Origin of the sequence: Micromonospora sp. M71_S20 (genome assembly GCF_003664255.1) — a bacterium.
Classification (GTDB): Bacteria; Actinomycetota; Actinomycetes; order Mycobacteriales; family Micromonosporaceae; genus Micromonospora.
Genome location: NZ_RCCV01000001.1, coordinates 2,508,732 through 2,566,402 on the forward strand (window position 1 = coordinate 2,508,732; position 57,671 = coordinate 2,566,402).

Sequence of the window (57,671 nt, forward strand, 5' to 3'; positions counted from 1 at the left end):
CCAGGCCCAGGACCGCCGCGCGGATCAGGCGTCGCCGCCACCGGTTCGTCCGCTCCGCCGCGCCTGTCGCCGGCCGATCGTCGTCGCCGACAGCCCGAGGGCACCGCCCGGCGGCAACAGAAGGACCCTGACCGGCGGCATCCACAGGACGCCGCCCAGCCGGGTCCCCCGCTCTCACGAGGGGGTCAGCGCTCGGGCAGCCGGGTCGGCGGAGTGGTCGGGAACGGGAAGCCGCCACCGCCGCCGTCTCCCGGAGTGGTCGGCGTGGTGCTGGGCGTCGGGCTCGCGGAGTCGGTGGGCGTCGGCTCGGCCTGCGGCACGGTGACCACGATCGTCACGGTCTTGCCCCTCGCGAGGTTGCTGCCGGCCTGCGGGGTCTGCGAGGTGACCTGGCCGGCCTCGTCCGGCGGCACCTCGCGGCCCTGCTTGACGTTGACGTCGTAGCCCGCCTCGTCCAGCTCCTCCTTGGCGTCGTCCTCGCTGGAGCCGACCACGTTGGGCACCTTGCCGACATTGCCCCTGGAGACGGTGAGGGTGACCGTGCTCTTCGCGGCGACCTGCTTGCCCGGCTCGGGCGACACCTCGAGGACGATGCCCTCCTTCTCGGCGTTGTCCTTCTCCTTCTTATCCACCTTGAAGCCGGCTTCCTCCAGCCGCTTCTTCGCGCCCTCGTAGGTGGAACCGACGAGGTCCGTCGGGATGGTCTTCATCTCCACGCCGCCGCAGACCCGGACGACGACGTCGCGGTTCGCCTCCAGGGGTGAGTTGGCAGGCGGATCCTGGTTGACGACCTGGCCCTTCTGGCAGGTGCCGAAGACCTGGTCGCCCTCCTTGGGCACCAGGTTCGCCTGCTCGATCCGGGCGAACGCCTCCTGCTGGGTCAGGCCGGTCACCGTGGGGACCGTGGTCCGGTCGTCGCCGTCGCGCTGACTCAGCAGGGCGGCGGCGAGGGCGATCACCGCGAGGACGCCCACCGCGGCGAACGTCGCGATCAGCCAGGAGGACGCCTTACGCCGCCGCGGGTCGCCGACCCGGGCCGGCATCTGCCGGGTCTGCGGGGCGCCGGGGGCGCCCGCATAACCGGCGCCGGCCGGGGCGAGCTGCGTCGTCTCCTCCTGCGGCAGCACGGGGGTCGCCATCACCGGGCGGCCGGCAGCCGCGCGGAGCAGGTCGGCCCGCATCTCGCCGGCGCTCTGGTAGCGGTTGAGGGGGTTCTTCGACAGCGCCTTGAGCACGATCGCGTCGACCGCGGGGTTGACGTCCGGGTTGATGTCGCTCGGGGTCGGGGGCGCCTCCCGCACGTGCTGGTAGGCCACGCTGACCGGGCTGTCGCCGACGAACGGGGGATGCCCGCAGACCAGCTCGAAGAGCACGCAGCCGGCGGCGTAGACGTCGGAGCGGGCGTCGACCGCCTCGCCGCGCGCCTGCTCGGGCGAGAGGTACTGCGCCGTACCGATGACCGCACTGGTCTGCGTCATGGTGGTGGCGCCGCTGGCCAGCGCCCGCGCGATGCCGAAGTCCATCACCTTGACCTGGCCGGTCTGGGTCAGCATCACGTTGCCGGGCTTGATGTCGCGGTGGATGATGCCGTGCCGGTGGCTGAACTCCAGGGCCGCGCACATGTCGGCGCAGATCTCCAGCGCCCGGCGCGGCTGGAGCCGCCCCTCGACGCCCAGCACCTCCTTGAGGGTCCGCCCGTTGACGAACTCCATCACGATGAACGGCAGGGTCTCGCCGGTGGGCGCGGTCTCCTCGCCGGTGTCGTAGACCGCGACGATCGCCGGGTGGTTGAGGGACGCGGCGTTCTGCGCCTCCCTGCGGAACCGCATCTGGAAGGTGGCGTCCCGGGCGAGGTCGGTGCGGAGCATCTTGATCGCGACATCCCGACCGAGCCGGAGATCGCGACCGCGGTGCACCTCGGCCATACCGCCGTAGCCGAGCAGCTCGCCGACCTGGTACCTGCCACCGAGCAGGCGGGCCTGCGCTGTCATCGCGTCTGTCGTCCTTCGCTCGTCGTCTCGTCGCTGCCCGACCGGGGCAGTTCCTGTCGACGGTACGACGTTCCGGTCGGATCGTCGCGTCCGTCGGGCCACAGCGCGCCGGACGTCACCGTCCGCGAGGTGGCCGCACCCGACTTCGTGCCCTCCCGCAGGCTGTAGGAAATCACGCCGGAGCAGACGAGGACCAGTACGGCCACGAGGATGGCGAGAAACACCATCCCGGACCGGGACCGCTGCCCGCCCGGCTGGTGCGCCGGCGGGACGGCGTGTCCCGCGTACGGCATCGGGCGGGCCTGCGGCACGGGCGCCGCGCCGCGCGGGTAGCCGTTCGGTGCCATCTGCGGGTGGTGGACCGACGCGGCGGGCGCGACCGTGGTGGGGCGGTGCGGCGTGGCGGCCGGCCGGGGGTTCGCCGCGGGCGGCCGGTGGGCCGTCATGGGCGGACGCGGCGGCTGCGCGGCGACGTTCGGCGGCCGGTGGGGCGACACCGGCGGGCGCGGCGGCGGCACCTGGGCGCGGCCGGGCGGGGCGGCCGGCGACGCCGGGGCGGCGGAGATGGGCTGGCCGGCGGCCCGGGCCTGCTGGGAGAGCTGGGCCTTGAGCTGACGGGCCACCCCCGCCAGCGTGGCGGCGCTCGGCCAGCGTGCGGCCGGGTCCTTCGCCAGGGCCCGCTCGACCACCGCCCGGACCTGCGGCGGGATGTCGGCGGGCAGGGGGCGGGGGGCCTCGCGGACGTGCCGCATGGCGATCTCGAGGGGGTTGTCGCCCTCGAACGGGCGGCGGCCGGCGAGGCACTGGTAGGCCACCACGCCGAGCGCGTAGACGTCGGACGCGGGGGTGGCGACCCCGCCGGTGGCCTGCTCCGGGGAGATGTACGAGGCGGTGCCGAGCACCGAGCCGGCCGCGGTGAGCTGGGCGACCAGCTCCGACCGGGCGATGCCGAAGTCGGTGAGCACGAGGGTGCCGTTGGGCCGGACCAGCAGGTTGCCGGGCTTCACGTCCCGGTGCACGATGCCCTTCACGTGCGCCGCGTGCAGCGCGTCGGCGGCCTGGGCGACGAGCGCCATCGTGCGGGCCGGGGTGAGCCGGCCGACCCGGGACAGGCTGGCCGACAGCGCGTCGCCCTCGACGTACTCCATGACCAGGAAGGCGATCTGCTGGTCGTTGCCGAAGTCGTAGACGTCGACCACGCCGGGGTGGTTGATCGTGGCCATGGTGCGGGCCTCGCCCCGGAAGCGCTCGGCGAAGTCGGGGTCGTCGAGCAGCGCGGGGAGCAGGCTCTTGACGGCGACCGTACGGCCGAGCACCTGGTCGGTGCCGCGCCAGACGTCGCCCATGCCGCCGCTGGCGATCCGCTCGTCCAGGCGGTAGCGGTTGCCGAGCTGCACCCCGGGGCTGAGCATGTCAGCGGCCCCCGGGGTCGGCGATGGCGGCGCGCATGATCTGCCCGGCGATCCGGGCCGCCTCGGCGCTGCCGCCGGGGCCGGCCTGCTCCAGCACCACGCAGACCGCGGAGACCGGCGTGCCGTTCTTGTCCAGGGCGAAGCCGATGAACCAGCCGTGGTCGGGCCGGTCCGGCGCGGACTGGGCGGTGCCGGTCTTGCCGCCGACCGTGTAGCCCCTGAGCTGCGCGTTGGTGCCGGAACCGTTCTCGACCACGCTGACCATCATGTCGCGCAGGTCGTTGGCGACCTGGCCGCTGACCGGCTGCCGCAACTCCTTGGGCTTGGCGGTGTAGTAGCTGGTGGTGCGGTCGGGGGCGAGCAGTTGGCGGACCAGGTACGGCCGCATCTGGCTGCCGCCGTTGGCGACCGACGCGGCGATCATGGCGCCCTGGAGCGGGGTCATCCGCACGTCGCGCTGCCCGATGGAGGACTGGGCCAGCGCGGCCGGGTCGGCCCCGCCGTCGGCGTTCTGCATGCTGCCGGTCCGGCTCGCCGCCACCGGGTGGCCGCCCTCGTTGAGGTGGCCGACGGAGAGGTCCTCCTGCTCGAAGCCGAACTGCCGCGCCTTCTCCTTGATCTTGTCCGCGCCGAGCCGTACGCCCATCTGCGCGAAGCCCGTGTTGCACGACTCGGTCACCGCGTTGATCAGGGTCACCTCGTCCTCGGGGCAGATCGACGGGGCCGCGTTGCGGATCGGCGTGCCCGAGGTCGGCGGGGTCCAGCTGGGCCCGGCCGGGATCCTCGTCTGCTGCCCGACGCCGTTCTCCAGCGCCGCGGCGGCCACCACGATCTTGAAGGTGGAGCCCGGGGGCAGCACCTCGCCGAGGGCCCGGTTCTTCAGCGGGCCCGCCGGGTCCTGCTCCAGCTTGTTGTACGCGGCCGTGGCCTCGTTGGTGTTGTGGCTGACCAGCGGGTTGGGGTCGAAGCTGGGCATCGAGACCAGCGCCTGCACCGCCCCGGTACGCGGGTCGACGGCGATCGCCGCGCCCTTGGCGGCGTCGACCCGGTTGTTCCGCAACTGCTCAAACGCGGTGTTCTGGGCGCCCTTGGAGACCGTGAGCAGCACGTTGCCGCCGCCGGACTGGTCACCGGTGAACATGTCCTTGACCCGGTTGGCGATGAGCTGGTCGCTGGTGCCGGCCAGGAAGTCGTTCTCGAACTTCTCGATGCCGGTCTCGGCGAGGTTGACCGGCTTGTAGCCGAGCACGTGCGCGTACCTCGCCCCGCCCGGGTAGGCGCGCTGGAACTTCAGCTCGCCGTCGGTCTCCTTGCTGAGCGCGAAGGCGGTGCCGCCGGCCTCGATGTTGCCGCGCCGGCGCTCGTACTCGGCGACCTGGACCCGACCGTTGTAGTCGCTGGTGCGGTACTCGTCGGCCTTGTAGGCCTGGATCCAGTTCAGGTTCGCGAAGAGCAGGCCGAAGAGAACCATGACGACGATGCCGACGCGGCGCAGGGGTGCGTTCACGGCCTGATCACCTCCGTGGGTGCACCGTGCAGCTGCTCCGGCGGGCCGCCGGACGGTCGGGCCGCCTTGCCGCCGGCGCCGGTGACGGGCCGGCGGGCGCCGTCGGAGATCCGGAGCAGGACCGCGATGAGCAGCCAGTTCGCCATCAGCGAGGAACCGCCGGCGGAGAGGAACGGGGTGGTCTGGCCGGTCAGCGGGATGAGCTTGCTGATCCCGCCGACGATCACGAAGACCTGGAGCCCCAGGGTGAAGGCCAGGCCGCCGGCCAGCAGCTTGCCGAACGAGTCCCGCACCGCCAGCGCCGCCCGCAGCCCCCGCTCGACGATCAGCAGGTAGACCACGAGCAGCGCGGACAGGCCGAAGAGCCCGATCTCCTCACCGATGCCGGCGAAGATGAAGTCGTTCTGCACCTCGGGCAGCAGGCCCGGCTGGCCACCACCGGGGCCCGCGCCGAACAGGCCGCCCGTGCCGAGCGCGAGCAGGCCCTGCACGAGTTGGTAGCCGTCGTTGTACGGGTCGGCGAACGGGTCCAGCCAGATCTGCGCGCGCAGGTAGAAGTTGGCGAACGGCCCGCCGACCACTTCCCCGAGCACGTACGCCAGGTAGACGCCGCCGAAGAAGAGCACCAGACCGATGAGCAGCCAACTGACCCGTTCGGTGGCGATGTAGAGCGTCACCACGAACATGCCGAAGTAGAGCAGCGAGGTGCCGAGGTCCTTCTCGAAGACGAGGACCAGGACGCTGATCAGCCAGACCACGACCACCGGGCCGAGGTCGCGCCCGCGGGGGAAGTCGATGCCGAGGAACCGGCGGCTCGCCAGCGACAGCACCTCGCGCTTGCGCACCAGGTAGTAGGCGAAGAAGACCAGCAGGGCCAGCTTGGCGAACTCACCCGGCTGGATGGAGAAGCCCCCGACCCGGACCCACAGCTTCGCGCCGTTGATCTCGGAGAACCGGCTGGGCAGCACCGCCGGAATCATGACCAGCACGATGCCGGCCAGCCCCAGCGTGTACGCGTAGCGGGACACCGAGCGGTGGTCGCGCATGAGGGCGAGCAGGCCGGCGGCGAGGACGACCGAGGCGAGCGTCCAGGCCAGCTGCCGGCCGCCCGTCCCGGCGAAGATGGCCAGGTCCTCCCGCTCGGCGGGCGCCGCGCTGCCCAGGTCGAGCCGGCGCAGGAAGCCGACCCCGATCCCGTTGAGCAGGGCGACCGCCGGCAGCAGGGCCGGGTCGGCGAAGGGTGCCAGGAACCGGATCACCAGGTGCAGGCCGAGGAACACGGCGGTGAGCGCGGCGGCCGGCATCCAGAAGTCGGCCGTGACGGTGTCGAGCACCTTCGCCTCGACCATCGCCCCGTACGCGGCCACCAGCACCATGGCGACCAGCAGCAACGACAGCTCGGCGTTGCGCCGGGACCGGGCCAGGCGTACGCCGGGCTGCTCGCCCGTGGTGGCGGGCGAGGATGCCGGAATGGCCGCTGCGGTCACGGAACGTCCTCGGATCGAGCCGCGCCTACTCCGGCGACCGGCACGCGGCGGGGTCGAGCGCCGGCGAGTCGGTGTCGGAGGGCGGGGCGTCGGGCGTGGTGGTCGGCGCGGCCGGCGTGCTTGGCCGGCCGCTGACCGGGGCGCTCACACTCGCGCTGACGGTCGGAGCGGGCGACACCGGGGCGGTGGTCGGCGTCGGGGCGGTGGTGGCGGCCACGGCGCTCGGACTCGGGCTCGGCGGGCAGATGGGCTTCAGGTTCGGGTTCATCGGGTCGTCGCTGGTCAGCTCGGCCAGTCGACGCTCGGCGTCGGGCTCGCTCTTGGCCGGGATGCCCTGCTTGACCTGCTCCTGGGCGGCCAGCGTCAGGTCCTCCAGGTCCGCCGGGCTGGTGGAGTGCACCGTCGACAGGTCCATGCCGGCGATCTCGCCCTGGATGCCCCGGAACACCGCGACCTGGCCGTTCTCGGTCGCGCCGACGTAGTACTGCCGCTGGGTGTAGCTCCAGCCGCCGAAGACCGCGCCGCCGACGAGCACCAGCAACGCCACCGAGATCGCGGCGGCCCGTACCGGCCGACGCCGCGGGCGCTCCGACTCGTCGTCGGCACCGGCCGCCGGCTCCTCGGGAACGGGCGGGCGGGGCGCGGAGAGGGCGGACGCGCGGGCGGCCGGCGTGGACACGTCGGCGGAGGTCGCCATGCCCCGGTCCCGGGCGGCGGCGCCGCCGACGATCGGGCTCGCCTCGACGATGTCCTGGTCGGTGGCGTCCGCGATGATCACCGTGATGTTGTCCGGGCCGCCGCCGCGCAGGGCGAGCTGCACCAGCCGCTCGACGCACTGCTGCGGGTCGGTGTACTCACGCATCGTCTCGCCGATGGTGTCGGCGCTGACCACACCCGAGAGGCCGTCGCTGCAGATCAGGTAGCGGTCGCCGGGGAGCACCTGGCGGACGCTGTATTCCGGGTCGATGTCGCGGCCGTCGAGCGCCCGGGTGAGCAGCGAGCGCTGGGGGTGGCTGCTCGCCTCCTCGGCGCTGATGCGGCCCTCGTCGACGAGCATCTGGACGTACGTGTCGTCCTTGGTGATCTGCGCGAACTCGCCGTTGCGCAGGAGGTAGGCCCGCGAGTCACCGATGTGGACCATGCCCAGCTTGCTGCCGGAGAAGAGGGTCGCGGTGAGCGTGGTGCCCATCCCCTCCAGCTGGGGGTTGGCGTCCACGGTGTCGCGGAGCTGCTGGTTGGCGGTGCCCACGGCCGAACGCAACGCGTCGACGAGGGCGTCACCGGGGACGTCCTCGTCGAGCGGCGCCATGGCACCGATGACGATGTTGCTGGCGACGTCACCGGCGGCCATGCCGCCCATGCCGTCGGCGACGGCGAGAAGCCGCGGTCCGGCGTAGACGGAATCCTGATTACCGTCTCGGATCAGACCGCGGTCGCTGTGGGCCGCATAGCGCAGGGTCAGAGTCATGGCCGTAATTCGAGAGAAGTGCGGCCGATCCGGATCGGCACGCCGAGGGGGACGGGGGTTGGTCCGGTGACCTTAGCGCGATCCAGGTAGGTGCCGTTAGTCGAGCCGAGGTCCTCGACGAACCACTGGCCGTCGCGCGGCACCAGTCGGGCGTGCCGTGCCGAGGCGTAGTCGTCGGTGATGACGAGGGTGGAATCCTCCGCCCGGCCGATGGTGATCTGCGCTTCGCCGAGGGTGATCCGGGTCCCCGCCAGCTGACCGGCGGTCACCACGAGCTGGTGCGCCGCCCTGCCCCGCTTCGCCTTCGTCGGCTTCGCCGCCTGCCCGAGCGAGGCGCCGACGGCCCGGGGGGCGGCCACCAGCCGGCCCGACCGGGCGCCCGCGAAGAGGTCCCGGCGGATCACGCCGACCACGGTGAACACGAAGATCCACAGCAGGATGAGGAACCCGAACCGGGCGACGGTGATGACCAGTTCCGGCAAGGCGGGTCAGCCGTCCACGCGGAAGGTCAGCGTCGTGGTGCCGAGCTGGATCATGTCGCCGGGGTTGAGGGCGACGGCGGAGACCCGCTGGCCGTTGACCATGGTGCCGTTGGTCGACCCGAGATCGGTCAGCACGACCTGACCGCCGTCGAAGTCCAGCCGGGCGTGTCGCCGCGAGATCCCGACGTCGGGGAGGCGCAGGTTGGCCTGGTCGCCGCGGCCGATCACGGTCGAGCCCATCTGGAGGGGGTAGGTGCGCCCGTCGCCGGAGACCAGCCGCACGTTGCGGCCGCCGCCGTGGCCGGGCGGAGGACCGTAGCCGCCGCCCTGGTCGTACGCCGGGTAGGCGGGCGGGCCCGCGTCGTAGCCGGGCGCCGAGACCGGGGCGACCTCGCCGCCGGTGTAGACCTCGGCGGTGACCCGGAACATCCCCGTGTCCAGCCCCTCGCCGCGTTCGATCTCGACGATCACGTCGCCGTAGACCGTCCAGGCCTGCTCGCCGATGAACTCCGCCTGCGACTGGGCCAGCTCCTGGGCCAGCGCGGCGGCGTACGGCGCCAGACGACTGTGGTCGTAGGGCGAGAGATCGATCACGTAGCGGTTGGGCACCAGCGTGCGCCCACCGGCCAGGATCGCCTTGTGCGCCTCGGCCTCCCGCTGCATGGCGTTGAGGATCTCCACGGGGTGGACCACCCCTTTGAAGACCTTGGCGAAGGCCCCCTCGACCAGGCCTTCCAGACGCTTCTCGAAGCGTTGCAGCACGCTCACCGGCTCCTCCTCGGGTCCCGAGGACATGATGGTATCCGGCCGGCGCGCGCGCAGCTCACACGCCGCTCGGCCGTCTGACGGCGGCCCGTTCGGACGGGCCGATACTGCCGTGCTACTCTTTCGTCCGCCACGAACGGTAACCGCTCCTCGGACGGTAACCGATCGTCGCAACGACCACGGACCGGCTAGGATGTCCGAGGCCCGCTGGAGACAGCAGGTCCGGCACAGACTACAGTGTTCGAGGTCAGGCCACGGGGAAGTGGCGGAATGGCAGACGCGCACGGTTCAGGTCCGTGTGCCCGAAAGGGCGTGGGGGTTCAACTCCCCCCTTCCCCACCAATACGCGAGGGCTCCGCAGCGATGCGGGGCCCTCGCGCTGTATCGGGGCGTGCCGTACGTCACGCTATGCTCCGATGGTTTCTGCCTCCGATGGACCAGGAGTGGCGTGTGAGTGTCGCGTTCGTGACCGGGTCGGGCGGTCTGATCGGCTCCGAGGCGGTCCGGCACTTCGCCGGCCTCGGTCTCGAGGTCGTCGGCATCGACAACGACATGCGGCAGGAGTTCTTCGGCGCGGAGGCGTCCACCGCGTGGAACGTCCGCCGGCTGACCGACGAGCTGGGGTCCGCGTACTCGCACCACAGCATCGACATCCGCGACCGGGCCGCGCTGGCCAAGCTGTTCAAGCGGTACGGCACCGACGTCGCCGTGGTGATCCACACCGCCGCCCAGCCGTCGCACGACTGGGCGGTGCGCGACCCGTTCACCGACTTCGACGTGAACGCCGCCGGCACGCTCAACGTCCTGCAGAACGTGCGCGAGCACTGCGTCGAGGCGCCGCTCATCCACTGCTCCACCAACAAGGTCTACGGCGACCGGCCGAACAGCCTGCCGCTGGTCGAGCTGGAGTCCCGCTGGGAGATCGAGCCGGGGCACCCGTACGAGCAGGGCATCCGTGAGGACATGTCCATCGACGCCTGCCTGCACTCGATCTTCGGTGCCTCGAAGGTGGCGGCCGACGTCATGGTGCAGGAGTACGGCCGCTACTTCGGCATGCGGACGGCCTGCTTCCGGGGCGGGACCCTGACCGGCCCGGCGCACTCCGCGACGGAGCTGCACGGCTTCCTCGGCTACGTGATGCGCGCCAACATGGAGCGCCGCACCTACAAGATCTTCGGCTACCAGGGCAAGCAGGTCCGCGACGCCATCCACAGCTCGGACGTGGTCTCCGCGTTCGAGGCGTTCTTCCGCAACCCGCGCTCGGCGGCGGTCTACAACCTCGGCGGCGGCCGGCACTCGAACACCTCCAACCGCGAGGCGTTCGCGCTCGCCGAGCAGATCACCGGCCAGGAGATGATCACCGAGTACGTCGGAGCCAACCGGATCGGCGACCACAAGTGGTGGATCGGCTCGAACGAGGCCTTCCAGGCCGACTACCCCGAGTGGAAGCAGGTCTACGACGTGCCCATGATCATGCGGGAGATCTACGAGGCCAACGTGGACAAGTGGGTGCCGGGCGCATGACCGGCAAGGGCAAGCGGAACGTCCTCGGGGTCCTGGTCGACGCCACCGACTACGCCGCGGCGACCGAGCAGGTGGTGGCGGCCGCGCAGGAGCGCCGCCCGCTGGCGCTGACGGCGCTGGCCGTGCACGGCGTGATGACCGGGGTGCTCGACCCGGCGCACAACGCGCGGCTGAACTCCTTCGACGTGGTCACCCCCGACGGCCAGCCGGTGCGCTGGGCGCTCAACCTGCTGCACGGCGCGGGGCTGACCGACCGGGTCTACGGCCCCACCCTGACCCTGCACGTGCTCTCCCGGTTCGCCGACGAGGGGCTGCCGGTCTACCTCTACGGGTCGACCGAGGAGACCCTGGCCAGGCTGATTCCGGCGCTGGAGCGGATGTTCCCGGCGCTGAAGATCGCCGGGGTGGAGCCGTCCAAGTTCCGGGCGGTGCAGCCGGGCGAGGACGTGGAGATCGCCGACCGGATCCGGTCCAGCGGGGCCCGGCTCGTGCTGGTCGGGCTGGGCTGCCCGCGCCAGGAGGTCTTCACGTACGCCATGCGGCCGCTGCTGGACATGCCGATGATGGCGGTCGGGGCGGCCTTCGACTACCACGCCGGGCTGCTGCGCCAGCCGCCGCCGTGGATGCAGCGGGCCGGCCTGGAGTGGTTCTGGCGCCTCGGCCTGGAGCCGAAGCGGCTCTGGCGACGCTACGTGATCCTCAACCCGGCCTACCTGACCCGGCTCGCCGGGCAGAAGACGGGGCTGTGGAAGGCGCGGCCGCCGGCCCCGGCCACGGAGCGACCGGCGACCTTCGCCGTCTGATTACCGACAGACGCCGAGAGGGCCCCTTCCCACGCACGAGGCGGTGGGAAGGGGCCCTCTCGTCACTCCGTCAGAGGGTGAGGGTCCAGGTGTTCAGGTAGCCGGTGTCGCCCGTGTAGACGTCCCGCACCCGCAGCTGCCAGGTGCCGTTCGCCGCCTCGCTCGACAGGTTCGCCGTGTAGGTGGCGTTGATGTTGTCCGCGCCGTCGAAGAAGCTGCTGTTCTTCAGCCGGTAGGACGAGCCGTCCGGGGCGACCAGGTCGATGACGACGTCACCACGGTAGGTGTGCACGATGTTCACCGCGACGGTGGAGGCCGACGAGGCGTTACGGGCGCAGCCGGAGATGACGATCGAGCTGCTGGCCGTGACGCCGGTGTCCGGGATCGCGACGTCGGTGCCGTTGGTGCCGGAGCAGCTGCCGCCACCGGTGCCGGTGACCGTCAGCGAGTAGGTGGCGGTTTTGCTGCCCGAGGCCGCGGTGCCCGTCACGGTCACGGTGTAGGTGCCGGGCGGCGTGCTCGCCGAGGTGCTGATGGTCAGCGTCGAGGAACCGCCCGAGGTGACGGTGGCCGGGCTGAACGAGGCGGTCGCCCCGGACGGCAGCCCGCTGGCCGAGAGGCTCACCGACTGGGCGGAGCCGTTGGTCGTGGCGGTGCCGACCGTGGCGGTCACCGAGCCGCCCGGCGCGGTGGAGCCGGAGGTCGGCGAGACCGAGACCGAGAAGTCGTCGGTCGGCGGCGGGGTGTCGCCGTTGACGACGTAGAGCAGCTTGTTCGGCGAGCCGGTGCCGGGGTTGGTCACCACGTTGCTGGTCGCGTTGTTCACCAGGTAGTCGCGGACCTGCTGCGGCGTCCAGGTCGGGTTGGCGCTGGCCACCAGGGCCGCGGCGCCGACCACGTGCGGCGTCGCCATCGAGGTGCCGCTGATCGTGTTGGTCGAGGTGTCGTTGGTGTGCCACGCCGAGGTGATCGACGAGCCGGGCGCGAAGATGTCCAGGCAGGTGCCGATGTTGGAGAACGAGGACCGGGCGTCGGTGTTGGTCGTCGAGCCGACGGTGATGCCCTCGGCGGTCCGGGCGGGCGAGGTGTTGCAGGCGTTGCCGCCGGAGTCGTTGCCGGCCGCCAGGCCGTAGCTCACGCCGGAGTTGATGGAGTTGCGCACGGCGGTGTCGAGCGAGGCGTTCGCGCCGCCGCCGAGGCTCATGTTGGCCACGGCGGGCTTGACCGCGTTGGCGGTCACCCAGTCGACGCCGCCGATGACGCCGGCGTTCGTGCCGCTGCCCTGGCAGTTCAGCACCCGTACGCCGACCAGCTGGACGCCCTTGGCCACGCCGTACGCCGAACCGCCGACGGTGCCGGCGACGTGCGTGCCGTGCCCGTTGCAGTCGTCGGCCGAGCCGCCGTCGACGGCGTCGTAGCCGGAGACGGCCCGCCCACCGAAGTCGCTGTGGCTGAACCGGATGCCGGTGTCGATGATGTAGGCGTGCACGTTGCTCGCCGTGTTCGGGTACGTGTAGGAGCTGTTCAGCGGCAGGGCACGCTGGTCGATCCGGTCCAGTCCCCAGGAGGGCGGGTTGGTCTGGGTGCCGCTGATGGACACCGTGTGGTTCTGCTCGACGTACGCCACGGCGGGATCCGCGGCGATGCGGGCGGCGGCCCTGGCGTCGACCCGGACCTCGAAGCCGCGCAGGGCGGCGCCGTAGGTGCGGGCGACCGCGCCGCCGTGCCGGCTGACCAGCCGCTGCGCGGTGTCACCGACGCCGCTGCGGGCGACCGAGCTGTCCTTGAAGACGACGATGTAGCTGTCGGCCACGGCCGTGGCGCCGCCCGCGGCGCGGATCGTGCCCACCGGTTCGGCGGCCATGGCGGGCGTGGCGGTGGCCACCATGGCCAGCGCGGCCACCCCGACGAGTACGGACCTGCGTGGAAGACCCATCTTCTACTCCCTCCGACCGGCACCGACCGTCCAACTGTTCGAGACGAGTGAATCGATGAATGCCGATCAAGCTGAGGGTAGGGGGGCGCAATCAGGAATTCAAACATGTCGACTTCCCCATAACACCGGGAAGATGGCCCCTAGGGGAGGCGGCTGCGGGACGAACCGGGGACCTGCCCGGATTCACGATCGTCGAAAGCGGGCAAGGCTGTCCGTCATGGAGATGCACCTGACCGTGCTGCTGTCGCTGGCCGCCGTCTGGCTCGTCGCCGGCTGGCTCGCGGACGGGCTGCCCCGGCTGGACCACGCCCGGGCCCTGCGCCGGCGTACCGGATGGGTACTCGCCCTGACGCTGACCGGCCTGGGCCTGACGGCCGCCGTGCTGGCCGCGGGGCTCTCCAGCGCCGGCGCGGCCCCGGCGGACCGGGCGGCCGCCGGTCTCACCCTCGCCGCCGCCCCCGCGCTCGTGGTCGCGGCCTGCACGGTACGCCGGGTACGCCGGCTGCGGGCGGGCGCGGGCGCCCTCTCGTCGGCCCCGGGCACCCCCGCGCCGCACGGCCTGCGGGCCTCCGCCGCGCACCCGTTGATCGGGCTCCCGGTGCAGGTCACCGGGCTGGCGATCCTGCCCGCGGTGGCTGCGGCGAGCGCCCCGGAACTGCTCTCCGGGCCAGGCGTGGCCGGCCCGGCGGTCACCGTGGGCGTGCTGGGCGTCGCCGCCATCGGCGTACGCCACGCGCTGCGGCACAGCCGGCTCGTCGAGCGGGCCGCACCGGCACGGCCTGCGTCACCGCGAGCGGCCGGGCCCCTGCACGTATAGCAGTTCCAGGATCGCCCGGGTCGCCTCGAACCAGCGGTCGAGCCAGCCGGGCGGCGGGACGCTGCCCTTCGGCGGCAACTCCATCAGCAGCCCGCGCAGCAGCGGGTGGTCGACCAGCGACTCGGTCGGCTCCACCGACCAGTTGCCGGGCGGGAACGACGGCTCGGTCAGCGGGTTGGGGTCCAGCGACGGCAGGGAGAGCGGCGGGCCGGGCTGCTCCGGCGGGGCCGCCGGGCTCTCCCGGCCACCCATCTCGGTGTCGGTCGACACCACCTCCGTGAGGACGGTGTCCCGCCGTGCCCCCCGGTACTTGCCCCCGAACCGTTCCGGCTTACCCGGCCCGTTGGTGAGGTTGTCTGACCCGATCGTCGTCATCCGTCTCGCCCTGCCTCGCTCGGTTGCCGATCCCTGCGGCGGGTTGTCGACCAGCGCCGTACCGAGGGGTACAACGACACGGGACCCGATGTGGCGACGCCGACGGCGGGACGTCTTCGCGGCCGGTACGGACGCGGGCACGGCGATGCCCCCGCCCGGCTTCGTCGCCGGACGGGGGCATCCCGTCACGTCCCGGTCCGTCAGCCCTTGTCGAACACACCGCCCCTGGCGCCGGCGACGAAGGCGTGCCAGCCACCCGGGGCGAAGACCAGGGCCGGGCCCGTCTTGTCCTTCGAGTCCCGCACGCCGACCGCCCCCGTCACGTACGCCACCTCCACGCAGTTGTCACAGTTCGGCCCGCTCTTCGAGCTCTTGAACCACGTCGCCTGCGTCAGGTCCACGGGGAACCCATTGGTCGCCATTTCCACAACGGCTCCTCTGCCAGTTTCGCGATGTGTGCGATGGACTCCTCTGGACGTATGGCCGCCGCTCGGACGTGATCGAAGATGAAGCTGTACTTCTGCAGTTCGTCACTCTTCTCCAGGAAGAGCCCACCCGTGGCATTCTCCGCGTACACGACATCCGGATCACCGGGCTCAGGGAAGCTGAGGATCGTGAAGGTGCCGTCCATGCCGGCGTGCGCCCCCACCGTGAAAGGCAGGATCTGGAGCGTCACGTTCGGCAGTTCCGCCACCTCGACCAGGCGTTTGAGCTGGTCACGCATTACCTCGTCCCCGCCCACCGGACGGCTTACCACCGCCTCATCGAGCACCACCCACAGATCGACCGGATCATCCTGCGTCAACAACGACTGACGGCCCAGACGGACACGCACCCGTTGCCGCACCTGTTCGGGCGTGAAGTCGGGCCGGGCGGCCCGGATCATCGCGCCCGCGTAATCCTCCGTCTCCAGGAGCCCGGGCACCACCTGTTGCTCGTACGCCCGGATCGAGCTGGCCGCCGCCTCCAGCCCGACGTACGCGCCGACCAGCACCGTGCTGTAGGGATGCCACCAGCCCTTCTGCCGCGCCTCCCGGGCGATCTGCACCAGCTCGTCGCTCTCGGCACCCACCACGCCGTAGATCCGCAGCATGTCCCGCACGTCGCGTGGCGTCGCCGTGGTGTGGCCGGTCTCGATGCGCGAGACCTTCGACGCCGAGCACTCCAACTGCTCGGCGACCGCCTCTATGGTGATGCCGGCCGCCTCGCGCTGCCGGCGCAGTTCGGCGCCGAGGCGACGCCGCCGGATGGTGGGGCTGCGCCGCTCGCTCACGACACGACCCCGCCCGTTGGTCGGGACCACCGCCTGTCAGGCCTCATCCGGTCCACCTCCGCCTCGCCGTGCGCCACTGTCGTCACCCGCCAGGGGCGCGACCGTCGTACGGCGGGCGTCGTTCGCGGCGTGGGGTGGTGCCGGTCATCGGCCGGCCGCGACGGGCGAAACCGGCTCCCAGTGTGCCGGGCATACGTGAACGGCTTCAAGCGCTGCTTTGCACGAGCCGCTCACGTATCGGCAAAAGTCGACGTGCAACTTGCATGAAGCACGTCGCTGATGCACTCTGTCCGTATGGCACGGGTTACTCACCGTCTTCGTCCGCTTCCTCGCCGTGGTGACCCCACGGGCTGCGGGACTCGCGGCGGTGGGACCGCCCGACAGTCGACAACCAGACCTGCCCCGGGTTGATGACCTCGCCGCTGCACGCCAGTTGGCTGCGGCGGCGGGAGCGGTACCCGGAGCAGCCGGGTGTTGGTCGGGTGGCGGTTCGCCACCAGCGGGTACGGCCCGACCACCACCGCCCGCACCGCCGGTCCACGAGGCACGACCCCGCCACGGGCCATCGACGTCCCCCGACCCTCACCGCCGGCCCGTCGGCCGGCCGACCCTTCCCAGGAGCCCATGTGCTTCCCCGCTCCGGTGACGTACTGCACGTGACTCGCGCGGCGAGTGTCCAGTTCCTCAGGCCCATCATGTTCCGGGTCATCCGGGTGCTCGACTGGCCGACCTACGACGGCTGGATCTGGCTCGAAGGCTACGAGTTGAACGCATCGGGGGACGCGGTCAGCCGGCGGTCGATCTTCGTCCAGCGGGAGGGGCTGCGCCATCTGCGGTCGGCCCCGGAGCCGCGGCCGCACACCGTGCGCGCGCCGCGCCGGCCCGTCGCCCGCACCCCGGTCCGGGTGGGCTGACCTGCGCGATCGGCAGCCGAGGGGCGTGCCGTCGCCATAGGATGAGGTACGCCCACCCCGGCACGTTCCACCCCGCGCGTCCAGGACCCCGAACCTGGGATGGCCATGGTCAATCAGCCCGCCGCGCGGCGGCACCACCGCTCCCGTATCGCCTACGCCTTCGGACTACTGGCGCTGATCGGCGCCGCCACCACGCTGGTGGTCGTGGTCCGCGATCCCGCCCTCTCGTCCACCACACGGCTGACCACCCCGGTCCCCGCACCGGAGATCACCGTGGTGGACGAGGACCCGCCCGACGGCGACGACGGGCCGGACGCCCTCGACGCCCCGTACGCGCTGACCGGACCGGACGAACCGGACGCGCTCGGCGCCGCCGACGAGTCCGGGCCCGCCGCCGGGGCCGACGTTCCCGCGGCCTCCCCGGGCGGCGCGGCACACGCCGCCCGCCCCGCGCCCGACGACGTCCGCCGTTCCCTCTTCTGGTCCGGCATCTTCGGACTGGCCATCTCGCTGGCCGGGCTCGGCATGGTCGGGACGAGACGACGAATGTGGTGACGCAGGGGCGCAGACGGTGACGCAGGGGCGCAGACGGTGACGCAGGGGCGCAGGTGGTGACGCGGCGGCGTCCCCGCCGGCGGCGCGGTCAGCGGCTCACCGGGTGGCGGTCGGTTCGACCGACGGCGTGACCCCGCCGGTCGGCGAGGCGGCGTCGCGGGCCACCACCAGCGTGACCTCCTCGTCCTCCGGCACCAGCTCCCCCGCCTCCGGCTCGGTGCGGATCACCGTGCCGGCCGGCCGGTCCGACGTCTCGTACTCCACCCGGTGGTCCAGCCCGACGTCGTCCAGGATGGCCTGCGCCGTCTCCAGCGGCAGGTTCACCACCGGCGGCATCGGCAGTTCGGCCGGCACCGAGGGCGTCGGGGACGCCGAGGGCGACGAGCTGGTGGGGGCGGCCGAGGTCGGCGCGGCGGTGGTCGGCGACGCGCGGGTCACCGACGGCGACGGTGCCGGCTCCGGCCCGCTCGGATCGTCGTCCGCCGACCGGAGGGCCAGCCACAGCCCGGCGCCGAGCAGGCCGAGCAGCAGCAGCACGAGCACGCCCCACAGGATCGGCAGCCACCAGCGCCGCCCGTCCTGGTCCTCGGCGTACCACTCGGCCTCCGGTTGGTCGGCCGGCCCGCCGGGGCGCACCTCCGCCCGGCCGGACCACGCCGCCGGCCCGGACCGCTCCGGTGGCCCGGCGGCCGTACGGTCCAGGGGGGCGGTGCCGTCCACGGGCATCGGCCGGGTGGCGTCGCCGGCGCCCGGGGCGCTCGTGTCGGGGCGGGGCAGCGGCTGCGTACGGTCGGGTTCCGGCCCGGCCGAGGGACCGCCAGGCGGCGGCAGCGGGCGGGTCCGGTCGTCGTGTTCCCCGACGGGCGGTTCCTGGCGGTCGTCGCTCATGCCGGCACTCCGCTCCGCTGCGTGCCGACCTGAGACACCACCACACCGTGCCGATGATTCGCTCGCTGACGCTCACTCATGCCGGCACTCCGCTCCGCTGCGTGCCGACCTGAGACACCACCACACTGTGCCGATGATTCGCTCGCTGACGCTCACTCATGGCACGTCCTCTCCCGGCCCGGGCGGGCGTCGCGGGCCCCTGACCGCCAACCTAGCGGTCCCGGAGGCCATCGGCCGGGATCAGCGTGCCGGACGCTCCGTCACGGCGTCGGGGAGGGCGAATCGCCGTCCTCCGGCGCGTCGCCGCACCAGATCGACACCTGGTCGTTCCACCGGCCCGCACCGTCGCCGGCCGGGTCCTGGCGGCTGACCTTGCCGGTCTTGCCCGTCCGGTAATGCGGATAGAAGCCCTCGTCGACGAGCTCGTCCGCCGCGTCGTCGCAGTCGTCGCCCACCACGTCCGGCACGGTGGCGGCCGGCGCCGGACCGCTCACATAGAGCGTCACGGTACGTCCGGGCTGCACCTCGCTACCCACCTCCGGGGAGGTGCGCTCCACGGTCGTTCCCGTGCCCCGACCGAAGACGAGCCGCCAGCCCAGCCGCTTCTCGCGCAGTTCGTCGCGGGCGTCCGTGAACTCCTCGCCGACGACCGGCGGGACCGTCAGCCCGGCGGGGCGGCTCGGGGCGGTCGTCCGGGGAGCCTGTGGGGCGGACCGGCCCGGGGTCGGCCGGGCCGTGCCGGGGGTGCCGGTGGAGGGCAGACTCTCCGCCGCCGCCGTCGGCGGGGCCGGTGGGTCGTCCTCGCCGGCCAGGAGCCAGCCGCCGGTCGCGCCGACGGCAGCGAGCAGCACGACGGCCAGCCCGCCCCTGAGCAGCAACGCCGACCGGTCCGGCCCGGCGTCGTCCCGCGCGCCCGTGTCCCCGTCCGTCATACGCCCACCCCGCCTCGATCACCGGCGACCGTACCCGCTCCCGTCGACGTCGGCGTCGTCGCGGTCACCCGGGCCGGACCGCCACGACTCGCCGCGCCGACCACGGGACGTTACGCTCCCCGGCATGGCCAGACGGGGCTGGGGAGGATCGATCGCGACCGCGGTCGGCGTCGCTGCCGGCGCGGGCGCGGCCCAACTGGGCTTCGGCTACGGGCTGGGCATCATCAACTGGGCACCGGCGGACGCGACCGCCGGCGCGACCGCCTGGGTGGCGGGCCTGATCTGGGCCACCTGGATCGCTGCCACCTCGACGGTCTTCGGCGCGGTCTGCGCGCAGCGGCTGCGCGACCGCGCCCCGGCACCGGACACCGACCCCGCCGACCCGGCTCCGGCCGGACCGGGTGGGGGCGCCCTCGGCTCCGTCGCGCTCGCCGTGGCCGCCGGGGTGGGCGCGCTGATCACCGTGCTGCTGGTGGCCGTACCGGCCCGGGAGGCGGTGACGGTGGCGGACACCGGGTCGCCCCGGAACGTCGCGGCGGCCTACGCGGCGGTCGGCGTGCTGGTCGGGGTGCTGACGGCGGTCTGGGCGCTGCGCTCGCGGGCCGCCGCGAACAACGTGATCGCCACCGTCGGCTGGCTCTGGCTGCTCGCCGTGATCGCCGTCGTGGACGGCGTACTGGCCGGACGCGGCCTCACCAGCGCCCAGCTCGGCATCTGGCAGCTCGGCCCCGACGACGGGCGGTACTGGATCCGCGACTACTTCTACTGGCCGGGTGCGCTGCTGTCCCTCGGTTCCGCACTGGTGATCGGTGCCCTCGCGGCCCGCCGGGACGCCCGGGATCCCGACCACCGGGTCGGGGCGGCCGTTTCGGGTGCGGCCGGGCCGCTGCTCGTCGCGACCGCGTACTTCCTGGCGGTGCCGAGGCTGACCGCGATCAGCCCGGAGCAGGTGTCGGCGCACCTGATCGCGCCGTACGCGGTGATCATCGGGGTCGGCGGCGCCGTCCTGGTCACCGCCCTCGCCCAGCGGGCCGCCCGACGGGCCGCGGCCCGGGGAACGGTGCGGGTGCCCCGCCAACGCACCGGCGAACCCGCCGACCACCCGGGCGATCCCAGTCCGGGGCGACACACCCCTCCGGTCGGCGGCACCGACGGCGACGCCCAGGCGGCGCCCGCCGGCAGCGGCACCCTCATGACGCCGGGCGGTGGCGCACTCCCAGGGCCGGGCGGCAGCTACACCTCCACCGCGCCGGACGGCACCGCGCCGGACGGGGACGCCGTCGCGGCGGGCGGAGGAACGCCCCCGGCTCCCCCCGCCGAGCGCGAGCCTGCGCCGGACCCCGCCGAGCGCGAACCCGCGCCGGTACCCGCCGCCGCGAGGCCCGCGGCCACGTCCGGCACACCGGCCGGGGAGCCGGCCGCCCCGGCCACCGGGGACGGCACGCCGGCGTCGGCGACGACCGGGGAGCCGCCCGTGCCGGCCGCCGACGATCCGGCGGAACCGCAGCCCACCGGCCGCCGACCCCGCTCCGGCCGCCGCACACGCTGAACCCCGCGGTGCCGCCGAGGCGACCCGCCCTGCCGGGGGTCGGCCGCGCCGAACGACGAGGAGTGACGGCGCCGGGGCGCCACCGCTGCGGAGCACCCGGGGTAGGACGGGTGCGACCGGAGCGTCAGGGGCCGGAAGCGCAGGCGGTCGCGTGCCGGGACTCGCGCCGGCCCGGATCGGCGCCACCGCCGCGACGCACCGGGACGCGGGTCAGCTGCGGCGCACCGGGATGCGGGTCAGTCGACGGGCCAGGTGTGCACGGGCTCGTTGCTGCGTTGCAGCTCGGCGTAGCGCTGCACCATGTGGTGCAGGGCGGCGTTCCGGTCCATGCCGCGGTGCCGCTCGGCCGCCCAGACCGCCTCGGTCTGCCAGACCGCGCCGTTGCGGCCCGTACGGCAGCGCTGCTCGATGATGCCGAGCAGCCGGTCGCGTTCGGCCGGGGACACCCCGAACCGGTCGAGCCCGGCGGCCGCCCTGGGCAGCAGGACGTCCAGGACCAGCTTGGTCACCGGCACCTCGCCGAGGCGTGGCCAGTGCAGGACGGCGTCCATGCCGCGCCGGGCGGCGGCGTGGAAGTTCTCCTCGGCGGAGCTGAAGGTGAGCTGGCTCCAGATGGGCCGGTCGGACTCCGCCAGCCCGCGCGCCAGCCCGAAGTAGAAGGCGGCGTTGGCCAGCATGTCGACCACGGTCGGGCCGGCCGGCAGCACCCGGTTCTCGACGCGCAGGTGCGGGCGGCCGTTCATGATGTCGTAGACCGGCCGGTTCCACCGGTAGACGGTGCCGTTGTGCAGGCGTAGCTCGCCCAGCTCCGGTACGCCGCCGCCGTGCAGGACCTCGACCGGGTCCTCGTCCTCGCAGATCGGCAGCAGCGGCGGGAAGTAGCGGACGTTCTCCTCGAAGAGGTCGAAGATCGACGTGATCCAGCGTTCGCCGAACCAGACCCGGGGTCGTACGCCCTGTGCCTTCAGCTCGTCCGGCCGGGTGTCGGTGGCCTGCTCGAACAGTGCGATGCGGGTCTCCGCCCAGAGCTGCCGCCCGTAGAGGAAGGGCGAGTTGGCCCCCACGGCCACCTGCACCCCGGCGATGGCCTGGGAGGCGTTCCAGTAGTCGGCGAAGCTGTCCGGTGCGACCTGGAGGTGGAACTGGAGGCTGGTGCAGGCGGCCTCGGGGGCGATCGAGTCGGTGTGGGTCTGGAGGCGTTCGACGCCTCGGATGTCGAGCTCGATGTCCTCGCCCCGGGCGCCGACGATCTGGTCGTTGAGCACCCGGTACCGCTCGTCGGTGGAGAGGTTGTCCTCGACCAGGTGCCGCTCGGTGAGGGTGGGCAGGATGCCGACCAGGACGATCTTCGCGTCCGACTTGGCGGCCCGCTCGTCGGCGCGGGAGAGGCTGCCGCGCAGGTCCTGCTCGTAGTCGGCGAACCCGCTGCCCTCGATCAGCCGGGGCGGCGCGTTCAGCTCAAGGTTGAACTGGCCCAGCTCGGTCTGGAAGAGCGGGTCGGCGATGTCGGCGAGGATCTGGTCGTTGCGCATCGCCGGCTCGGCCGCCGAGTCGACCAGGTTCAGCTCGATCTCCAGCCCGGTCATCGGCCGGTCGGCGTCGAAGCCGAAGTCGTCCAGCATCAGGGCGAAGACGTCCAGGCACCGCCGGACCTTCTGTCGGTAGCGGACCCGGTCCTCCCGGGAGAAGGCGCCCTGCTCGACGTCCCTGCCCATGTTTCCTCCCGGCGCGAGGCGCAGTCGGACCGTGCCGGCCCGGTGAGCGCGTGGTGAACCCTCCACGTTAGGAGTGTCGGCATCGTCGGGACCAGAGGAGGTCGCGGCGATCCCACGGCCGGGACGACCGTACTCCGGTCGGCGGACGCGCTCCCGGCGGCATTTCTACCCAGCCGGTGCCGCCCGGCACCGGATCGAACCGCGAATGAGTCGTGACAAATCGCACCCGGGTCGGCGGCCCTCACCCTGCGTACGCGCGTCGGGCCCGCGCCGTGACGCGGCGCGGGCCCGGAAGCGGTACGGCGGATCAGGCCTGGCGGACGGCCTCGCCCTCGATCTCGATCTTGATCTTCTTGCCGACCAGCACGCCCCCGGTCTCCAGGGCGACGTTCCAGGTCAGGCCGAAGTCCTCGCGGTCGATCTCGGTGGACGCGGAGAAGCCGAAGATGTCCTGCCCGAACGGGCTGCGGCCGACGCCCTCGAACTCCACCTCCAGGTCGACCGGGCGGGTGACGCCCTTGATGGTCAGCTCGCCGGAGAGGACGAACTCGTTGCCGTCGCGGGACTTCACGGCCGTGCTGCGGAACTCCAGGGTCGGGAAGGCCTCGGCGTCGAGGAACTCGGGGCTGCGCAGGTGCGCGTCCCGGTCGGCCTGGTTGGTGTTGATGGTGGCCGCCTGGATGGTGGCGCTGACCGTGGACCGCATCGGGTCCTCGGCGACGGTGATGGTGGCGCTCGCGTCGGCGAACTCACCGCGTACCTTGCTGACCATCATGTGCCGGGCGACGAAGCCCACGCGCTTGTGCGCCGCGTCCAGCAGGTAGGTGCCGGCGGTCGGGATCGTGAGGCCGTCCCAGTCGCGGGTGACCGGTGCGGTGCTGCTGGTCATGAAGCTGCCCTCCGTGGGGAAAAGTTGTTTAGTAGCCCAACGACTGCCGCAGCAACTATAGGCATAGCAATATTCCTCGTGTCAAGTACTGCTAGGATGGACGCGTGGACCAGAACGTGTTCGACGACCCCCGGATCACCGCCGTCGGCCTGCTCGTCGAGGCACACGCCGGGCTCTCGGCCCGGTTCGCTTCCCAGTTCGAGGAGCACGGCCTCTCACCGGTCGAGTTCGAGGTGCTGACCAGACTCGCCCGCTCACCCGGCAACCAGTTGCGGATGACCGACCTCGCCGCCCAGACCTCGCTCTCGACGAGCGGCGTCACCCGCGTGGTGGACCGGATGGAACGCGACGGGCTGCTCGCCCGCCGCGCCTGTCCCTCCGACCGGCGCAGTTCGTTCGCCGTGGTCACCGCCTCCGGCCTGCAACGCCTCGACGAGACCCTGCCCGGGCACCTGCGGATCATCGAGCAGTGGTTCACCGGCCAACTCGACCCGGAGGCCCTGGCCGCCCTGCTCGACGGGCTGCGCCGGGTCCGGGACGCGGTGCACCCCGGCGCCACCGCCGGAAGCACCGGGTCCGCCGCCGACTGCGACGGAACGGTCCCGCCCTCCTGACCCGTCCCCGGGCCCGCCCGGCACCGGCAGAAAGAGCGGCAGAACTGCCGTACCCACGGGACGATAGACGTTCAAACCGGACGGAGCCGCGTGCGGGCGGTGGCTAGTCTTCGGGCAGTGGGGACGCACCGGGGGGTGACGGCGCGGGCGACGAGCGAGGGGTAGCAAGAGGGGCTTCGTCGCCTGCGTCCCCCCGGTCGCTCCGCGGAACGCCCGCCACGTCACGCCCCGACGCCGGCACGGCCGGTCCGCCCGGGTCACCCGCTCCGGCTCGCGGCCCACGGGCGCAGCTGCTCCTCCTCGTGCGGCAGCAGCCGCACACCACTCTGCCGGAAGGCCCGGTCGAGGCGGTCCAGCACGGCGGGATCGCCCGAGCTGGCGGCCAGTCCCACCAGCGCCTCCACCACGTCACGCCGGTCCTGACCGCCGGCACCGGCTTCCGCCGCCGCGGCGAACCACTCCGCCGCCAGCTCACGATCGCCCCGGCGCAGCGCCAGGTTCCCCTCGATCAGCGCGCAGATCCCGTCCTCCGGGCGCACCCCGGGCGTCGGCGCACCCGGCACGCGTCCGGGCGACCAGACCTCCTCGGGGCGGGGCACCGGCGGCCCCGGGGGCGGGCGCAGCTCGGCCAGCACCTCGGCCGCCTCGGCGGACCGGCCGTCGCGGGCCAGCGCCAGCCCCACCGTGCCGAGCACCCGGCGACGGTGGCCCGGGTCGCCGAGGTCCGCCAGCGCCGCCACCACCCGCCGGCCCTGGTCGACGGCGTCCGCGTACCGGCCCTCGAGGCGGGACACCTCGGCGAGGTTGGCCCGCGCGAGCACCCGCATCCGCTGCTCCCCGACCTGCGCGGCGAGCCGGTCGACCGTGGCCAGCCGGCGCCGGGCAGCCGCCAGGTCACCGACCCGGATGTCGTGCCAGGCGAGGTTGTTCTGCGCCACCGCCATGTCCCGGACCCGCCCGTGCCGGACGGCCAGCGCGACCACCGCCTCGGCCTGCGTCCGCACCTCGTCGTGCTCGCCGAGGGCGATCAGCAGCGCGCAGAGCACCGAACGCGCCTCCAACTCCCCGGTGATGTCGCCCGCGTCCCGGAACGCGGCCAGCGCTGCCCGCGCGGCCGGCAACTCCTCCGCCCCGGCACCGTGCTCGGCGGCGAGCCGGGCCACCCCGAGGAACGCCCATGCCCGCAGCACCGGGTCGACATCGGCGGTACGCGGATCCGCCAGCAGGCGCCGGAGCCACTGCCTGCCGGGGACGTCGCGCCCCCGGAACCGCCACCACCGGGACAGCGCCGCCGCCAACCGCAGCGCGGTCAACGGGTCGTCGACGGCGGCGTGCGCCAGGGCGGAGCTGATGTCGCCGGTCACCTCGTCCAGGCGGTGCACCGCCGCCGGCAGGTTGGCCCCGACCAGCTCCGGTGCGGTCCGCGCCACCAGCCGGGCGACGACCTGCGCGTGCCGGCGCCGGATCGCGGTCAGCTCGCCGGCGCCCGTCGCCTGCTCGGCGGCGAAGTCCCGCACGGCGTCGAGCAGGCGGAACCGGAACGGCCCGGCGCCCCGGACGCTCAACAGACCGAGTTCGACGAGCCGGTCGAGCAGCGGCACCGGGTCCACGACCACCGTCCCGTCCCGGTCGGCGGGGTCGGCGAGCATCTCCTCGGCCAGCTCGACCGACCAGCGGTTGCCGAACGCGGCGAGCCGGCGCAACGCGGCCCGCTCGTCGGGGGCGAGGAGGCGGTAGCTGACGGCCACCGCGTCCCGCAGGGTCTCCGCCACCGCCGCCCGCGGGCTCTCCGGACGGCCGGGCTCCGTGCTGTCCCAGCCCGGCCGCCCGGCCGCCCCCGGCGAGGTCGTCAGGTCGAGGACACGGTCGCCGTACCGGTCGAGCAGCTCGTTGAGATCGAGGATCCGGCCCCGGGCCGCCATCAGCTCGATGGCGAGCGGGAGCCCGCCCAGGCGGCGTACCAGGGCGGCGAGGGCGGGCAGCTCGGCGGGGCCGGGCGGCTCCCGGCGGACCTGGGCGAGCCGGGCGGTGAAGAGGGCCACGGCGGGGTAGCCGGCCAGCGCCGTCGGGCCCTCCCGCTCGCTGCCCGGCGGCGGTACGTCGAGCGGGGCGACCGGCCACACCCGCTCCCCGGGCAGGCCGACCGGGTGCCGGCCGGTGACCAGCACCCGCAGCGACGGCACCGCCCCGGCGAGCCGGTGCACCGTCTCGGCGACCGCGTCGGGGGCCCGCTCGGCCGCGTCCACGAGCAGCAGCGCCGGCCGGCCGTCGAGGCGGGCGGTCAGCTCGGGCAGCCGGGCGACGCCGAAGACGGCGACCGAGGCGGAGAGCGCGTCGGCCGCGTCCGAGCCCTCGCCGATGAGCACGCCGGCCGCCCCACCGGGATGGTCGTCGGCGACCGCGTGGGCCACCGAGAGGGCCAGCGCGGTCTTGCCCACGCCGGCCAGCCCGACCAGGCTGACCAGCCGGGGCCCGCGCCCGTCGGTGAGCAGCCCGGCCAGCTCGGCCAGGTCGCGGTCCCGGCCGACCAGCGCGACCGGGGGCGGGAGCGCGGCCGGCGTACCGGCGTGGTGGCCGAGATCGACGCGGGCCGGCGGGGCGCCTCCGGGGGTGACCGGCGGGGCGGCCGGGGCCGGCCCCCGGGCGGCGGCCAGGAACGCCGACCGGGCGGCTCCGGCCAGCTCCAGCGCGCCGGCGAGCAGCTCGACAGTGGTGCGCTGCGGTCGGGACGAGCGCCCCCGTTCCAGGTCGCGGACGGTCCGGACGCCCACACCCGCCCGGCCCGCCAGCTCGGCCTGCGTCAGGCCGGCGGCGAGCCGGTGCCCGCGCAGCAGCTCCGGCAGCCCGGTACGACCGCCCGGATGCGGCGAACGATCATGATCCGGCGTCATGGGCAGGAAGGGTACGGACGGGGTACGACCGCCGGCAGCCGAGCGTCGCCCTGCCGACGCCCCGGTGCGGATTTCCGACAGCGGGCCGGTCGGACGACGACGCGGAACGGACCCGGCGGCACGAAACGGACGGACGGCAGGGAGCGGGCCGGTCACGCCGAGCGGGCCGGTCGCGCCGAACGGGCCCGGCGGCGCGGAGGCGGCTGCCCCGACGCCACCGGACCCGTCGCCGTCACATGCCCAGATCGCGCGCGATGATCATGCGCTGCACCTCGGACGTGCCCTCGCCGATCTCCAGGATCTTGGAGTCGCGCCAGAACCGGGCCACCGGGTACTCGTTCATGAAGCCGTAGCCACCGTGGATCTGGGTGGCTTCGCGGGCGTTGTCCACCGCGATGGTGCTGGCGTGCAGCTTGGCGATGGCGGCCTGCCGCTTGAACGGCTCACCGGCGAGCATCCGCGCCGCCGCGTCGTAGTAGGCCAGCCGGGCGGTGTGGGCCTTCATCTCCATGTCGGCGATCTTGAACTGGATCGCCTGGTAGTTGCCGATCGGCTGGCCGAACGCCTGGCGTTCCTTCGCGTACCTGATCGACTCGTCGACGCAGCCCTGCGCGAGGCCGACGGCCAGGGCGGCGATGGCGATCCGCCCCTCGTCGAGGATGCGCAGGAACTGGGCGAAGCCCCGGCCGCGCTCGCCGAGCAGGTTCGCCGCCGGCACCCGGCAGTCGTCGAAGGTCAGCTCGTGGGTGTCCGAGGCGTTCCAGCCGACCTTGGAGTAGCCCGGCGCGACGGTGAAGCCCGGCGTGCCCGAGGGGACGATGATGGTGGACAGCTCCTTGGCGCCGTCCGGGCGGGTGCCGGTGACCGCGGTGACGGTGACCAGCGCCGTGATGTCGGTGCCCGAGTTGGTGATGAAGGCCTTGGAGCCGTTGATCACCCACTCGTCCGTGGACTCGTCGAGCACCGCGCGGGTCTGGGTGCCGCCGGCGTCCGAGCCGGTGCCCGGCTCGGTCAGCCCGAAGCCGGCCAGCGCCTCGCCGCTGAGCAGCTTCGGCAGCCACGTCGCCTTCTGCTCGTCGGTGCCGAAGCGGTAGATCGGCATCGCGCCGAGCGAGACCGCCGCCTCCAGGGTGATGGCGACGCTCGAATCGACCCGGGCCAGCTCCTCCAGCGCGAGGCAGAGCGCGAAGTAGTCGCCGCCCATGCCGCCGTGCTCCTCGGCGAAGGGCAGGCCGAACAGGCCCATCTTGCCCATCTGCCGGATCACCTCGTACGGGAAGGTGTGCTTCTCGTAGTGCTCCGCGATGACCGGGGCGACCACCTCGCGCGCGAATTCCCGCACGCTCTCCCGCAGCGCCTCTTGCTCCTCGGTGAGCCGGAAGTCCATGGAATCCTCCTGTGTGGATGGGCCGCCGGGCGCTCGTGACGCCGGGAACGGACGGGTCGCTGGTGCGGTGCGGGCCCGCGCCGGCCGGGTGGGCCGGCGGCGGGATCAGACCGGGGTGACGCCGTGCCGGCGCCGGGAGAAGTGCCGCTCCTTGGTGCGGGCGGCGGCGAACCGGCGGACCAGCTCGGCGCGCAGCTCGTGCGGCTCGACGATCGCGTCGATGACCAGCTCGCTGGCGAGCCGGACCACGTCGATGTCGCGCTCGTACTCCTCGCGCTTCGCGGCGACGAACGCGGCCCGCTCGGCCTCGTCCTCGATCGCGGCGATCTTGTTCGCGTAGACCGCGTTGACCGCCGCCTCCGCGCCCATCACGGCGATCTTGGCGGTGGGCAGCGCGATCGTGGCGTCCGGCTCGAAGCCGGGACCGGCCATCGCGTAGAGGCCGGCGCCGTACGCCTTGCGGACCACCACGCAGATCTTCGGTACGGTCGCCTCGGAGATCGCGGTGATCATCTTGGCGCCGTGCCGGATGATGCCCTGCCTCTCCACCGCGCTGCCGACCATGAACCCGGGCACGTCGGAGAGGAAGAGCAGCGGCACGTTGAACGCGTCGCAGAGCTGCACGAAGCGGGTCGCCTTGTCGGCCGAGTCGACGAAGAGCACGCCGCCCTTGAACATCGAGTTGTTGCCGACCACGCCGACGACCTCGCCGCCCAGCCGGCCGAAGCCGATGGTCAGCTCCTTGGCCCAGAGCGCCTGGATCTCGAAGAAGGAGCCGTCGTCGAGCAGGCCCTTGACGTACCGCCGCATGTCGAACGCCTGCCGCTCGCTCGCCGGCACCAGCGCGGCCAGGTCGGCCTTCTCCGGCGCCTCGACGGCGGGCGCGGCCGGCGGCTGCTGCGTCCAGTTCGCCGGCAGGTACGACAGGTAGCGCCGCACCACGTCGAGCGCGTCGGCCTCGGTCTTGCAGAGGAAGTGCCCGACGCCCGACTCGGCGCAGTGCACCTTGGCGCCGCCCATCGCCTCCAGCGTGGTCTTCTCGCCGGTGACCATCTCGACCATCCGGTCGGAGCCGAGGTACATGCTGGCGTTGCCGTCGACCATGGCGACCACGTCGCAGAACGCCGGGATGTACGCCCCGCCGGCCGCGCTCGGCCCGAACAGCGCGCAGACCTGCGGGATGGAACCGGAGGCGCGGACCTGGTTCCAGAAGATCTTGCCGGCGCCACGGCGGCCGGGGAAGAGATCGACCTGGTCGGTGATCCGGGCGCCGGCCGAGTCGACCAGGTAGACCATCGGCACGCTGGTCGAGTAGGCCCGCTCGATGATCCGGATGATCTTCTCGACGGTGCGGGCGCCCCAGCTGCCGGCCTTGACCGTGGAGTCGTTCGCCATCAGGCAGACCGGACGGCCGTCGATGGTGGCGGTGCCGGTCACCACGCCGTCGGCCGGGAGGCCCTCGGCCATCGCGTTGGCGTAGAGGCCGTCCTCGACGAAGGAGCCTTCGTCGACCAGGAGCGCGACCCGCTCCCGGGCGAAGAGCTTGCCCTTGGCGGCGTTCGCCGCGTGGTACTTGTCCGCACCGCCGGCCCGGGCCCGCTTGCGCAGCTGCTCCAGTGCCTCACCGTCGAGCGTCACGCCGACTCCCTCGCCACCTGAGCCGGTCACCTCGCGGGCGGACCGACTGACCTGAACGATCGTTAGGCTAGCGCATCCCCCCACCCCCCGGCGACCCGCGGACGGCGGAGGCGGCATCACCCCGCCACGCCCTTCGGCAAGGCATTGAGAATCATGAATTTATAGGGCTACGCTCCGGACACCCCTCCTCCCGGATTGGAGTCAGCGATGACCTCACGACTCAACCGGCTCGCGGTCGCGTTCGTCGCGACGGCACTCGCCACGCTCGGCGTCACGGTCGCCAACCCGTCACCCGCCTCCGCCGCCATGACCATCTGCTACAACACCAGCCAGGCGGGGAGCTTCGCCGGCACCGCCAATCAGGCCGCCTCGATCTGGAACAACGCCACGTCGAACCTGACGCTCACGGCGAACTGCGGCTCCAACCTGCGGATCTACCAGATCACCGGCGGCGGCTCGTACGCCGTCCGGACCAGCCTCGGCAACGGGCGGGTCTACATCGACACCCAGCAGGCCCAGCAGTACAGCCCGCTGCGGATCATGACCCACGAGATCGGGCACATCCTCGGCCTGCCCGACAACTACAACGGCAACTGCGCGATCCTGATGTCCGGCGGCAGCGCCGGCACCAGCTGCACCAACCCGTACCCGAGCACCACCGAGGCGAACCGGGTCACCAGCCTCTTCGCCGGCACCCGCAGCACGGACCGCGCCGGGTCCGAGATCTTCCGCGACAGCTGGCCGAGCATGCTCACCACGGTGGGCTGACCGACCGGGCACGTCGGAGGGGCCGGCACGACGCCCGGCCCCTCCCCGCGTCTCCGAGCGGTCAGCCCGGCAGCGGCGTCAGCCGGGTACGCGGGCCCGCGCGGAGCACCCCCGACGGGAGCCGCTTGCCGACCAGCTCCTCGGCCAGCTCGGCCACCTCGACCAGGGCGTCCAGGTCGATGCCGGTGTCGACGCCCATGTCGTGCAGCATGTGCACCGCCTCCTCGGTGGCCAGGTTGCCGCTGGCCCCGGGCGCGTACGGGCAGCCGCCGAGGCCACCGACGCTGGCGTCGAACTCGGTGACGCCCAGCTCCAGCGCGGTCAGCATGTTGGCCAGCGCGGTGCCCCGGGTGTTGTGGAAGTGCAGCAGCACGGGGACGTGCGCGTTACGGTCGCGTACCGCCGTCAGCAGCTCGCGGACCCGCCGGGGCGTACCCATGCCGGTGGTGTCGCCGAAGGCCACCCGGTCGGCGCCGTCGCGGACCACCCGGTCCACGATGGCGGCCACCCGGGCCGGGTCGGTGTCCCCCTCGTACGGGCAGCCGAAGCTGGTCGCCACGATCACCTCGGCCTGCGCGCCGGCGCCGTGCAGCAGGTCGATCAGCTCGGCGATGTCGTCCAGCGACTCCTCGGTGGAGCGGTTCACGTTGCGCCGGTTGTGCGTGTCGCTGGCCGAGACCACCACCTCGATCTCGGTGAAGCCGGCGGCCAGGGCCCGCTGCGCGCCCCGGGTGTTCGGCACCAGCGCCGAGTAGCGCACGCCGTCGGCCTTCGCGGCCCGCTGCCACACCTCGTCGGCGTCGGCCATCTGCGGGATCGCCTTCGGGTGCACGAACGAGACGGCCTCGATCCGCCGCACGCCGGTGCCGGAGAGGGCGTCGAGCAGCCGCACCTTGGCCTCGGTCGGAATCGGCTCCTCGTTCTGGAGCCCGTCGCGCGGCCCGACCTCCCGGATCGACACGGAGTTCGGCATTTCCGCCATAAGGGGTCACCTCACTGTGACGCAGTGCTTGTGCTGGGTCCTCCCAGCCTCCCACCCACCCGGCCCGTTCCGCACCCAGCCGGGGGTGGGGCGGGTCAGCGCATGCGGGAGACGATGCCCGTGTCGTAGTCGCCGGAGAGGAACTCGTCGTTCTCCAGGAGTTCGGCGAAGAAGGGGAGGTTGTTCTTCGGGCCGGCCAGCTCGAACGCGGCCACCGCCGCCCGCGCCCGCTCGACCGCCTCGGCCCGGGTCGCGCCGCTGACGATCAGCTTGGCCATCAGGCTGTCGTAGAAGGGGGTGACGGTGTTGCCCTCGACGTAGCCCGAGTCCACCCGGACGCCCTCGCCGCTCGGCTCCACCCAGGTCTTGATCACGCCGGGGCCGGGCAGGAAGCGCTTCGGGTCCTCGGCGTTGATCCGCAGCTCGATGGCGTGCCCGCGCGGGGCGAGCGCGTCCGGGTCGAAGGTGGGCGCCAGGCCGGCGGCCACCCGCAACTGCTCCTCCACCAGGTCGACGCCGTAGACCAGCTCGGTGACCGGGTGCTCCACCTGGAGCCGCGTGTTCATCTCCAGGAAGAAGAACTCTTCGGAGTCGGGGCCGTCGCCCCTGGCGTCCCGCTGGCGCGGGACCAGCAGGCACTCGACCGTGCCCGCGTTGCGGTAGTCCACCGCCTCGCCGGCACGCACGGCGGCGGCCAGGAAGCGCTCGCGCAGCTCCGGGGAGACCGCCGGCGACGGCGACTCCTCGACCAGCTTCTGGTTGCGCCGCTGCACCGAGCACTCCCGCTCGCCGAGGGCGACCACCCGGCCGTCGGCCAGGCCGAGGATCTGCACCTCGACGTGGCGCACCCGGGGGAAGTACCGCTCGATCAGCACCGAGCCGTCGCCGAACATCCGCTCGGCGAAGGAGCGCACCTTGTCGTACTCGGTCCGCAGCGCGGCCTCGTCGGTCGCCACGCCCATGCCCATGCCGCCGCCACCGGCCGCGGCCTTGACCATCACCGGGTAGCCGATCTCCGCCGCCGCGGCGACCGCCGCGTCGAGGTCGGCCGCCGGGTCGGTGGTGCCGGGCGCGACCGGCACGCCGGCCGCCGCCATCAGGTTCCGGGCGTTGATCTTGTCGCCCATCGCGGTGATCGCGTCCGCGCCGGGCCCGACCCAGATCAGCCCGCTCGCCTCGACGGTACGGGCGAAGTCGGCGTTCTCCGACAGGAAGCCGTAGCCGGGGTGGATGGCCTGCGCACCGGTCGACTTGGCGGCGGCGAGGACGGCCTCGACGTTGCGGTAGCTCTGGGCCGGGTTGGCCGGTCCCACGCACACCGCCTCGTCGGCCTCGGTGACGAACGGCAGGCCGGCGTCGGCCTCCGAGTGCACCGCGATCGCGCGGACGCCGAGCCGCCTGGCGGTCCGGATGATCCGGCGGGCGATCTCGCCCCGGTTGGCGACCAGCAGCGACTCGATCATGTTTCCTCCCAGCGTCCAGGGTCGGGACGGTGCTAGGGAACCACGCCCGGGAGGTTACCGACGAGTTGGGGCCGGCGTCAGGATCCGGGGTGGGCCAGGAGGGCGGCCAGGGTGGCGGCGCGGAGCAGCTCGGCCCGGCGGCGCCGGTCCACCTCGCCACCCAGGAACGGCGTCGAGTTCATCAGGCCGAACGCGGCGTGGGCCAGCACTCGCGCCTCGCCGTCGGGCATGCCCGGATGCAGCGTGGTCAGCACCGTCACCCACTGTTCGACGTAGAGCCGCTGGAGCCGGCGGATCCGGCGGCGGGGCTCGTCGGGGAGGCGATCCAGCTCGTGCAGGTGCAGGGCGATCACCGCCGGATTGGCCAGCGCGAAGTCGACGTGGAAGTCGATCAGCGACTCCAGCGCGCCGCGCGGGTCGTCGGGATGACCGGTGGAGCGCTGCTGGCCGCCGGCCAGCAGCTCCTCGCTGACCGGGATCAGCGCGGCGACCAGCATGGCCTCCTTGCCCGCGAAGTGGTGGTAGAGCGCCGGGCCGGTGACCCCGGCGGCCGCGCCGATGTCGTCCATCGAGACGCCGTGGTAGCCCCGGGAGGCGAAGAGGCCGACCGCGATCTCCAGGATCTCGTCCTTGCGGGACCGGCGCCGGCCCGCCCCCGCGGCACCGTTCCCCCTGCCCCGTGCCTGCTGCTCCACCGTCACCGGGCAAGCGTAGACCTCGACCGGCCCTGCGTGGAGCCTCCGCTACCCGTCGGTTGGCTCACGTCCGGACCGGTACCCGACACGCCGGGTACCGGTGGCCGACCCGTCCCGGCCCCTTGACCCTCGACCCGGTCGAGCCCCGAGGGTCGCCGGCATGACCGCACCTCCGCTCGGCCGCGACTACCGGCTGCTCTGGTCCGCCGCCGTGTCCTCGCGGCTCGGCGACGCCCTGCGTACGCCGGCACTGGCGCTGCTGGCCGCGACGCTGACCCGCGATCCCCGGGTGATCGCGGCGGTGACCGTGGCCGGTCAGCTCCCGCCACTGCTGTTCGGCCTGTTCGGCGGCTTGTACGCGGACCGCTGGGACCGCCGCCGGACGATGGCGGTGGTGGACGGGCTGCGCGCCGCCGTGGTCGGTGGGCTCGCCCTCGCGGTCGCCCTGGACCGGGCCGGCGTCGCCGCGCTGGTGACGGTGGCGTTGCTGCTCGCCGCGCTCGGCACTCTCTTCGACGCCGCCTCGTTCGCGATGCTGCCGTCCGTGGTGCCGCCGGCGGCGCTGGCCCGGGCCAACGGCCGCCTCCAGGCCGGCTCGGCGGTGGCGGGCGGCTTCCTCGGCGCCCCCGCCGCCGGCGTGCTCTTCGCCCTGGCCGCCCCGCTGCCGTTCGCCGTGGACGCCGTCACCTTCCTCTGCGCCGCCCTGCTGACCCTCGCCCTCCGTCCGGCCCCGCCGCGCCCCCGCTCCCACCCGGGGCGACGGCGGTCGGTGTGGCGGGAGGGCGTCGAGGGGGTGCGGTGGGTACGCGGCCACGCGACGGTGTGGCGGCTGACCGTGGCGACCGCCGGGAGCAACCTGGCGATCAGCGGGCTGATGGCGGTGCTGGTGCTCTACGCGCTCGACGTGCTGCGGGTGCCACCGGCCGGGTACGGCCTCTTCGCCGCCGGAGCGGTCCTCGGCGGGCTGGCCGGTGGGCTCGGGGCGGGTCGGTTGGCCGCCCGGCTCGGCACGGTGCCCGCGCTGCGCGTCGTGCTCGCCGGCCAGGCCGTCGCGCTGACCGGGCTCGCGCTCGCCCGGCACCCGGTGCCCGGCGGGCTGGCGCTGGCCGTGTTCGCCGCCGGCACCACGGTGTGGAACGGCCTGTGGGCCTCGTACGGGCAGCGCCACGTGCCGCCCGCCCTGCTCGGCCGGGTGGGCGCCGCCCAGCGGATGGTCGGCCTGCTCACCGCGCCGGTCGGGGCGGCCCTCGCGGGCCTGGCCGGCGCGGCGTACGGGGTGGGACCGGTGGCGGCGGCGGTGGCCGGGGTCTTCGTGCTGGTCACCCTCGCGGCGTGGCGGGCGCTGCGACCGGCCGCGTCGGCACCGGCCGCCGGGCCCACCAGCGCCGCGACAGCAGCCCGGCCAGGGCGGCACCCGTCGCGTTGAGCAGCACGTCGTCGGCCGAGGAGACCCGGCCGAGGTCGAGCGCGTACTGGAGCGACTCGACCAGCACGGAACCGGCCGCCCCGAGCAGGAACAGCCGGCCGACGCCGGCCAGCGCGGCCAGGCGTACCGGGGCGAAGAAGCCCAGCGCGGCGAAGACCAGCAGGTTGCCGACGACCTGGACCACGGCGGTCGTCGGCGGCCCGGTCAGCAGGTCCGCCAGGTCGCGCAGCGGCACCGGGTCGACCTGGCGGGGCGGGCCGGGGGGTGAGGATCATCCACACCCACGGCAGGGTGCCGGCCACCGCGCCCACCTCGGCGACGCTGCGCCGCCAGGACTCCCCGGCCGTCGCGGCGTCGCGCCGGTGACGCGCCAGCGCAGCGGTGAACAGGGCCAGCAGGGGCAGCCCGGCGGCCACGGCGAGCAGCACGCCACCCCAGTCACGCCACACCTGACCCACCGGGGCAGCCTAGCCGCGCGGCCCGTCGCGCCGGTCGAGCCCGGAGAGGCGCATCGCGATCCGGTGCCGGGCCGGCGGCACGGCGTCGAGCAGGCGGAACAGCAGGTTGCGGGCCGGCCGGACGGCCGGCGGCAGGGTGGCGAGCCGGGTCAGCCGGGCGGCGAGGGCCACCACCTCCCCGGCCATCGGTCGGCGCCGGGCCGCGTACCCGTCGAGCAGGGTGTCGGGCGCGCCGCCCAGCACGTCGGCGAGCGTGTCACCGAGGTCGACCGCGTCCACGATGCCGTCGATGGTGATGCGCTACTACGGCAGCAAGGAGGGGCTCTTCGCGGCGGCGGCCGAGTTCGACCTGCGACTGCCCGAACTGGCCGACATGCCGCCCGACCGGCTCGGCGAGCTGCGGGTCCGGCACTTCGTCGGCCGGGGGGAGAGCGACGGGACGATGGCCGCGCTGCTGCGTACGGCCGCCACCAACCCGGCGGCGGCCGGACGGATGCGCGGCATCTTCGCCGACCAGCTCACCACGGCGGTGGCCCGGGTCGTGCCCGACCCCGTGGAGGCCCCCCGGCGGGCCGGGCTGGTCGCCAGTCAGATGCTCGGCGTGGCGCTGACCCGGTACGTGCTCCGGCTGCCCCCGACGGTCGACGCCGACCCGGCCGAGCTCGTCGCCTGGGTCGCGCCGACCGTCCAGCGCTACCTGCGCGGCACGCCCGACGCCTGACCGCGCCCACGCCGCCGCCCGACGCCCGACCGTGCCCACGCCGGCCGCCGTCGCACCCGGCACCGCCGCTGCCCGGCACCGGCGCGGCGAGCAGCCGGCGACCCGCCCAACCTTTCCGGGCCCCGGTGCGTCTAGGTGGTGACGCGAACGCGCGACGGCCGGCCGGAGGGAGGGCGGATGGGACCGCTGACGATCGACGACGGGCGGGACGGCTACGTCACCTTCGTCGAGTGCCACCAGCACCGGCTGCTGCGCGCGGCCTACCTGGTCTGCGGCAACCGGCACCAGGCCGAGGACCTGCTCCAGGAGGCCCTGCTCAAGCTCGCCCTGCGCTGGGGCTCCGTACGCCACGGCGACCCGGCCGCGTACGTGCGGACCATCCTCTACCGCGACGCCGTCTCCTGGTGGCGCCGACGCCGCCGGGAGTGGCTGGCCGCGTACCCGCCGGAGCGGGCCACGGCCGAGGGCGATGGGGAACTGCGGCTCGCGCTGCACGACGCGCTCGGGCACCTGCCGCCCCGGCAGCGGGCCGTGCTGGTGCTGCGCTACTTCGAGGACCTCACCGAGGCCGCCACCGCCGAGGCGCTCGGCGTCCCAGTGGGCACCGTGAAGGTACACCATCCAAATGGGTCGGCTCCTACCCATTCTCGGCAATATCGTTGATAGGGTCCTGGCCTAATCGAGCAGCCCTCGTATGGCGCTCGCGAGGTTGGCGAGCCTTTCGTCTGCGCGGTCGCGTCGGTGTTTGACCCATTCCTTGCCTTCGGCAGCGACGCCTTCGAGGACGTGCAGGGTGTGACTGAGCCCGGCGGCGTCTAGCGACAGCTCAGCGATCTTGGTCGGGTTCTCGTCGTGCTGGAGCGTCCCGTTGTCAGGATCGCTCACGCGGATTGAGATGGGCTCTCCGTTGAACAGAGTCAGCTCGAAGGTCTGCTGTCGGGTGGCGATGCCGTCGATCCGTACGGCGGCGACAGCGTCGAAACGGTAGTTGAGCCGTTGGGTGGTACGGCTTGCGGAGGTTTCGAAGTCGAGATCGATGTTGACCTGCCGGACGCCGTCGTCGGTGAGCAGGAACAGCAGCAGACGGTACCGCGAGTACCGCCACGGCCCTTGCGGGTACCGCGCCTTCTTGCAGGAAGGTGCTGGTGCCTCGATGAAGGCGTGTGCGATTACCTGGCTGGGGCGGAGTCGGTATTGCTGCATGGCTTGGTCGACCAGGATTTTGCGGTCGCTTTCCAGCCAGGTGGCCATCTCGGTGTCCGACGGCTTGTCGGACAGCTTGTGGCACCACCGGTGGTATGCCGCCCAGCGGGCCGTGTCCTTGTCGTTGCGTTCCGCATGGTCGTCGGCGACCCTGCGTCGCTCGGCGACGATCCGGAACGACGAGCGCACCGCCGGCACCGCGGATGCCACCGCGAGCAGGAACCAGCCTGTGCCGGACAAGGGGGCGCTGGTCACGACGGCAGGAACGGCCCAGAGGCTCCCCGCGGCAAGGAGGGCCAGTCCCCCGACGTGGAGGGCCGTGGTCCTGGCGGGGTTACGCAACTGCTGGCGGTACGCCGTCAGCGTGTCTCGTTCCCACTGCCCTCGGACGTCGCCCACCAGGTGTCGGACAAGCCAGGCGACCCGTTCGGCGTCGATGCGCTGTTCCCGGTAGAGCTCGACGACTTCGTCGCGGAGGTGCCGCCGGATCCCCGCCGTCTGGTCGAGCCAGTAGGCTCGGTCGGTTCCTTGGGGCACGTACCGGCGGAAGTAGCGGTCGAAGAGCCGGTCCACCTTGCGGGCGAAGCCTCCCGGCGGTGCATCTCGTCGCCGCTGCCGGGGTGGACGGATCTGTGCTTCCTTTGCGCGCAGCCGTGTTCCCCGGTAGTGCCGGTCCGCCCCGCCGACGCAATACGCGGCGAGTCCGACCAGGGCGGCGAGTAGACCGAGGTACGGGTCGATCGTGCCGCGGGCCGCCACTAGCACGATCATCTGCACCACAGCGAGAGTGAACACGGCCGCGCCGGCGCCGGCGCGTAGCCAGTCGCGCAGCGCAACAGCAGCGGGTTGCACCGGTAGGGTCCGAGGCTGCGCGGGTGTGGGGTGAAAGAATTTCCAGACGCGGTTGAATCGGTCCTCCGCTGTGCGCTGCGAGTCTGCCAGCGCGACGGACTTCCGCCACATCTCTTCTTGCATCGCGCCTTCGAGTAGCGCTTCGAGGTGGCCGTAGATCCCGTCGCGTTGATGGCGGTTCAGCGCGTCGATCTCTTTGACCACGAGATCGGTCTCGGCAGCGCCGACGGGGGCCAGGAGGCGGATGATTACCTTCAACCCCGCAGCCCACTCGTCATGGTCGTCGAGATGGGGCAGGCTGGCGCAGATGGCGGTGAGGCGATCCAGCTCCTCGGGGGCGAGTTGGCGCAGGGTGCGTCCGCTTAGCAGGGCGATCAGCCGGTAGAACTGGACCTCCGTGGTCACATACCCACCGGCGACAGCCTTTTCGATGAGCTCGCGCGCCTGATCACGAACTCGCGCGTCGAGGTACTTCAGCGCGAAGGCGAACTGCTCCTCCGGACTCGGGTTTGGTGGCAGTCGGTAGAAGTTGATGTCGCCGTGGACTACGCCTGCCTGTACGTCGACGTGCGCATCTCCTTGGGCGATGTTGGTCGTGGTCGGGGTCGTCATCACATGCCTCGCACTACGGCGATGATGGCTGCGAGCCGCGCCGCCAGCTCAGACACGTCGGCTACCAGGCCCCGCAACCGCTTGAGCGCGACCATCAGGCCACTCTTCTTCTCGACTGTGCCCGCCGAGACGCATACCGTCGCCGCTTCCAGTTCCGACTCGGCCGCAGCGTAGGTTTCTTCGTCCAACTGTCCGTCGAGGTGGGCCTGCTTGAGGTGGGTTCGCAGGTCCGCGATGCTCGCTGCCAGATCGATCGGCTGATCGGCGCCAGCGCCGACGGTGACGTTGCCGTAGATCTGCCCGGCTTGCACCCCGACGTGGGCGTTTCCGGTGGCGATGTTGCGGTTGGTCATTGGCATCGTGGGGCTCCCGTCCCGGTCCGCGCCGCCTCGGCTGGCCGGCCCGTCGATGATCAGTTCTCGCGCCAGTGCGGTGGCGAACGCGGCGGCGTGGCGTGCGGCCTTCGGTTGCCAGTCCTGTCCGTCCGTGGCTGCCTTGCTGCCGTCCGCGTGGTCGCTGATGCCGCGCACGACCACCACGGGCAGGGCACGGTTGAGATGGCCCGCCTGGGCCACACCGGCCGCTTCCATCTCGATCGCTACGGCGTCGTTGTAGTGCTGGCGGATCCAGCGGGCCTGTTCGGAGATTCCCGAGTCCTGCACCACTTCCCCTGCGGCGATCGGCCCGAAGTGGACTTTGGGTGCTGCGCCTACGGGAAGACCACGGCGCCAACCGGCGGACCTGTCGACGTGGTGGGCGATCTGGTCGGCCTCGTGGGGGATCTCCCACGCCTTCGGTCGGGCCTTCAAACCGTCGTCCTCGCTGGTGCCGCCGTGGTAGGCGTAGATTTTGCTGGCGACGACGACGTCACCGAGTCGGATGTTGGGCCAAAGGCCACCGGCGACTCCCACGAACAGCACAGCGGCCGGGGAGAACTCGGCCATCGCCCGCTCGGCGAGCACCGCGGCCGGATGATTGCCCTTACCGACCAGCCCCAGGGCGACCCGGCAGTCGCTTTGGCTGATCCGGCCGACCTCGAAGCGGGTGCCGGCGGGGTGCCGCCGTACACGTAGGTCGGTCAGTTGGTTGCGGACCGCTGCGTATTCGAGGTCCAGCGCCGTGAGGATCACGACGAGACCGCTGTTCGTGCTCACGCTGTCTCCCTGTCTGTCTGGCTGAGGGGTCGGATCATCGGAGGGTGAAGAGTCGTGCGGGGCCCGGGACGGAATAGCCGAGCGGGACGTCCGCCATCGGTCTTGCGACTCGGCCCGGCGGGGACGATGAAGCCGTCCACGCTCTGCACTTTTCGGTAGAAGTTCCGCGCATCGAGCGGCACGCCCCACACCGCCTCGTAGACGTCCTGAAGCTCCGAGATCGTGAAGGTCGGACCACAGAAGGCGGTGGCGAGCGCTGAGCGCTCCAACTTCTCCCTCGCCCGGTCGACCCCATCGGTCAGGATCTGCTCATGATCGAAGGCGAGCTGCGCGTCACCGGACAACGCCTGCGCCACCGGGGTCCAACACGCCCGGGATGCGTCGGTGCCGGCGACCGGCTCGGGTAGCCGAGGGGCGATGGCCAGGTAAGCCGCGGAAACCACGCGCCCTCGGGGGTCACGATCCGGCGCACCGTAGATGCCAAGTTGTTCGAGGTGCAACTGATCCGGCCCCAAGCCAGCCTCCTCGGCAAGCTCTCGATGGGCAGCCGCCACCAGGTCTTCCTTCTCGTGGCCGAGGAAACCGCCAGGCAGAGCCAAGGCGCCCTGATAGGGCTCAATCCCGCGCTCGATCAACAGCACAAGAAGGCGCGACTCCCGCAAGGTGAGGATGACGAGGTCAACCGTCAGTAGAACCGGCGGTGGCACCCAGTGATCGCCAGACATGGACCGACCATAGGCTTACTGTCACTCTGACAGGAAGGCCTCCGAGTGTCGGATTTCAGCGCCCGCGCACACGAGCTGGCTTCTACCGACGCTTGACTACGGATGCTGACCAACCAGATCAGCGCGGAGGATATCGACCGGCTCATCCTGACCCGCCGCTACTGGCTGCTCCAGGCAATGTCGTCGACCGACACGACCACCATTTTGGTCAACCTGGAGATCACGGAACGCGGCGACGACCTCGACGACGCGATCGCCGCGCTCGACGTGCAGATCCAGCGGTGGGCCGAGACCGAAGTGTTCGCCGTCGCCGACACCAGCTTCTACATCCAGCCGCGCAGGTGCTGCGGGCGGGTTTCGCACCGGTGCGGCTGCTCATCCCGATCATCGTGGTCGACAAGCTGGACGGGCTGAAGAGGTCGAAAGAACCGCGCGTGCGGGGCCGGGCGACACTTGCCATCATCGACCGCCTGTTCGCCGACGCCACCGACCTGCCCACCACGCTGCGCCCGTATGACCAAAGGGGGCGGCCGTGTGACGGTGGAGCTGATGTTCGACCCGCCCGGCCATGTGCGGACGGACATCCCCGACGACGAGATCGTGGACCGCACGGCGGTCATCCAGGTACTGGCCGGCAGTGCCATCGCCGGCCAGAAGGTGTTCTTGACCTTTGACACCCGTCAGGACTTCCGCGCCCGCCACGCCGGGCTGAAGACGGTAAAGCTGCGGGACCCCGAGCCGGACAGCAACGGCCCGAGGTAGGCGACCGGGCGCCACCGGGCACGGTCAACAAGTGCGTCACGTGTCGCGCCAGCGCCCCGCCGGCGCGGCCGGCGGCGAGACGGCGGAACGTCATCGGGGCGGGGCGCTGATGGGCGGCGCTGGTGCGTCGACCAACTCCACTCCCCGAGAGGTCGGCCGCCGAACGCGCGATCATTACGTCAGCGTGATCTTCGACGACCATCCGCAACGCCACCAAACCGGCCGCGATGGTGGTCACCTGATGCCGCGGTCGACGGCGTACTGCGCCTCTGCGGTGAGGCCGGCGGCGCGGGCTTGGTCGTCGACGGGCATGACGATGACCGCGCGGATGGTTGCGGCCGCGCCACCGGGTGCGGTGGTGGCGGGCCGCCGTGATTCCGATGGCTCTACCAGAATGGACGCCTCGTGCCGCCGTAGCCCTTGCCAATGTCCAGGAGATGGCGGATCCGGTAGGAAAGGACCCGAGCCTGCCCGAAGGACAGCATGATTTCCTGGCCGCATTTGCCGTCGACGACAGTCGAAGGACAGCGTCGGCTCGACGCCGTGACCGAGGGCCTGGGTTAACGCCACGTCGGCGATGACCGACTCCGGCTTGCCGGTACTGGCCGGCAGCCCGATGGACCCGGTGCTGGCCGCCCCCGTCGCAGCCGGTGCGGTCACACCACTGCGGGTCGCCCGGGCCGTCCGGGTCGGGCTCAGCTGGCCAGCGAAGAAGACATGCCCGTCCAGCGCGTGGCTGCTCCACAGCCAGATTCGCCGTTTGTCTGACCTGCGGCGTAGCGTCTGGGAAATGGCGATGACGAGTGACCAGGACTACGAGTTGTACCGCAGGGCACTCAGCCGAGTGGCCTCCCTGGCCAGCGACCGGCGCGACAGCCGGGACCGTAGGCATTGGTGGCAAGGTGTGCATGGACTCCTCGTCCGGCATGACTGCGGTGAGGACGGTAAGTGCAGAGACCCCGAGTGCGGGGAAGATTGGCCTTGCTCGGTCGTTCATGGCGCGATTAAGGACATGGACTCGGGCTCGGCGGGTTGGTGATCGATAGGCATCGTTTCCGATGCCCAGGTCCGTGGTGATGTCAGTCCCTCAGCGCATACTGGGTCTACTAGTTCTCGTAGCGGGTCGTGGGGTGGAGGCCGTTGGGACGCGCGAAGGCGAGCGGCGAGCAGGATGCTATCCGGGGCTACGGGTACCAGTACGACCACGTCGCCGCTGGCGTCTATGACCTCTACCAGGCACGCCGCCATTTCACTCTTAGACTCGTCGATCCCGAAGCGGGCGCGGTAGACGACTGCGTCCTCGTCTTGGCGTCGGCCACCGCGGATGCCGGGCCAGAGGTTCATGGCTATCAGTACAAGTCCGCGGCAGGAAACCTCACCTTGGCTGGGCTGCTAGCCGCGGACAAGACACGGAGGGGTGAGCCGAAACCGTCGCTGATGGCCGAGCTTGTCGATGGATGGCGAAGACTGGCTGCCCACTACGGTGGTCACAAGGTACTTGTCCATCTAGTGACACCTGGCGCGCTCTCCCGTCGTGATCGGCCGTTGGCGGCAGCGTTGAAGGCCGTCGGGGGAACTACGTTGTCTGCTCCCATTCGGCAAGACACGGCCGCCTTCGTCGAATCCGTTCTACGGCCGCTGACTGCGGGTGCCCGGCTTCAGGAGGTTGATGCGGCTTGGAAGCCGGTCGTGGAATGGATCCGCGAACAGGTCGGAATGAAGGAAGGCGAGGTCGAGCCTTTCCTAGCCGCCCTGCGCATCGATGCTGACACCGCCGCCGCAATGCCAATGCGCCCCGACCGACTGCCGCGTGAGCAGCGGACGGAGGACATCGGTCATCTTGCTGCTGCCTTGCACCGGCGGGTGCAGGATAGTGAGGCAGGTCAGGCCGTTGTATTAACGTCTGAAGATGTGGCCGCTTTGGCGGGGTTCGGCTCTCGTGGCCGGGCGCGGCACCTGCATCGCTTCCCGATCGATCTCGACCGCTACACCCCATTGCTTGGGGCCGAGCAGGAGCTGGCCGCAGCGCTCGAGTCCGCGCCAAACGGGTACCTCTGTGTGCTTGGGCCGCCGGGAAGCGGCAAGTCAACCCTGCTGGCACATGCCACACCGGGACTTGCCGACCGCGTGGTGACCTATCTGGCCTTCCTGCCTGGCGATGCAGCAGCCGCCGGCCGCGTCTCGGCGACCGACTTCCTCCATGACGTCGTCGTGCAGCTGGAAGCGTCGCAGCTCAAGGTTCGGAAGAGCCTACCGGAGCGTGACGTCAACGAGCTGCGGCTCCGATTCCGAGACCTGCTGAGTGCCGCCAGTGCCGAGTTCACACAGACCGGCCGACGCACTCTGCTGATCATTGACGGTCTCGATCACGTCGCTCGTGCGCGGGTGAGCCAGCCCCTGCTCGACGAACTCCCGGCACCGGAGGCCGTTCCGGCCGGTGTCGTGATCGTGCTCGGCTCCCAGACCCTTGCGCCCCTGAATCCCAAGATCCAGCATCATCTCAGCGGAAGCCTGGAAAACGGCACCAAGCGCACCGTCGACCTGACAGGTCACCGACTCACCGCGGCAGCAGTTGAAGACGTATGCCGTCGGCTTGTCGAAGCGGCCCCGGCTTTAGCGTTGACCACTAGGCAGATCACCCGTGTGGTGCAGCTGGTGGGCGGTCACCCACTCGCGCTGGCATACGTCACCAACGCACTCATCGACCTCGTTGACGAGCGGACGGCCGTTGACGAACCGGACGCTGACGGCAGCACGAAGATTCCCGCCGATGCTGTCGACGATGCTTTGGACCGATGTGTCCGCTACTCCGGCAGCGTCGCTGACGACTATGCCGCCTACCTGGCAGAACTTCCGGATAGTGAAGTTCTCCAAGCGCTCCTGGGAGATCTGGCCCGCCTCCGGTCACCGATCAACATACGTTGGGTGCAGAAGTGGGCGGACGCTGCGGCAGTTCGGAGCCTCGTTCGTCTCAAGCACCTGTTTCGTATCCTCGACCGTCACTCGTGGATGTTCTTCCACGACTCGTTCAGGCAGTTCGTGCTGGAGGCGACCAGCGTCGATCTGCTTGGTGAACCGGACCCCGACGCCGATGCGCGGCGCCACGCGTTCCTGGCTGATGAGTGCGCACTAGCTCAGGAGGGATCGCGAGAGAGCGGCGAGGAGTTTTTTCACGCCGCTCAGGCCGGCCAACAAAGGCGTGCGCTCGCCCTGGCGGCACCCGACCGCCTGCGCGCCCGGTTCCTGGCCGGCACCTCACCGGCCGTCCTCACCGAGGACATCCGGACCGCCATGCGCCTCGCAGCCGAGGAGACTGATGGGGTAGCACTCGTGGGGCTCATGCTCGTCCACGCCGAACTTCAGTCACGGGAACAGGCACTCGAATCGGTCGACCTGACCGGAATGTTGATCAGCGCCGGCGATCTGAGCGGAGCGCTCGCTTACGCCCTGCCCGATGCGACGCTGCGCATCCCCGTACAGCAGGCCCTGAGCGCAGCCGTCAAGCTGGACGAACGTGGGCACCTCGGCGGGCGCATGTTGTTCGATGCTGCGGAGATTCATGAACTCGGACCCGCCGGCGGCAACGAGCAATGGGAAATGTTGTCGGCCTGGGCGCGGGGTATGGTTCGCTTCCGCCCTCTGTCGGTGCTGCACACGGCTCTGCGCCGGATGTCTGAGCGCGCACTGTCGCGCCTCACCACGACAACCGAAAGCCCCAGGGAGCACGCCGTATTTGCCCTGGGCGGGCATGCCGTCTACTTCACGCGTTGTGCCGTCTCCGAGCTGATTCGGACCGGAAGAATTTCGGACGCCGAAGGTCTGACAGCGACGCTGCGCGCCGGTGTATCGACGTTGCTGGCAGCGACCCCCGAAGAGGACTCGAGTGAGGGGACGTGGGGGCGCGAGCTGATCGAAGCTGCCTACACCGCCGTTGCTGACGCCATCCTGCAAACGGCTAGGGCGCGCGCGAAGGCCGGTCAGTGGGAAGACGCACTCAAGACCGTCCAGAACCTCACCGCAGCAGCCACCAGTGAAAGCGATGTCGAGCAGCGCGCGCTCGCCGCGATGGCTTGGAGGTTCGGCGGCGAGGCGGCCTGGGTCGCGTTGCAGATTGCAGCCAAGGCGACCTCGCCGGCCAGGACTTCACGCGCGAGTGAACCGGCGGCGTCCGCCCCGACGGATGCGGCTAACGCTCAGCGGATGGCGGCCCTGGCCACCGCCGCGTTCGCCTTCGGCGTCGAACAGCTACAGCGGCTCGACGCGCCAACCTCGATCGCCAGCGGGGACCTATCGGGGACAGGAAACCAATCTGACGTTCTCGGCGCGGCACTGCGCGTCCGCACGAGCCACCTGATCGTCGCTGGTCTCTCAGCTCGATCCGCTGGGCAGTGGGTAACCGAGGACCTACTAGTTGCAGCCACGCCCGTGCCACGGCAGCCGCCAGCCAATCAGCCAGCAGGTGCACAGATCGATCCGGAAGCGGCCGCGCATCGCGATCGGGCTGCCATCAGCCATGCAGCACAGCTAGACAAGGCGGTGACGAATCTCGCTGTGCTGTACGCGGCTGTCATCCTCGGCGATCTCCCCACCGCAGCGTTACGTGGTCTCGCCAGCCGCGCGCTCGCCAGCAGGCCAACCATTCCCGACCGCCTCTCCATCCGCACTAACGCCCGCGCCGCCCATATCACCTTCTTGCAGATGCTCATCGATGTTGCGGCCGGTGGTTCGGCAGAACTACTCAGCTACGTCGGAGAAAAGATCGGAGAGCTCGGTAGGGCCTCGTCTCCCCTCAGCCAACCGGCCGGCGCAGCCCCTGACCGCACCTTCAGCGCTCGGCAACTGCAGCGTCTCGGACTGCACATCCTGCAACGCGGGGTACGGGTCCCTTGGCTAGACGATGCGATCACGGACGCCGACGCAGAGCTCCAGCAGACGCCGGGCGCCTACGAACGCCTGGACCTCCTCGTGACACAGGCAGCGGCCCACCTGCAGGCCGGGGATACGGCGACCGGACGAGCACTGCTAGCACGCGTCATGCCCGAGTCGTTCAGCCCGCACTGGCGAAAGGACGTCCAACTCGAGATCTGGGTCCAGTGGCTCGTACGCGCAACCCAGAACCGACCCGACGTTCTACTCGCCGAAGCCGCCGATATCGCCCCCCTGATCGCCGCCCTGACCGAAGCCACGGATGGCAGTGCCGAAGCCGCCGCCGCACTCTTGCTGCAAGCGGTCGCACGCGTTGCACCCCGTCACGCCGTCCGTCTAGCCGCATGGCAACTGCGGGAAGGCTCCCTACCGCTAACCGCGGCCCACGAGGCGCTGGCAGCCGGGATAGCAGCCAACATCCTCAACGCCGTGACGCATTACCCTGACGAAATCGAGGTTCACCACGCCGCCACGCTGCTCAGTGCCGTTGTCGCCGCCGTCCTCGCACCACTGTGCCCGACCGCTCCAGGCGATGTGATCCAAGCTATTGGCAGCCTCGTACCACAGCTCCCGCCCTGGGCCGCCGCGACTATCACCGAACAGCTCACACGCGCGGTCGACGTTCATGTGCTGGCCAGCGCCCGTCGGGACTGGCGCCGCGCACTCCACCTACCATCGACCCCCACCAGCCGACGAGACGAAGCCGACGAAGAGGCCCACCAACGACGATCCCGAACCACGGGTCGAACGTCATCCCGGGATTGGGGAGTGAGCGAGTACGGCCTCTTCAAGCATGCCAACGGCTCGACATTCACTCCTGACGCTGCCCGGGAGGCGATCTCCGACCTAGATGCGGCATTGTCATGGCGATCGTTGCAGGCCGAAGCCGGCACCTTCTCCTGGCTACCCATACTTCAACCCCTGATCGCTCATGCCGACCGTCAGCAACTCGACCAACTCGTCCACGCGTTCGACGGTGCCTACGATGAGGCAGCAATCCTCGCGGCCACCGCCGAACGGTTGAGGGACATCGGTGCTTGTGGCAGCGCATCGGCCATCGCGCGAATCGCTCTCGACAAGACGGAGCCCGGGTGGTGGGATGCCCACTACCGGCGGGGTGTTCGCCGACAGGCATGGCAAACCTTGACCACCTGTGAGGGCCAGAGCGCTCGCAAGGAGGCCATGCGCGACCTAGCTCAGGTGTTGACGTCGGCTGACTACTGGCCCGGAAACCTGATGCTGCAGCTCGACGACATACTGCCCGTCATCGCCCCCGACCTGCCTGCAATCGCTGTCTGGAACCAGGTCCGTCAGTCCCTGAACGTCATGCGCACGGGTGTCGTCGAAAGCCAACCACCACTCCTTGACGGACCGGTTCACGCCGCCTGGTGGGCACCGCAGTCACCCCCAGATCCAACAACAGCGACGACACAGGTACTCGATCCGCCGCGCCCCCACATCGACCAGGGCCACGCGCTCCGTCCCAACACAGCGGGACAGGCGCTGATAGAACTGCTCCTTCTCGACCTTGACCACCCAACCTGGGCCGTTCGAGAGGCCGCATGCGCCGCCATGGCTTGGGTGCTAGAGCAAACTAATCCCCTCGCTGACCATGCTGCAAAACTGACCGCAGCGTTGCTGGCCAGCCAGGACCACCAGCCTGTGCTCGTGCCCGCGATGGCCGCCGCACCTAGCGACGACTCAACATCACCGCCCGCATCCGCATCCGACGAGCTCAGCGAGAGCACGGGAATCGGAGGCGACGCCGTACGCGAGATGGCGGCCCGCGCCTTAGCTTCCGCCGCCATAAGAACGAAGCGCCAGGAGCTACTAATTGCCTGCGTCCCGGCCCAAAGGACCCGATCCTGGCTTGTCACCGACAGCCTGCGCCGCGCATTTCGCATCGACCTCATCGAGACATCAGTGCGTCCGCTGCCCGCTGGGTACCGGCTGACGCTGCCCCGGTCAGCCCAGATACGGGAGCCAGACGTCGAAATGGGTCCATATTCTGAAAGAATCAGAGAAGTGGCACACCATGCGGATCTTGACGCGGAGACGCTGCTGCACAGGCTCTCTTGGCTGGCAGAGCAAGCGCAACGACACATTCCCGACGACCTATCCCTTCAGCAGGCGGCCAAAGGCACGTCAATCAGTGGGATGCTCGTTCCGGCTTGGGCACAAGCTATCCGCGCCGCGTACGGCCGAATCATCAGCGAACTAGTCGCAGCAAAACAGGTCCGGCCAGACGCGCCGGAACTGGCCGCCGCCCTCGAACTAGTCGATATCGATCTCGTGCCTCAGCCCTTCACCGCGACACCGCCCTGGATCCCCATCCCGATAGTCCGGGACTGGGTCCCTGCGGAGCAATGGCTCAGCGAAACCAACGACAGACTCGCACAATATGAAGCAGGGCTGGCCGGAATACATGCAACGGTTCCGCCAGCCGAGGCTACAAACAGCATCACACTGACTTCAAGCCTTCTAGAGCCACTCGCGACCGTCGACATTGGTCCACTCGCCGCCGTTATCGGAGCGGATCACGAGTTCGTCGTAAACGACGAAGGTAACCCCACAGAGCGATATCTGCTGTCCACCACATTCGATTACGAAAGGCCATCTCCAACGCTACCCACGGGCATCATCCCGCCCCCTCGCCCGGCACCGACAATTCGCATGATCAAAGGCCGGGACATGCTACTCGCCGACGGTGTACGCCCTTCCTTAAATACATCAACCACCCACTTTAGAATTTGGGCTGGCAAGCCCCTCCTGGTCTGGACCACCTCCCTTTCCCTGCACACCAACGCGGCAACTTGGCTGTGTCTCAACCCTGATGTTGCTAATGCTCATCAATGGCAGCCTCACTCCAGTCACCCTCTCTGCTGGCAGGACGCCCATGGGGCGATAATGGCGGCGACCCTGCTATGGCGTCGATCGTCGACAGAAATTCGGCATGGGCTCCACGAAACAGCCGGTCGAGGAAGCGTCGTCGTCCTAACAGATGCTGGTCTGACCGCCCTGACGAATACTGCCCCCATCCGATCAACTCACCAGGTAACCCGGTCCGCCCAGAGGAGCGAGTACGACGGACCTCCGGGGGTGGGGCACCAATCCGCCATAGCTGCACTCACCGCAAATTGGCGAGAGCGATCGCGATCTGGGAGACAGTAGCGGTGCGGGTCTGGGCGGCAACTCGTTGCTTCCGGACAGTCGCCACACTTGTCCGATTGTCGGGCGGTCGGCGCGGGGCGGATGCGATCCGGCCAGTTGTGGCCAAAACCTATCAGCGGAACAACTCATCCATGCGTTCTGCCATCTGTACGGCTTGTGGCCATCCCGCGCGTACAAATCGTTCGAGCAGGACGCGTACGGCGGTAACGCACTCAGGGTCACCCAAGACGAGTTCGCGGTGATCGGCCAGGTAGCGATTGATCAGCTTGAGAGCAGCGTCGACGCCGAGCGACTCGGCGACGTATCCCTGATCCTCGGTGATCGCCCGCATCGCTAGGAACAGTGCCGGCTTGGGCTGGAGCGTGCTTAGGTGCTCGACGGTCTCGATGATGTGGTGCGTGACCGCTGGGTGTTGCACCTGACGAATGCCGTCCAGCAGTGGCAGCGCGAGCTTCGCGAAGAGGAGCGGGTCACCGAATTCTCCGCGAGAACCCTGCTGTCTATCGAAGGCGCCGCTGGCGAGGTAGATCTCCTGAGCGACTGCGTCAGCGACGGTCAGCGCGCTCTCCATTTGGTTGGGCTTGGCCCAAGCGGTTTGGAGCGGCTTCAAGGTGAGCGTCAGCAGCTCGAATGCCTTGCGTTGTGCTCCATAAAGGGAAGGGTCGGCTGGATTAAGGAGATCACGGAGGTGCGTCGCTATCACGATCACGGCAGCGGCATGGTCGGTAGGGCTCGAAAGCCACGCTCGAAGCGTGGACCCGGCAAAAGGAGTGTTGTATCGGACCGCGAGGGCTGTCAGGCACTGAATCACGGCCTCACAGGGGGTGTCATGAATTTTTGTCAGTTCTTGGCCCGGATCGAGCAGATAAGGCGAATCCGGCATGGAGGCCAGCCGGGCGAGGATTTCGTCCACGTCAGAGGGTCGGCTATGCAGGTAACGTGCCATCACATGGACTAGCACTGAGGCGACGTGGCCGTCGGGTTCGATTGCGAGCCGGCTCTCGACCTGGGGAAGAAGTTCGTTCGGCTCTGTGAAGATCAGGCCAATGGCGGTCGTGCTGAGGTATCGGTACGTCCACTCGCTGCTGTCGAGATGGCAGAGCTGATGTGCAACTAGCTGGTCACCGTGTGCGCGCTGCCACTCGGGTCGCGTAAGGAGGGTGCGCGCGGTGCTCAGCGCTTCGGTTTCGGGTGTGCACGACCAGCTCGCGAACCGGTTGTTGTTGACGCCGGGCTGACTTCCGGCGGGGCTGGGCTTCGGCATGGCCGCCTCGACGGCCTCGAAAACTTGTCGACCGAGGACGGTGTCCGGCAGAACCTCCGGCAGACGAGCGATGTGGTCGGTGGCCCGCAGCAGGCGCTCATGCAACTGCCAGTTGTCGGGATCCGCAGCGCGCGCGGCGATGAGTTGCGGCCACATGGCCATCAGCCGCCGGCTCGCAGCGTCACGGTCGTCTGACTGGTTGGCGGCCCCGAGGGCCTCATCGACCTGCCCGAGGAGCCGCGCCTCGGGAGACGCTTCAGTCGCGTCCGTGTCAGGCTCCACACGAAGTAGCTCGTCATCTGGAACCAGGACGGGGGGCAACGGGCGGGCTGTATCCTCGCTGGCTTTCCTGGACATGAGGGCGCTCAGCAGTGCTGCCCGCCGCGCGCGGAGGCTGTCCCGCCGTGGCTCCGGGTCGTCCGTGCCGGGCTCGGTCGCCGCGACGATGGCATGCTCCAGCGCGTCGCGCTCGGGTACGGAGAGCAGCGGGGACAGGCGGGCCGCGACGTGCCCAGCAGCTGGCCATGTTTGGCTGTGGGCAAAGAGCGACGGACTCGACAGCGCTGGCCGGAGCGCGTGCGCGAGTGCCGGTGACTCGCTTGTTGCCGCTCGGTGAAGCAGCCGGTTCCACACCTCCGCGTGAGTGAGGCACTCGATGAAGAGATCGATCGCATTGCTGCAGTCCGGTGCGAGTTCGTCGAGGCGGTCGATGAGGGCGTCGGCCATGGCGGGGAGCGAGCGATGACCGCCCGCGTGCCGCAGGTCGCCGCTGTACCGTACCCACGGCCGCTGGTTTTTCGGCGACTCGATGCTGCCGTACTGAAGCAGTCGACGGGCTTCAACAATCCTGATGAGGAGCTTGGTTGCCGCGACGACGTCCACCGCCGCCAAGGCGGGGAACGTTCGGCTGACCTGGTACTGCGCGCCCTCCAGATCCTGCTGGCGATTCGATATCAGCGGAAGTATTTGGCTGTTGAGCATGTTCGTGGACTGCGACCGGTCGTCCTCGAAGAGCCACACGCTTGCGCCGAGGTCAACGGCGAGGCCGGAATCCTGAGCTGCAATCTGCGGTAGAACGTTGATCAACGGACGGACGGCTCGAACGCCCCAACCGCGCAGCGCGGGTGGGGCGATGACCAAACGGATGGTGTCGGCGGTCGCAGCGGCGTCGAGGGTTGCCGCGGCGGCTAGCGCACGTCCGCCGTGATCGGCAAGATTCGCGCGATGGGAATCATTCACGTCGGCCAGACCCACGACCACGGCGGCGACAGCGGCCTTGACCCAACCGCGGCCGGCCGGCGTGCCGGCCGCCGGCGATTGATCACCTGCCGCGCGGCGGCCGAGCTGCGCAACAAGAAGCGCCAACCCGACGTCGTCATTGTTCACGCTGTGCAGCGCCAAACCCACCAACAGCTCCCCGAACGCGTCCAGCGCGGCGGGGCCCGCCCCAGCAGCACCAAGCCCGGCCGCGACCAGGAATGCCAGCCCGCGCGCATCGTCGACGGTCCAGGTCGCATCGTCTGTGGCCGCGAGACAGGCCGATTCGAGTAGCTCCAGCTCCGCTGCGGCGCGTAGCTCGTGGGCGGCGATCGTAGCGGCCGCGGCGGCGGCCAGCATGTGCCCGGATTGCTGCGCGGCGAGTCGTAGGGCGAGCCGCCAGTAGCTCGCCCGGCTCGGATCGGCGTGCCAGGCGATCCCCAGGCGGTAGTCCAGACTCGGACGAAGGACCATGACGAGATCGGGGTCCTTGTCGAGGCTGTCGGCGACACTGCCCGGCACGCTGAGATCGCCGAGCGCGATGATCGCGGCGGCGTAGTCGAACAGAACGGGGTGGGCGAACCCGAGCGGCCGGCTCGCCGCCCACGGACTGGTTGGGCTTTCTCTGAGCACGCCGTCGCGAAGCAAACCATCGAGGACGGTCAGCATGGCCGCCTCACCGAGCTGCGCGTCACTGGCCTGCTGGGAACGGGCGGTGACCATTGAGGCGACCAGGGTCTGCAGCACGCGCTGCCGCACTCGCCCGTCGGGGGCGTCGAGGACACGTAGTCGCCAGAAGCGGGTGAGCAGATCCAGACGACTACGGATCTGGGACACGTCCAGATCCGCAGAGATCAGCTCGCCCACCAGGTTCAGGTTGAACGGGTTGGCCAAAAGTTCCGCCAGACGATCGTCTGCCTGGTCGAACACCTTATCCAATGAAGGGCTGGCCCCGCGTACCGTTGCGATTTCTTCTGCCGTCAGGTCGCCGACCAGTAGGTGGGCGACCTGGGAGAGTTCCGGGTCGAGGTGCCTGGGGTCGACTGGCGTCCCTGCGAACATCGTTCGCCAGCGAGGGCCGTGACGAAGGTCGAACGACCGGATGCTGCCGATGATCCGCCATCGGGTTCCGCGCAGACGCTGGGCCAGCTCGGGCAGCCAGCTCGACGCCTCGACGCCCCGGGTTTGATCGATGCCGTCGAGCAACAAAAGTCCCGGGCACGATCCCGTCCAGCCCGTCAGGACCTCATGCAAATCATGGTCCAGATTGAGCTCGGCGCGGGTCTCGCCGGCCGTGCCCCGCAGTTGTTGGTGCGTCAGGTAGACGACGTCGGCCGCCTGACGTTCTGCGAACCGGTGCAGGACGACCGACTTGCCGGCACCGGGATCGCCGGTGATCGCCACGTTGCCTTCGGACGCGTCGAGCAGTCCCGACACGGCCCGGCTTATCTGGACGGGGCCTTCCGGCGCGGTGAGGGTGAGATTCGTAGGGGGCGAACCGAGGTTGCCGGTCGTGACCGCTTGGAGCCGCTGGACGTCCCGGCGCAGCCGCGCAACGGGCGTGAGGTGAAGGCCCAAGGTCTCCAGTTCCCGGACCAGGTCGGCGCGCCCCACCCATGAGCGCTCGGCGGCCAGCCGCTGTCCGACCAGTTCCAGTTCATGCCACAGGTGAAGCGCCTTGTCTGGATCTTCTAGAAGATCGCGAAGATCCAGGAGGAGGGCACGGAGATCGCTGCCCTCATCTTGTAGGTCGAGCGCCCGGACGGCGAGCGGACGGAGCAGCGACCTCACGATGCTCTCGTCGGCAGTCGTGCCGTGACGCCTGGCCCATAGACGTTCCAGGTGTCCGCGCAGGGTGCGCAAGGCCGCTCGTTCGTTGGCATTGGTGGCTGCCTCGGCCAGGGGAACGGCTTCAGGCCAGGTACGCAGACGGTCGACGAGCCGGGCCATCGCGACGGCGATCGTGCTGGGCGCCTCCTCGTCCGTCAGGATCACCACGCGGTCGACACGAGGGTCGAGCGGCCGCAGCTCATCGTGGTTCGGCGGCCGGTCGGGAACGCCCTCCGCATCGATCGCCACCAGCTGCTCGAGCGCCGCAGCAAGATCACTGTCCGGATGGTCACTGCGCGCCAGCCTCTTCTTCGCCTGGACACAGACCCAACCAGTCGCGTCGGTCAGCCCGCCGACGTCATCCACGGGGCGGCCGGTCTGGCTGCCTACGCCGAGCACCAGCCGGCCTGAGGCCCAATCCGGTAGCGCCGTCTCGGCGAGCATGTGAGCGGCCAGCCACGCAACACATTGGTTCTCGTGCCGAACACCATTTGTTGTGCCGGACCCGCCGGCCGACGACTGCGTCACCTTGCTACCCCCAAAAGGCATCGAAGTTGCCGCCCGACGAAATCCCATGCCTGGACCATGACGGAGTGCTCAGGCTCCTCCGGCACGTGCGCGATCCGCACCGCCCACTCGTCCTGTTGAGTTGTGTGAGGCGAAGAAGCGCTTGCACACGCCGTCCACGGGAGGCAGCCTAGGTCACCCGTCCGACACTTGGGCTGAACCCCGATGGGCCTTCTATACCGTTCAAGCTTTGTCGGGATCGAGTCCGGTTAACGCCCCGCTCTGCTGCTCGGCCGATTCCAAACGCTGGGCCTCTCGCGGATCGTGCCACAGGCAAACGGTGGCGGCGGTTGCGATTAGGTTCGCCGCTTGGCGCTCCAAGGTGCCGGTGCGTGCCGGTCCGCCCTTGGTGCGGCGGGTGATGGCCTCCACCGTGGCCGCCTGGTCGAAGCAGTACCAGGTAGTTCCTCGGCCTCGACCCGCTGTGTGGTGGCGGGGCAAGAGGCCGTGGAGCGGGTCGGCCGGGGTTGGCGGAGCGGCGTGCCCAGTCGCGTACCCGGTCTGCGGTGACGTCGGGACCGTCGGGCGACCTCGGCGGCAGTGCCGTACTCACGCCCGGCGATCCAGATCATGCGTCTACCGTATTCGTTTGAACAGCGCTCTTCCACACCCACGAGCCGGGCACGAACGGCGCCCGGCCGGCAACCGCGCGCACGCCAACACGCCGTCCGCCCTCATGCTCAAAGGCTCATCTGGCTTCTTACAACCCTTGACTACCGTCAAGAGCCAGTGCCACGCGGCGCTGCGCCGGCTGCGGGAGGTCGCGCCGGATCTGGGTCGCGACGAGGGACGGCCCGGCACCGGCCTGGTCACCAGGATGGAGGTGAACCCGTGAGGGAAGAGGAACTGCACCGGCTGCTCACCGTCGCCGCCGAGGACGTCCGGCCGGCGCATCCCGCCGCGACCGGCTGGGAACGGGCCCGCCGGGTGCGTCGTGCCCGCCGCGCCGCCGGTGCCACCGTGCTCGCGGTCGCCCTGCTCACCGGCGGTACGGCACTGGCGCTGCGCCCCACCGCGACACCGCCACCGGCCACCACCGCGACACCGGAGGAGAGCCCGACCCCGCACCCCGTGCCCGTGCAGACGCCCCCGGCCGACCTGGCCTATCCCGGGCACCCGCTGGGCCGACTCGGCGACCCCGTCGGCGCGACGCTCTCCGACCGGCCGGTACGCCGGGCACTGGCGCTGCACCAGCCGATCGACCCCCAGACCGGCGTCGCCGGCCGGATCCGGGTGCTCGGCGACGACGGCGTCGTACGCGACCTCGACGCGGTCACTCCCGCCCCGACCCGCGACGCCGCGGGCAACGAGGCGGTGCCGTTGAAGAGCGGCAGCCTCTCCCCGGACGGGCGAACGGCCGCCTTCGCCCAGACCGACGAGGTGATCGTGGTCGACCTGACCACCGCCGCCGTGCGCCGCCACCCGCTCAAGGGCTACCTGGAGCACGTCCTCTGGTCCGGCGACCGGCTGCTCGTCGGCGACGACGACACCACGTACGAGCTGGACCGGGCCACCGGCACCGCCCGGAAGGTGCCGGTGTCGCCCTGGGACGTGGTCGCGCCCGACCCGACGGCCCCGCCGAACGTCCTGCTCGAACTGGGCGGCACGCCGCCGAACGGCGTGCAGGTCCGATGGGGCGGCGACGGGACGTACCGGAGCAACGGCGCGATCGACTTTCGCGCGCTACCGCCCGGTCACCGGGTCGACGAGTTCTACGGGCGGGGCTGGCAGCGCGGAGACTTGGTGGCCCGCGCCGGCTGGATCACCACCGACACCATGGGCGGGCTGGAGGGCGTCGCGTTGCTGAACGCCCGGACGCGCGTGGTGACCCACCTGCTCGACCTGGGCCGGGACCGCTGGAAGGGCTGCTGCGAGGTGCTCGGCTGGGACGCCGACGGCGCGGTGCTGCTGCGCCACAACCCGGGCGGGCTGCTGCGCTGGCGGCCGGAGACCCGCGAGGTCACGGGCGTGACGCGGAACCTGTTCGGGGCGGTGTCGCTCCCCGCCGGTTGAGCGGGTCGCCCCTGCCGTCGTACCGCCGAAGGGGCCGGTCCCAGCGCGACCGCGACGGGCGCGCGGGGACCGGCCGACGCGTCAGCCCGCCAGGCCGCCGGGCTGGTCGCCCTTGACGACGGGGGCCCGGACCAGGTTGCCCCACTCGGTCCACGAGCCGTCGTAGTTGCGCACCTGCGGGTAGCCCAGCAGGTGCCGCAGCACGAACCAGGTGTGACTCGACCGTTCGCCGATCCGGCAGTAGGCGACGATGTCGTCGTCCGGGCTCAGCCCGAGCTGGTCGGCGTAGATCGCGCGCAACTCGTCCGCCGCCTTGAACGTGCCGTCGTCGTTGGCGGCGGACTTCCACGGCTTGCTGACCGCGCCCGGGATGTGCCCGCCGCGCAGCGCGCCCTCCTGCGGATAGTCCGGCATGTGCAGCATCTCGCCGGTGTACTCGCCCGGCGACCGGACGTCAACCAGCGGGCGGCCCGCCGCCACGTGCGCCATCACCTGCTCGCGGTACGCCCGCACGGGTGCGTCGTTGCGCTGCGGCACCGGATAGTCGGCGTGCGGCCGGGCCGGCTTGTCCCGGGTCAGTTCGCGGCCCTCGGCGACCCACTTCTGCCGGCCGCCGTCGAGCAGCCGCACGTCCGGGTGGCCGAAGAGGGTGAACACCCACAGGGCGTACGCGGCCCACCAGTTGAAGTTGTCGCCGTAGAAGACGACGGTGTCGCCCCGGCCGATGCCCTTGGCGGCGCACAGCTCGGCGAAGCTCTTCGCGTCGAGGTAGTCGCGGGTCACCTGGTCGTTGAGTTCGGTGTGCCAGTCCACCTTGACGGCACCCGGGATGTGGCCGGTGTCGTAGAGCAGCACGTCCTCGTCGCACTCGACCACGACGAGGCCCTCGTCGCCCAGGTGCTCGGCCAGCCACCCGGTGGTGACCAACCGCTGCGGGTCCGCGTACGACTGGAGTCGGGAATCGGGATCGCTCGGCACAGACATGATCCCCAAGGTACGCCGGATCGCGG

General features: G+C 71.1%; 45 protein-coding genes, 1 tRNA gene and 1 pseudogene (1 of these 47 only partly in view). 17 read left to right on the forward strand and 30 right to left on the reverse strand.

The genetic code is table 11. From position 1 onward, the window contains the following. The 8 genes from DER29_RS11420 to DER29_RS11455 form a co-directional block, all read right to left on the reverse strand. On the reverse strand, position 1 holds a 1-nt sliver of the coding sequence (locus DER29_RS11420; RefSeq protein ID WP_233599719.1) for a vancomycin high temperature exclusion protein. It extends 617 nt beyond the left edge of the window; a 1-nt sliver of its 618-nt coding sequence is all that appears in the window; the start codon is cut by the window's left edge — 1 of its three bases falls inside, at position 1; its stop codon lies beyond the left edge, outside the window. A 184-nt stretch (positions 2–185) separates the two neighbouring features. Beyond that, positions 186–1,991, reverse strand: coding sequence for a Stk1 family PASTA domain-containing Ser/Thr kinase (gene pknB / locus DER29_RS11425; protein WP_121397329.1), 1,806 nt, complete (start codon positions 1,989–1,991; stop codon positions 186–188). Continuing rightward, the gene (locus DER29_RS11430) at positions 1,988–3,403 is read right to left on the reverse strand and encodes a serine/threonine-protein kinase (RefSeq protein ID WP_121397330.1); all 1,416 of its coding nucleotides are present in this window, start codon (positions 3,401–3,403) and stop codon (positions 1,988–1,990) included. Before DER29_RS11430 ends, pknB begins: the two co-directional genes overlap by 4 nt. A 1-nt stretch (position 3,404) precedes the next feature. Next, positions 3,405–4,910, reverse strand: a complete 1,506-nt coding sequence (locus tag DER29_RS11435; RefSeq protein ID WP_121397331.1) for a penicillin-binding protein 2 — start codon at positions 4,908–4,910, stop codon at positions 3,405–3,407. Then, entirely contained in the window at positions 4,907–6,397 is a 1,491-nt protein-coding gene (locus DER29_RS11440; RefSeq protein WP_121397332.1) for an FtsW/RodA/SpoVE family cell cycle protein, read from the reverse strand. The genes DER29_RS11435 and DER29_RS11440 overlap by 4 nt, the downstream gene beginning before the upstream one ends. 25 nt (positions 6,398–6,422) lie before the next feature. Next, positions 6,423–7,865 carry a PP2C family serine/threonine-protein phosphatase gene (locus DER29_RS11445; protein ID WP_121397333.1) on the reverse strand — a complete coding sequence of 481 codons (1,443 nt, stop codon included), beginning with the start codon at positions 7,863–7,865 and terminating at the stop codon, positions 6,423–6,425. Beyond that, positions 7,862–8,347, reverse strand: coding sequence for an FHA domain-containing protein (locus tag DER29_RS11450; RefSeq protein WP_121397334.1), 486 nt, complete (start codon positions 8,345–8,347; stop codon positions 7,862–7,864). The genes DER29_RS11445 and DER29_RS11450 overlap by 4 nt, the downstream gene beginning before the upstream one ends. A gap of 6 nt (positions 8,348–8,353) precedes the next feature. Further along, a complete protein-coding gene (locus DER29_RS11455) occupies positions 8,354–9,142 on the reverse strand; it encodes a DUF3662 and FHA domain-containing protein (RefSeq protein WP_088996759.1) in 789 nt (262 codons plus the stop codon). A gap of 226 nt (positions 9,143–9,368) precedes the next feature. On the opposite strand from DER29_RS11455, the gene DER29_RS11460 reads away from it, so the two are divergent. The 3 genes from DER29_RS11460 (at position 9,369) to DER29_RS11470 (ending at position 11,439) form a co-directional block, all read left to right on the forward strand. Then, positions 9,369–9,454, forward strand: a tRNA-Leu gene (locus tag DER29_RS11460). A gap of 66 nt (positions 9,455–9,520) precedes the next feature. After that, a complete protein-coding gene (locus DER29_RS11465; protein WP_199729225.1) occupies positions 9,521–10,636 on the forward strand; it encodes an NAD-dependent epimerase/dehydratase family protein in 1,116 nt (371 codons plus the stop codon). Further along, complete coding sequence (locus tag DER29_RS11470) at positions 10,633–11,439, forward strand: WecB/TagA/CpsF family glycosyltransferase (protein ID WP_121399152.1); 807 nt, start codon at positions 10,633–10,635, stop codon at positions 11,437–11,439. Before DER29_RS11465 ends, DER29_RS11470 begins: the two co-directional genes overlap by 4 nt. 70 nt (positions 11,440–11,509) lie before the next feature. Here DER29_RS11470 and DER29_RS11475 read toward each other — a convergent pair whose 3' ends face one another. Then, complete coding sequence (locus DER29_RS11475; protein ID WP_121397335.1) at positions 11,510–13,375, reverse strand: S8 family serine peptidase; 1,866 nt, start codon at positions 13,373–13,375, stop codon at positions 11,510–11,512. A gap of 217 nt (positions 13,376–13,592) precedes the next feature. On the opposite strand from DER29_RS11475, the gene DER29_RS11480 reads away from it, so the two are divergent. Further along, positions 13,593–14,192, forward strand: coding sequence for a hypothetical protein (locus DER29_RS11480; protein WP_121397336.1), 600 nt, complete (start codon positions 13,593–13,595; stop codon positions 14,190–14,192). Here DER29_RS11480 and DER29_RS11485 read toward each other — a convergent pair. The 3 genes from DER29_RS11485 to DER29_RS11495 all read right to left on the reverse strand — a co-directional run bounded on the left by DER29_RS11485 (position 14,160) and on the right by DER29_RS11495 (position 15,840). Next, positions 14,160–14,567: a hypothetical protein gene (locus DER29_RS11485; protein WP_121397337.1), complete on the reverse strand. Its 408-nt coding sequence runs from the start codon at positions 14,565–14,567 to the stop codon at positions 14,160–14,162. The genes DER29_RS11480 and DER29_RS11485 overlap by 33 nt on opposite strands. A 200-nt stretch (positions 14,568–14,767) precedes the next feature. Further along, the gene (locus DER29_RS11490; RefSeq protein WP_121397338.1) at positions 14,768–14,989 is read right to left on the reverse strand and encodes a DUF397 domain-containing protein; all 222 of its coding nucleotides are present in this window, start codon (positions 14,987–14,989) and stop codon (positions 14,768–14,770) included. After that, positions 14,959–15,840, reverse strand: a complete 882-nt coding sequence (locus DER29_RS11495) for a helix-turn-helix transcriptional regulator (RefSeq protein WP_121399153.1) — start codon at positions 15,838–15,840, stop codon at positions 14,959–14,961. The genes DER29_RS11490 and DER29_RS11495 overlap by 31 nt, the downstream gene beginning before the upstream one ends. A 626-nt stretch (positions 15,841–16,466) precedes the next feature. On the opposite strand from DER29_RS11495, the gene DER29_RS11500 reads away from it, so the two are divergent. Beyond that, positions 16,467–16,754 (forward strand): hypothetical protein, encoded by a 288-nt coding sequence (locus DER29_RS11500; RefSeq protein WP_089002741.1) that lies wholly within the window; start codon positions 16,467–16,469, stop codon positions 16,752–16,754. A 99-nt stretch (positions 16,755–16,853) separates the two neighbouring features. Then, on the forward strand, positions 16,854–17,309 hold the full coding sequence (locus tag DER29_RS11505; protein WP_199729227.1) for a hypothetical protein: 456 nt from the start codon (positions 16,854–16,856) through the stop codon (positions 17,307–17,309). A 96-nt stretch (positions 17,310–17,405) separates the two neighbouring features. On the opposite strand, the gene DER29_RS11510 is transcribed toward DER29_RS11505, so the two are convergent. Both DER29_RS11510 and DER29_RS11515 read right to left on the reverse strand, forming a co-directional pair. Then, entirely contained in the window at positions 17,406–18,197 is a 792-nt protein-coding gene (locus DER29_RS11510; protein ID WP_121397339.1) for a PASTA domain-containing protein, read from the reverse strand. Positions 18,198–18,457: 260 nt separating this feature from the next. Then, positions 18,458–19,129, reverse strand: a complete 672-nt coding sequence (locus DER29_RS11515) for a PASTA domain-containing protein (protein WP_121397340.1) — start codon at positions 19,127–19,129, stop codon at positions 18,458–18,460. A gap of 124 nt (positions 19,130–19,253) precedes the next feature. On the opposite strand from DER29_RS11515, the gene DER29_RS35170 reads away from it, so the two are divergent. Then, on the forward strand, positions 19,254–20,678 hold the full coding sequence (locus tag DER29_RS35170; RefSeq protein WP_233599720.1) for a hypothetical protein: 1,425 nt from the start codon (positions 19,254–19,256) through the stop codon (positions 20,676–20,678). 236 nt (positions 20,679–20,914) lie between these two features. Here the strand turns inward: DER29_RS35170 and DER29_RS11525 are convergent, their stop codons facing one another. Further along, positions 20,915–22,393 (reverse strand): glutamate--cysteine ligase, encoded by a 1,479-nt coding sequence (locus DER29_RS11525; protein WP_121397341.1) that lies wholly within the window; start codon positions 22,391–22,393, stop codon positions 20,915–20,917. 307 nt (positions 22,394–22,700) lie between these two features. After that, positions 22,701–23,282, reverse strand: coding sequence for a YceI family protein (locus DER29_RS11530; protein WP_121397342.1), 582 nt, complete (start codon positions 23,280–23,282; stop codon positions 22,701–22,703). 104 nt (positions 23,283–23,386) lie between these two features. Here DER29_RS11530 and DER29_RS11535 point away from each other — a divergent pair, with 104 nt between their 5' ends. Further along, entirely contained in the window at positions 23,387–23,896 is a 510-nt protein-coding gene (locus DER29_RS11535; RefSeq protein WP_121397343.1) for a MarR family winged helix-turn-helix transcriptional regulator, read from the forward strand. 257 nt (positions 23,897–24,153) lie between these two features. On the opposite strand, the gene DER29_RS11540 is transcribed toward DER29_RS11535, so the two are convergent. The 3 genes from DER29_RS11540 to DER29_RS11550 all read right to left on the reverse strand — a co-directional run bounded on the left by DER29_RS11540 (position 24,154) and on the right by DER29_RS11550 (position 29,812). Continuing rightward, a complete protein-coding gene (locus DER29_RS11540) occupies positions 24,154–26,787 on the reverse strand; it encodes a helix-turn-helix domain-containing protein (protein ID WP_121397344.1) in 2,634 nt (877 codons plus the stop codon). Between the two features lie 232 nt (positions 26,788–27,019). Then, complete coding sequence (locus DER29_RS11545) at positions 27,020–28,174, reverse strand: acyl-CoA dehydrogenase family protein (RefSeq protein ID WP_121397345.1); 1,155 nt, start codon at positions 28,172–28,174, stop codon at positions 27,020–27,022. 105 nt (positions 28,175–28,279) lie between these two features. After that, complete coding sequence (locus tag DER29_RS11550; protein ID WP_121397346.1) at positions 28,280–29,812, reverse strand: acyl-CoA carboxylase subunit beta; 1,533 nt, start codon at positions 29,810–29,812, stop codon at positions 28,280–28,282. A gap of 207 nt (positions 29,813–30,019) precedes the next feature. On the opposite strand from DER29_RS11550, the gene DER29_RS11555 reads away from it, so the two are divergent. Then, on the forward strand, positions 30,020–30,580 hold the full coding sequence (locus tag DER29_RS11555) for a snapalysin family zinc-dependent metalloprotease (RefSeq protein WP_121397347.1): 561 nt from the start codon (positions 30,020–30,022) through the stop codon (positions 30,578–30,580). A 61-nt stretch (positions 30,581–30,641) separates the two neighbouring features. On the opposite strand, the gene DER29_RS11560 is transcribed toward DER29_RS11555, so the two are convergent. The 3 genes from DER29_RS11560 to DER29_RS11570 all read right to left on the reverse strand — a co-directional run bounded on the left by DER29_RS11560 (position 30,642) and on the right by DER29_RS11570 (position 33,726). After that, positions 30,642–31,562: a hydroxymethylglutaryl-CoA lyase gene (locus tag DER29_RS11560; protein ID WP_121397348.1), complete on the reverse strand. Its 921-nt coding sequence runs from the start codon at positions 31,560–31,562 to the stop codon at positions 30,642–30,644. A 95-nt stretch (positions 31,563–31,657) separates the two neighbouring features. After that, positions 31,658–33,025 (reverse strand): acetyl/propionyl/methylcrotonyl-CoA carboxylase subunit alpha, encoded by a 1,368-nt coding sequence (locus DER29_RS11565; protein WP_121397349.1) that lies wholly within the window; start codon positions 33,023–33,025, stop codon positions 31,658–31,660. 77 nt (positions 33,026–33,102) lie between these two features. Continuing rightward, the gene (locus DER29_RS11570) at positions 33,103–33,726 is read right to left on the reverse strand and encodes a TetR/AcrR family transcriptional regulator (protein ID WP_121397350.1); all 624 of its coding nucleotides are present in this window, start codon (positions 33,724–33,726) and stop codon (positions 33,103–33,105) included. A gap of 154 nt (positions 33,727–33,880) precedes the next feature. On the opposite strand from DER29_RS11570, the gene DER29_RS11575 reads away from it, so the two are divergent. Beyond that, positions 33,881–35,146, forward strand: coding sequence for an MFS transporter (locus tag DER29_RS11575; RefSeq protein ID WP_121397351.1), 1,266 nt, complete (start codon positions 33,881–33,883; stop codon positions 35,144–35,146). On the opposite strand, the gene DER29_RS35175 is transcribed toward DER29_RS11575, so the two are convergent. Then, the gene (locus DER29_RS35175; protein ID WP_233599721.1) at positions 35,040–35,381 is read right to left on the reverse strand and encodes a VanZ family protein; all 342 of its coding nucleotides are present in this window, start codon (positions 35,379–35,381) and stop codon (positions 35,040–35,042) included. The genes DER29_RS11575 and DER29_RS35175 overlap by 107 nt on opposite strands. Before the next feature lie 232 nt (positions 35,382–35,613). Beyond that, complete coding sequence (locus DER29_RS34120) at positions 35,614–35,883, reverse strand: hypothetical protein (RefSeq protein WP_158619002.1); 270 nt, start codon at positions 35,881–35,883, stop codon at positions 35,614–35,616. A gap of 10 nt (positions 35,884–35,893) precedes the next feature. Between DER29_RS34120 and DER29_RS11585 the strand changes: the two genes are divergently transcribed. Then, positions 35,894–36,325, forward strand: a complete 432-nt coding sequence (locus DER29_RS11585; RefSeq protein WP_233599722.1) for a TetR/AcrR family transcriptional regulator — start codon at positions 35,894–35,896, stop codon at positions 36,323–36,325. 177 nt (positions 36,326–36,502) lie between these two features. Continuing rightward, positions 36,503–36,988: a SigE family RNA polymerase sigma factor gene (locus DER29_RS11590; RefSeq protein WP_121397353.1), complete on the forward strand. Its 486-nt coding sequence runs from the start codon at positions 36,503–36,505 to the stop codon at positions 36,986–36,988. 12 nt (positions 36,989–37,000) lie between these two features. Here the strand turns inward: DER29_RS11590 and DER29_RS11595 are convergent, their stop codons facing one another. Genes DER29_RS11595 through DER29_RS11605 form a run of 3 tightly spaced genes read right to left on the reverse strand, consistent with a single transcriptional unit; the run spans position 37,001 to position 40,871 of the window. Continuing rightward, positions 37,001–38,992, reverse strand: a complete 1,992-nt coding sequence (locus tag DER29_RS11595; protein ID WP_121397354.1) for a hypothetical protein — start codon at positions 38,990–38,992, stop codon at positions 37,001–37,003. Further along, on the reverse strand, positions 38,992–40,146 hold the full coding sequence (locus DER29_RS11600) for a 5'-methylthioadenosine/S-adenosylhomocysteine nucleosidase (protein ID WP_121397355.1): 1,155 nt from the start codon (positions 40,144–40,146) through the stop codon (positions 38,992–38,994). The genes DER29_RS11595 and DER29_RS11600 overlap by 1 nt, the downstream gene beginning before the upstream one ends. Beyond that, positions 40,143–40,871 (reverse strand): NUDIX domain-containing protein, encoded by a 729-nt coding sequence (locus tag DER29_RS11605; RefSeq protein ID WP_121397356.1) that lies wholly within the window; start codon positions 40,869–40,871, stop codon positions 40,143–40,145. The genes DER29_RS11600 and DER29_RS11605 overlap by 4 nt, the downstream gene beginning before the upstream one ends. 102 nt (positions 40,872–40,973) lie before the next feature. Here DER29_RS11605 and DER29_RS11610 point away from each other — a divergent pair, with 102 nt between their 5' ends. The 3 genes from DER29_RS11610 to DER29_RS11625 all read left to right on the forward strand — a co-directional run bounded on the left by DER29_RS11610 (position 40,974) and on the right by DER29_RS11625 (position 49,730). After that, complete coding sequence (locus tag DER29_RS11610; RefSeq protein ID WP_121397357.1) at positions 40,974–41,285, forward strand: hypothetical protein; 312 nt, start codon at positions 40,974–40,976, stop codon at positions 41,283–41,285. A gap of 120 nt (positions 41,286–41,405) precedes the next feature. Beyond that, positions 41,406–41,633: a hypothetical protein gene (locus tag DER29_RS11615; RefSeq protein ID WP_148710007.1), complete on the forward strand. Its 228-nt coding sequence runs from the start codon at positions 41,406–41,408 to the stop codon at positions 41,631–41,633. A 1,140-nt stretch (positions 41,634–42,773) separates the two neighbouring features. Further along, positions 42,774–49,730, forward strand: a complete 6,957-nt coding sequence (locus tag DER29_RS11625) for an AAA family ATPase (protein ID WP_148710008.1) — start codon at positions 42,774–42,776, stop codon at positions 49,728–49,730. 112 nt (positions 49,731–49,842) lie between these two features. Here DER29_RS11625 and DER29_RS11630 read toward each other — a convergent pair whose 3' ends face one another. Next, positions 49,843–54,657, reverse strand: a complete 4,815-nt coding sequence (locus DER29_RS11630; RefSeq protein WP_148710009.1) for a hypothetical protein — start codon at positions 54,655–54,657, stop codon at positions 49,843–49,845. A 321-nt stretch (positions 54,658–54,978) separates the two neighbouring features. Beyond that, a pseudogene (locus DER29_RS11635) lies at positions 54,979–55,220 on the reverse strand (hypothetical protein); the annotation flags it as partial. A gap of 137 nt (positions 55,221–55,357) precedes the next feature. Here DER29_RS11635 and DER29_RS35910 point away from each other — a divergent pair. Together DER29_RS35910 and DER29_RS11640 are read left to right on the forward strand one after the other, a co-directional pair. After that, positions 55,358–55,483 carry a hypothetical protein gene (locus DER29_RS35910; RefSeq protein ID WP_255421025.1) on the forward strand — a complete coding sequence of 42 codons (126 nt, stop codon included), beginning with the start codon at positions 55,358–55,360 and terminating at the stop codon, positions 55,481–55,483. Continuing rightward, positions 55,480–56,661 (forward strand): hypothetical protein, encoded by a 1,182-nt coding sequence (locus DER29_RS11640; RefSeq protein WP_121397362.1) that lies wholly within the window; start codon positions 55,480–55,482, stop codon positions 56,659–56,661. The genes DER29_RS35910 and DER29_RS11640 overlap by 4 nt, the downstream gene beginning before the upstream one ends. Positions 56,662–56,742: 81 nt before the next feature. Here DER29_RS11640 and DER29_RS11645 read toward each other — a convergent pair whose 3' ends face one another. Continuing rightward, positions 56,743–57,645: a sulfurtransferase gene (locus DER29_RS11645; protein ID WP_121397363.1), complete on the reverse strand. Its 903-nt coding sequence runs from the start codon at positions 57,643–57,645 to the stop codon at positions 56,743–56,745. Positions 57,646–57,671 lie beyond the last annotated feature (26 nt).

Excerpts from the sequence above, each read along its gene's own strand:
- DER29_RS11485 (WP_121397337.1), bottom strand. The coding sequence starts at position 14,567 with ATGACGACGATCGGGTCAGACAACCTCACCAACGGGCCGGGTAAGCCG.
- DER29_RS11480 (WP_121397336.1), top strand. The coding sequence starts at position 13,593 with ATGGAGATGCACCTGACCGTGCTGCTGTCGCTGGCCGCCGTCTGGCTC.
- DER29_RS11515 (WP_121397340.1), bottom strand. The coding sequence starts at position 19,129 with ATGACGGACGGGGACACGGGCGCGCGGGACGACGCCGGGCCGGACCGG.
- DER29_RS11475 (WP_121397335.1), bottom strand. The coding sequence starts at position 13,375 with ATGGGTCTTCCACGCAGGTCCGTACTCGTCGGGGTGGCCGCGCTGGCC.
- DER29_RS11560 (WP_121397348.1), bottom strand. The coding sequence starts at position 31,562 with ATGGCGGAAATGCCGAACTCCGTGTCGATCCGGGAGGTCGGGCCGCGC.
- DER29_RS11610 (WP_121397357.1), top strand. The coding sequence starts at position 40,974 with ATGCTGACCAACCAGATCAGCGCGGAGGATATCGACCGGCTCATCCTG.
- DER29_RS11455 (WP_088996759.1), bottom strand. The coding sequence starts at position 9,142 with ATGTCCTCGGGACCCGAGGAGGAGCCGGTGAGCGTGCTGCAACGCTTC.
- DER29_RS11465 (WP_199729225.1), top strand. The coding sequence starts at position 9,521 with ATGCTCCGATGGTTTCTGCCTCCGATGGACCAGGAGTGGCGTGTGAGT.
- DER29_RS11490 (WP_121397338.1), bottom strand. The coding sequence starts at position 14,989 with ATGGCGACCAATGGGTTCCCCGTGGACCTGACGCAGGCGACGTGGTTC.
- DER29_RS11590 (WP_121397353.1), top strand. The coding sequence starts at position 36,503 with ATGGGACCGCTGACGATCGACGACGGGCGGGACGGCTACGTCACCTTC.
- DER29_RS11510 (WP_121397339.1), bottom strand. The coding sequence starts at position 18,197 with ATGAGCGACGACCGCCAGGAACCGCCCGTCGGGGAACACGACGACCGG.
- DER29_RS11645 (WP_121397363.1), bottom strand. The coding sequence starts at position 57,645 with ATGTCTGTGCCGAGCGATCCCGATTCCCGACTCCAGTCGTACGCGGAC.
- DER29_RS11575 (WP_121397351.1), top strand. The coding sequence starts at position 33,881 with ATGACCGCACCTCCGCTCGGCCGCGACTACCGGCTGCTCTGGTCCGCC.
- DER29_RS11470 (WP_121399152.1), top strand. The coding sequence starts at position 10,633 with ATGACCGGCAAGGGCAAGCGGAACGTCCTCGGGGTCCTGGTCGACGCC.
- DER29_RS11540 (WP_121397344.1), bottom strand. The coding sequence starts at position 26,787 with ATGACGCCGGATCATGATCGTTCGCCGCATCCGGGCGGTCGTACCGGG.
- DER29_RS11445 (WP_121397333.1), bottom strand. The coding sequence starts at position 7,865 with ATGACTCTGACCCTGCGCTATGCGGCCCACAGCGACCGCGGTCTGATC.
- DER29_RS11565 (WP_121397349.1), bottom strand. The coding sequence starts at position 33,025 with ATGATCGAGTCGCTGCTGGTCGCCAACCGGGGCGAGATCGCCCGCCGG.
- DER29_RS11555 (WP_121397347.1), top strand. The coding sequence starts at position 30,020 with ATGACCTCACGACTCAACCGGCTCGCGGTCGCGTTCGTCGCGACGGCA.
- DER29_RS11525 (WP_121397341.1), bottom strand. The coding sequence starts at position 22,393 with ATGGGCAGGGACGTCGAGCAGGGCGCCTTCTCCCGGGAGGACCGGGTC.
- DER29_RS35170 (WP_233599720.1), top strand. The coding sequence starts at position 19,254 with ATGGCCAGACGGGGCTGGGGAGGATCGATCGCGACCGCGGTCGGCGTC.
- pknB (WP_121397329.1), bottom strand. The coding sequence starts at position 1,991 with ATGACAGCGCAGGCCCGCCTGCTCGGTGGCAGGTACCAGGTCGGCGAG.
- DER29_RS11505 (WP_199729227.1), top strand. The coding sequence starts at position 16,854 with ATGGCCATGGTCAATCAGCCCGCCGCGCGGCGGCACCACCGCTCCCGT.
- DER29_RS11430 (WP_121397330.1), bottom strand. The coding sequence starts at position 3,403 with ATGCTCAGCCCCGGGGTGCAGCTCGGCAACCGCTACCGCCTGGACGAG.
- DER29_RS11630 (WP_148710009.1), bottom strand. The coding sequence starts at position 54,657 with ATGGGATTTCGTCGGGCGGCAACTTCGATGCCTTTTGGGGGTAGCAAG.
- DER29_RS11605 (WP_121397356.1), bottom strand. The coding sequence starts at position 40,871 with ATGTCTGGCGATCACTGGGTGCCACCGCCGGTTCTACTGACGGTTGAC.
- DER29_RS11595 (WP_121397354.1), bottom strand. The coding sequence starts at position 38,992 with ATGACGACCCCGACCACGACCAACATCGCCCAAGGAGATGCGCACGTC.
- DER29_RS11545 (WP_121397345.1), bottom strand. The coding sequence starts at position 28,174 with ATGGACTTCCGGCTCACCGAGGAGCAAGAGGCGCTGCGGGAGAGCGTG.
- DER29_RS11585 (WP_233599722.1), top strand. The coding sequence starts at position 35,894 with ATGGTGATGCGCTACTACGGCAGCAAGGAGGGGCTCTTCGCGGCGGCG.
- DER29_RS11530 (WP_121397342.1), bottom strand. The coding sequence starts at position 23,282 with ATGACCAGCAGCACCGCACCGGTCACCCGCGACTGGGACGGCCTCACG.